Consider the following 51,386-nt stretch of genomic DNA (forward strand, 5'->3'; position numbering starts at 1 on the left):
CCTTAAACTTGAATCAGTTTAAGGTAAAATTATGCTGTAAATATAGAGTGTTAGAGCGACCTTTGTGCGCCCAAGAGGGCGCACGGCGCTCTAGTCTGTACGGTGATTTTAAGAAGTTCGAAGGCGCGGAACGCAGGTTTCGCGCCTTTTTTATGGCAATTTGCCATAATCCATGTCGTCGAGCCGTGTTTCTGCCGCATTTAGCCATCACTGGCTAAAAACAGAATTGCTGCCGGAAAAAACCGGTTTGCATTTGGCCGAAAGAAATTGTTAACCATACTTCTTGAGCCTGCCTTAACCTAAATATGATTATTGGTCGGTTACGCAGGAACATCAAATCTTAAGGAGCTCCGGCCCATGCGCCGTTTCCAGTCGATTGCACGTAGCCCTATCGCTATTGCCCTTTTCATGACGCTTGCCGTTGCCGGTTGTGCGTCCAAGAAGAACCTTCCGAACAATGCCGGTGATCTTGGCTTGGCTGGTGGCGCTGCAACGCCCGGCTCGTCGCAGGACTTCACCGTGAATGTCGGCGACCGTATTCTGTTCGATCTCGATTCCTCGCTGATCCGCGCCGATGCACAGCAGACGCTGTCGAAGCAGGCTCAGTGGCTGCAGCGCTATCCGCAGTACTCGATCACCGTCGAAGGCCATGCAGACGAACGCGGTACACGTGAGTACAACCTTGCGCTCGGCCAGCGTCGTGCAGCTGCAACCCGCGACTTCCTCTCAGCTCGTGGTGTTCCAACCAGCCGCATGCGCACCGTTTCCTACGGTAACGAGCGTCCAATCGCTGTTTGTGATAATAATTCGTGCTGGTCTCAGAACCGCCGTGCCGTTACCGTTCTCAACGGTGCTGGCAGCTAAGTTTCAGCAAGTAGCATGAACCTAATCCGGAAAAAGCGGCCTTTGGGCCGCTTTTTTTGCTTTAGAGCCCGACTATTGGTGCTTTCGACAAATTTTGGCCGAAGTCACCAGTGTCATAGGGAAAGCATCTTTGCTTTTTATGGATTTTCTCTAAAAGCTGAGAAGAGCCGTGAGAAATTGGGTGTTCAGATAATATTCAGGCACGATGCCTGATCATCCTGTACATGGCCATGATTATTGCGGTTCAAGATTTTAGGGCACATGAGCGATAGGGGCAAAAGGGAATGAGGAAACCAATGAGAAAAGTGACACTGGCAATTGCCATGCTGCCGCTTTTGGCAAGTGCTCCGGTTCTGGCAGCATCTGTTTCTTCGCAGCAAGGGGTTATCCAGCTGGCGCAGGCGGGTGATGCCGGCGGCGGTCAGTTTTCGCAGCAGGTCTGTAATCTCGCGCATCAGAATGCGCAGTCCTATGCCCGTATCCTGCAGCTTCGCGATAAGATGCTGAAAATCCAGCGCGACAACGAAACCCGTTTTCAGGCATTGGAAAAGGGTCGGGGTGGCGCGCAGAACCATGTCAGTATCGGTTCCACTGCGATACTTGACGATGCCATGCGCGACAGCGGCGCCGCGGGCGGGCAGGGCGGATATCAGAGTCCGGGTTTGCAACAGGAGTTGATCCGCAATCTCACCGGTAAGGTGGAGGATGTCGACGCACAGATAGCGTTCACGAACGAGCAGTTGCAGAAGACGCAGGACGACAATGAATTCCGCTTCGAAGAGCTGGAAAAGAAAAAGGGTGGCGGAGCCGCAGCACAAGCAAGTGCGGGCCAGAATGCGCCTGTAACACCTCCACCCGGTAGCGATCTTTGCACGCAGGGCATGGCGAACCCAGCAGCAATTGCAGACACACTTGGTGCTCGTGCTGAAGCCATGAATTTCCAGGTCCTTGAACTGCAGGATCAGATGCAGAAAATGCAGGAAGAAAACGAACGCCGCTTCCAGGTATTGGAAAATGGTGATCGTGCGGATGCTGGTGGCACGCCAAATGACGGCAATGATACATCGCTGGCAAATGCTGCTCCTACTGGAACCCCCGATAACGGGGGGTCTGGAAGCATTGCGCAAGACGGTAATTATGGTTCTTCTTCTCAAACGGCGGCCAACAATTCAGCGGGCGCCGATTCCATGGCTATTGGTTCAGGTGCTGCCCCACAGGGTGGGCCCCAGCGTGGGGAGCCGCCGAGAGAGCTCGGCTCCATTCGCTTTGACAACAATGGCAATGTAATCGGCGAAACCATGAATGTGGAGCCACGCCCGGCAGAACAGGGTGCAGCACTTCCTGCTGGTGAAGCTGTCGCTTCTCTTCCAACCGACGACAATCCGAATTCGCTTTATCAGGCTGCTTATCAGTATCTGATGTCAGGCGATTACAAAGCCGCGGAGACTGGATTCCGTGAGCATATCAAACGTTATCCCGCCGATCCGACGACTGCAGAGGCGCGCTATTGGCTTGGTGAATCGCTTTATGGTCAGTCACGTTTTCCAGAAGCTGCAACGGTTTTCATCGACACGCAGCGCGATTACCCTGATTCAAAGCGCGCAGCAGAAAACATGTTCAAGCTCGGTATGACGCTTGAAAAAATGGACAATCATGACGTTGCTTGTGCGACTTTCAAACAAGTTCCTGACCGTTATCCGAATGCGGCGCCCGCAATTTTAAAGCGGGTAACGGATGAGCGCACGCGTATTAAATGCTGATTGCGGAGATCATTTGTGGGGCTTTCCCCGATCGAAATTTTTAAACCTTTCGGACTTGAGAATGCCAAAGGAATTGTGGCTGCCGTTTCAGGCGGAAGCGATTCACTGGCGCTTTTGTTCCTTTTGAAAGAGTATCTTACGACGCTGGATAATCCTCCGTCGCTGACTGCAGTTACCATTGATCATCGTTTGCGCGACGAATCGGCCAAAGAGGCCGAAGATGTGGGACGTCTTTGCAAGGCGCATGGCGTTATTCATCAAGTGCTGGCTTGGGAAGACGTGAAGCCGAAAAGCGGTGTTGCTGCTGCTGCCCGTTCTGCACGCTACCGACTTCTGGTGCAGGCCGCTCAAGAGGCAGGTGCAGATTATATTGCTACCGGACACACACGCGACGACCAGATCGAAACATTCCTGATGCGGAAAGAACGCAGTGCTCATTCGGAAGCGCGTGGGCTTGCAGCGATGGCTTCGCGGTCCTGGCTGGAAAGTTCTGTCGAGTTGATCAGGCCACTGCTCGGCAAGTCGCGTAGCGAGTTGCGTCAGGAACTGACCAAAAGAAATGTCGTCTGGATCGATGACCCAAGCAATGTGAACACCAATTACGAACGCCCGCGTGTGCGACTGACCTCCGCAGCTGAGGCTGATCCAGATATGATTCTCGCGCAGATTGCGCTCGCGAGTGCTGCGCGCAAACGTGATAACGCGATTCTGATTGCGGCTCTGGCTAATCCTGATTGCGTAAATATGAGCCCGCTTGGCGCGATTACGGTCAACGCCAATATCTATGCGGCGTTACCGGAAAATGTGCGGCGCCTGTTTTCCGGCCTGTTGGCCTCGATTGCAGGCGGTCGGCGCTTTCTGCCCGGTGATGCCGAGCGGTCTCGCATCGAGAGAGTTTTATCGGGGCAAGAAAAAAGCGGGCGCATGACGGTTTTCGGGGCGCTCATCGAAATAGGCAAGAAGGGACAGCCACATCGCTTCCGACGTGAACGGCGCAATCTTCCCGTTATGCGACTTGAACCCGGCCAGCGGATCATTTGGGACGGGCGTTATCGGTTCACCAATGAGGGTGTTCTTTCATTTGATATCTGCGCTCCTGAACGGCAGGAGCTGATTGATTTTATAAAAAACACCGGGTTGGAGGTTGATTCGACGCAACGGGAAGCACTGATGATGCTCCCCGCCGTATATGAAGACGGCAAACTTTCGCAGCTTCCGGCCATGGTTGGACAAAAATTGCCTACAGGAATCAGTATCGAAAGACACTTCGCAATCTTCGATCATGTGCTGCCGGGCTATGATTTTGAGCTGGCAAATGCCGTTGAAAAGCGGTTTGGCCGTGAATGTCCTAATTTTTATAAACCAGATTGACAAGAATCGAAGACGAGGCGGCTCTCGCGCCTTGGCAAGGCCTTCCTTCGATCCTATGTTAAGTCGAAACATCGTCCCGTTCTCGCGGGATGGCCGTGGTATCGATTGGACCCGTTATGAATCCGAACTATCGCAACTTCGCCCTTTGGGCGATCATTGCTCTGCTCTTGATCGCGCTGTTCAACCTGTTCCAGAGTCCTGGCCAGCGCACCAATTCCCGTGAAGTTTCCTATTCCCAGTTTATCGACGACGTTTCCAACGGGCGCGTGAAGTCGGTAACGATCACTGGTGAGCGGATTAGCGGTACGTTTGCCGATAACGGCTCGACCTTCCAAACCTATTCGCCGGGTGATACCGGACTGGTTTCCCGTCTTGAAGAAAAGGGTGTGGCTATCACAGCCCGTCCTGAAAGCGACGGTTCCAGCTCGCTTTTGGGTATTCTCCTTTCCTGGCTTCCAATGATCCTTATTCTGGGTGTGTGGATTTTCTTCATGCGCCAGATGCAGGGTGGCTCGCGCGGCGCGATGGGCTTTGGCAAGTCTAAGGCCAAACTTCTGACCGAAGCGCACGGACGCGTGACTTTTCAGGATGTTGCAGGCGTTGAAGAAGCCAAGCAGGATCTGGAGGAAATCGTTGAATTCCTGCGTGATCCGCAGAAATTCCAGCGTCTGGGGGGTAAAATTCCACGCGGCGTTCTGCTCGTAGGCCCTCCCGGAACCGGTAAGACGCTTCTTGCGCGCTCCGTTGCTGGCGAAGCCAATGTGCCGTTCTTCACGATTTCCGGTTCTGACTTTGTTGAAATGTTCGTTGGTGTTGGTGCAAGCCGCGTCCGTGACATGTTCGAACAGGCCAAGAAGAATGCACCTTGCATCATCTTCATCGACGAAATCGATGCCGTCGGTCGTCATCGTGGTGCCGGTCTTGGTGGCGGCAACGACGAACGCGAACAGACGCTGAACCAGCTTCTGGTCGAAATGGATGGTTTTGAAGCAAACGAATCAATCATTCTGATTGCTGCAACAAACCGTCCCGACGTTCTTGATCCAGCGCTTCTTCGTCCAGGTCGTTTCGACCGTCAGGTCGTGGTTCCGAACCCGGATATCGTTGGTCGCGAACAGATCCTGAAAGTGCATGTGCGCAATGTTCCGCTTGCACCGAATGTCGATCTCAAGATCATTGCACGCGGCACACCGGGCTTCTCTGGTGCAGACCTTGCCAACCTCGTGAACGAATCTGCTTTGATGGCAGCGCGTCGTAACAAGCGCCTTGTGACCATGCAGGAGTTTGAGGACGCTAAGGACAAGATCATGATGGGTGCGGAACGCCGCTCTGCCATGACGCCGGAAGAAAAGGCCAACACGGCTTATCACGAAGCCGGACATGCCATCGTAGCGATGAATGTGCCGAGTTCTGACCCGGTCCATAAGGCAACCATCATTCCGCGTGGTCGTGCGCTGGGTATGGTGATGCAGTTGCCAGAGGGTGATCGTTATTCGGCGACCTATACGTGGATGATTTCGCGTCTGGCGATCATGATGGGTGGCCGCGTGGCTGAAGAGCTGAAGTTCGGCAAGGAAAACATCACTTCTGGTGCTTCCTCTGATATTCAGCAGGCCACCAAGCTCGCTCGTTCGATGGTGACTCAGTGGGGTTATTCCGACAAGCTCGGTCGCGTGGCTTATGGCGATAATCAGGAAGAAGTCTTCCTTGGCCATTCGGTTTCGCGCACGCAGAATGTTTCGGAAGAAACCGCGCAGATCATTGATGCCGAAGTGCGTCGCCTGATCGACGAAGCCTATGCCGATGCAACCCGCATTCTGACTGAAAAGCGTGAGGATTGGATTGCTCTGGCTGAAGGTCTGCTTGAATATGAAACGCTGAGCGGCGATGAAATCAAGCAACTGATCGCTGGCAATAAGCCATCGCGCGATCAGGGTAGCGATACGCCGTCGCGTGGTTCGGGTGTGCCGAAAGCTGGCAGTGCGCGCAAGCGCAAGGGTGAAGAACCAGGCAGCGAGCCTGGCATCGAACCAAATCCGCAGCCGCAGTAACCGTTGTTAAACCTAGGAAAAGCCGGGCAGTCAGCCCGGCTTTTCTGCTTTGGCAGCTGATTTATCAGAAAGGCTCGGTTAAGGATTTCGGCGCATCATAAGCACAATGGTGAGGCATGCGGCTTTGATGCGATTTATTTCCCCGAAAGGTGAAATTGCAATGACTGGTGGTTTTGCGCTAATAACGCAGACAATCTATTGTCGGCTATTGCCGGGCTAATAAAATCCGGATGCCATTGCCGTCTCACTGGTTTAACAGCGACTGATATTTTATTGCTTCGAGATAGCTCTATGGCGCAACGCAAGGCTAAAAATATGACACGTAAGTATTTTGGAACCGACGGCATTCGCGGCAAGGCCAACAGCTTTCCGATGACGCCTGATATTGCCATGAAAGTTGGTATGGCAGTTGGGCACATCTTCCGTCGTAGGGGCCAAGCCTCGCGCGTTGTGATCGGCAAGGATACACGTCGTTCCGGCTATATGCTGGAAAATGCTCTTGTGGCCGGTTTCACCGCAGCTGGCATGGATGTGTTTCTGCTTGGACCAATTCCGACACCGGCTGTTGCCATGTTGTGCCGTTCATTGCGTGCCGATATCGGCGTGATGATTTCTGCCTCGCACAATCCGTTCTTTGACAATGGCATCAAGCTTTTTGGCCCCGACGGCTTCAAGCTTTCTGACGAGATCGAATTGCAGATTGAAAGCCTGATCGATAGTGATCTCTCGGCTCATCTTGCGACCCATGGCGAAGTGGGTAAGGCAAAGCGCGTCGATGGCGATATTTATCGCTATATCGAGTTTGCAAAGCGCACGTTGCCTCGCAATATATCGCTCAACGGTCTGCGCGTCGTTGTCGATTGCGCCAATGGTGCCGGCTATAAGGTAGCGCCTGCTGCCCTTTGGGAGCTTGGTGCAGAAGTCATCACGATCAATGATGAGCCGAACGGCATCAACATCAATGAGGATTGTGGTTCAACCCATCCGATTGGTTTGATGAAGAAGGTGCATGAAGTGCGTGCCGATGTCGGCATAGCACTTGATGGCGATGCGGATCGCGTTCTGCTCGTCGATGAGAATGGAACCGTGATTGATGGCGACCAGCTTCTAGCGGTGATTGCCGAATCGTGGGCTCGGTCTGACCGTCTGCAAGGCGGCGGTATTGTCGCGACCATCATGTCCAACCTAGGTCTCGAACGCTTCCTCCATGACCACAATATGACGCTTGCCCGCACCAAAGTCGGTGACCGTTACGTCGTTGAACATATGCGTGAGCATGGGTTCAATGTGGGCGGCGAGCAGTCAGGGCATATCGTCCTGTCGGATTTCGCGACAACCGGCGATGGCCTGGTCTCGGCTCTGCAGATTCTTGCGGTCGCGCAGGAAGAAAACAAGCCGCTGAGCGAGTTATGCCGCAAGTTCGAACCGGTGCCACAGCTTCTCAAAAACGTCCGCACCACTGGCGGCAAGCCGCTTGAGAACAAGAAGGTCAAGAGCGCGATTGACGAAGCCACTGAGCGTCTTGGCGCTCAGGGTCGTCTTGTCATTCGTCCATCGGGAACCGAACCGCTTATCCGCGTGATGGCCGAAGGAGATGATCGCGTTCTCGTCGAAAAGGTTGTTAATGATATTATCAGCGTCATTTCTTCGGAAAGTGCCGCTGCCTGATTAGCACGATTGCATGAGAACAAAAAAGCGCGGCAATTCCGCGCTTTTTTGTTGCGGATACGCCCTGCTGCATACTTTAGGGAAGCTTAATAAACGTAGTTAAAAAACAAGGTTAAGTTGTATTTAACTTTTCCTGAATAGTCTGCCCCTGAATACTCGGTTCCGACGCGGTTGCGGCGTGACAAATCGATGGGGCAGATAAATGAACAATCTTATTAGAAATTTGTGTGCTGGTTTGGCCGCATCGGCAGCTTTGTTGGCTTCAGGTTCTCTCGGTGTAGCAGCCGACTACATTGAACCCGTACCAGAAGTGGTTGTCGCTCCCCCAGCTGTTGGTGGTTGGTATCTGCGTGGCGATGTGGGCTACTCGGCTGCAAAGTTCCGTGGTGCGAGTTATACGCTGCCGGGTGGAGGCGGGTGCAATACCTGCGGTGAAGGCGATCCACAGATCCATGGCGGCAAGCTGAAAGGCTCATTCCTGCTTGGCGGTGGCGTTGGCTATCAGGTGACCGACTACTTCCGTACGGATTTGACGCTCGACTACATGACGCGTGCGAAGTTCACCAGCGACCGCGACGAAAGCCAAATGTCTGCTTTGTCACTCCTGGCCAACGCATATGTTGATCTCGGCAATTTCGGTGGCGTGACGCCTTATGTCGGTGCTGGTATTGGTGGCACCCGCGTGAAGTGGAACGACCTTGTTGATACCACGAATGACGGCGTATTGCCCGGCGATGCAAACTGGCGTTTCACCTATGCTCTCATGGCCGGTGCATCGGTTGATCTGACCCAGAACCTCAAGCTCGATGCTGGTTATCGTTATCGCCATATCAATGGTGGCAAGATGTTTAACGGTGCGTATGGTGTGGGCGATGGATACGACAAAGGCATGAATGTCCACGATGTACGTGTCGGCCTTCGCTATATGTTCGGCGGCTAATCGTAACGCGTTGATTGAAATAAAGGCTCGGGCAACCGGGCCTTTTTCTTTTTGTTTCCGAAAATCCTGTCCAAACGGCACATAAGTTAGTTTTGTTACGATTTTCCGTTTTTAAAATTTCGGTTTGCGCATACAAGGCCGCATGAAATTAAAGCATGTTGCAGTTAAATGGGTTCGTTTAACGTTCGCGAACATGCGGCAATTAAAAGAATCTAGAGCGAGCACCATGGGTGCGATCAAACGCGACACGCTCTAGTGTCGCCTCAAAAATAAAAGTTAGACTGCGCGCAGTCTGAAGGGAGAGAAATGAAAGCCCTCGTCGCGTTGTCCGATTTTGTCGGACGTTCCTTTGCTGTCTGGATTATCGTCTTTGCCGTACTTGGTTTCCTGCTACCATCGACGTTCAGCGTGTTTGCGCCGTGGATCGTCGTGTTGCTCGGCGTCATCATGTTTGGCATGGGCCTTACGATTTCGACCAAGGATTTCGCGGAAGTTGCCAAACGGCCGTTTGACGTGCTTATCGGTGTCCTTGCCCAGTTCCTGATTATGCCGCTCCTTGCCGTTTTGCTGACGCGCATTATCCCGATGTCACCGGAAGTTGCTGCAGGCGTAATTCTTGTTGGCTGTTGTCCGGGTGGCACTGCAAGCAATGTGATGACCTATCTCAGCAAAGGCGATGTTGCGCTCAGTGTTGCTTGCACCAGCGTCACAACCTTGCTTGCACCGATTGTCACGCCGTTTCTCGTCTGGTTTTTTGCCAGTCAGTACCTTCCCGTCGATGCGATGAGCATGTTTGTCAGCATCCTCAAGGTTATCCTCGTGCCGCTTGCGCTTGGCTTCATTCTGCAAAAGCTGATGCCAGGTCTTGTGAAGGCAGCAGTTCCAATGCTGCCGCTGGTGTCTGTCATCGGCATTGTTTTGATTGTCGCTGCTGTGGTTGCGGTCAACAAGGTCGCGATTGCCCAGTCCGGCGCATTGATCTTCGCGGTTGTCGTGCTGCATAACGGATTTGGATTGCTGTTGGGCTATTTCGCGGCACGAGCTGCTGGTCTTTCGCTTGCTAAACGCAAGGCGATCAGCATCGAGGTCGGCATGCAGAACAGTGGTTTGGGTGCGGCACTTGCGAACGCGCATTTTTCGCCTCTGGCGGCTGTTCCGAGTGCCGTTTTCAGTGTGTGGCACAATGTTTCTGGTGCGCTCATCGCAAGCTATTATGCGCGCATGCAAGATGAACCATCCAAGAAGTAATCCCAGAGCATGTCTCCCAAAATTGGGAACAGGTTTTCGGAATCTAAATGACTACTAGAGCGTGTCGCGCTTGATCGCACCCATGGCGCTCGCTCTAGATTCTTTCAATTGTCGCATGTTCGCGGGAGCTCAAATGAATCCATTTGAGCTCGACATGCTTTTTAGGCATCCAAACTCGCCGGGACCAATCTCGGCAGGTTCTGCAAAAATAACTTTCACGCCATATTGTGAAAATTTTGCTTTCCGGTATTTTCATCAGCGGGCCACGCCTCCCCAACGAGGCGCGTGCTATCTGTGAGGATAGGAAACAAAAATGACGACGATTGCGAAGCCGGCAGTTCGCCCGGCTAACCCTAATTTTTCATCTGGTCCCTGTGCAAAACGCCCTGGTTGGTCGCTTCAAGCGCTTGCCGATGCGCCGCTTGGCCGTTCGCACCGCGCGAAAATCGGCAAGAACAAGCTGAAAGAAGCCATCGACCTTACCCGTGAAATTCTCGGCGTTCCCGCTGATTACCGCATCGGCATTGTGCCTGCATCCGATACGGGTGCTGTTGAAATGGCGCTGTGGTCGCTGCTCGGTGAGCGCGGCGTGGATATGGTTGCATGGGAGAGCTTCGGTTCGGGCTGGGTCACCGATGTGATCAAGCAGCTCAAGCTCGAAGACACGCGCACCTTTGTTGCGCCTTATGGCGCGCTGGTCGATTTCGCTGAAGTCGATTTCGACCGCGATGTGGTTTTCACTTGGAATGGCACGACTTCTGGCGTTCGCGTACCAAATGCTGATTTCATTCCAGCAAATCGTAAGGGTCTGACCATTTGCGATGCAACATCGGCTGCTTTCGCGCAGCGTCTTGATTTTGCAAAGCTCGATGTCGTCACTTTCTCATGGCAGAAAGTGCTGGGCGGCGAGGGCGCACACGGCATTCTCATTCTTTCCCCACGCGCTGTTGCACGTCTGGAAAGCTACAAGCCAGCATGGCCGCTGCCAAAGATTTTCCGCCTCACTTCAGGCGGCAAGCTGATCGAGGGCATTTTTGTCGGCGAAACGATCAACACGCCTTCCATGCTTTGCGTTGAAGATTATCTCGACGCACTGAGCTGGGCGCGCTCTGTTGGCGGTCTTGACGGTCTGGTTGGGCGCGCCGATGCGAACTTCGCAGTTCTCGATGCTTTTGTTGAAAAGACGCCATGGATTGCGAATCTGGCGCAAGAGCCTGAAACGCGATCCAATACCTCTGTCTGCCTGACGATCGTTGACCCGGAAGTGACTGCACTTTCGGCGGATCAGCAGGCGGCTTTTGCTAAGGGCATTGTTTCGGCGTTGGAAAAAGAGGGCGTTGCCTTCGATATCGGTGCCTATCGCGATGCACCGTCGGGCTTGCGCATCTGGGCCGGTGCTACGGTTGAAACTTCCGATCTCAAAGCACTGACAGCATGGCTTGATTGGGCTTTCGGCTTACAGAAAGCCGCGCTGAAAGCTGCTGCTTAATCCGGGGAAGTGCATGAATTCGTGGTCGCGTTGGGGCGATCACGATCAGCATTCCATTCGTTTCGACGCATGGTCCAAACCCAAGCCGGTTCATAGCTTTTGCTGGACATGCTCGATTAAAGATTACTTGAAGGAGGCCTTCCATGGCACCTCGCGTTCTCGTATCCGATAAATTGTCGCCGACCGCCGTCCAGATTTTCAAAGATCGCGGCGTTGAAGTTGATTATCTGCCCGATCTTGGCAAGGACAAGGAAAAGCTCCTTGAAGTCATTGGCCAATATGATGGTCTGGCGATTCGTTCGGCCACCAAAGTCACCGAAAAGCTGATCGCAGCCGCCACCAACCTCAAGGTTGTCGGACGTGCTGGTATCGGCGTCGACAATGTTGATATTCCGGCCGCGTCGCGTCGCGGTATCATTGTGATGAACACGCCTTTCGGCAATTCGATCACCACTGCAGAACATGCAATTGCACTGATGTTTGCTGTTGCTCGTCAGCTTCCTGAAGCTGACGTTTCAACCCGCGCCGGCAAGTGGGAAAAGAACCGCTTCATGGGCGTCGAAATCACTGGCAAAACGCTTGGTGTTATCGGCTGCGGCAATATCGGCGCGGTTGTTGCCACACGCGGCATCGGTCTCAAGATGCATGTCGTGGCGTTTGATCCATTTCTCTCCGAATCGCGCGCACAGGAACTCGGCGTGGAAAAGGTGGAGCTGGATGAACTTCTGGCACGCGCCGATTTCATCACGCTGCATACACCACTGACCGACAAGACACGTGGCATCATCAATGCAGACGCCCTTGCAAAGACCAAGCCGGGTGTCCGTATCGTCAACTGCGCTCGCGGTGGTCTGATCGTTGAAAAAGATCTGGTCGAAGCGCTTAAATCGGGGCATGTGGCAGGCGCTGGGATCGACGTGTTCGAGACTGAACCGGCAACTGAAAACGAGCTGTTCAATCTGCCAAACGTCGTTTGCACCCCGCATCTTGGCGCTTCGACTTCAGAAGCACAGGAAAATGTGGCTTTGCAGGTCGCCGAGCAGATGTCGGATTACCTCGTCAAGGGGGCGGTATCAAATGCCATCAACATGCCCTCGATCACGGCAGAAGAAGCACCGCGTCTCAAGCCCTTCGTCAAGCTTGCAGAAGTTCTGGGCGCCTTCGTTGGTCAGGTAACAGACGAGCCTATTCAGGAAGTCGAAGTGCTTTTTGACGGCTCGACCGCTGGCATGAACACCCGCGCTCTGGTGAGTGCGGCTCTCGCAGGTCTGATCCGACCGCAGGTGGCTGATGTGAATATGGTTTCGGCACCGATCATGGTGAAGGAACGTGGAATCATCGTTTCCGAGATCAAACGCGACAAGTCAGGTATCTTCGACGGCTATATCAAGCTGACCGTGAAGACGACCGAACGTGAACGCTCGATTGCCGGAACCTGCTTCTCTGATGGCAAGGCGCGCTTCATTCAGATCAAGGGAATCAACCTTGATGCCGAAGTCGGTCCACACATGCTTTATGTGACGAATGTCGACATTCCGGGCATGATCGGTCTGCTTGGTACGATCTGCGGCAAGCACAATATCAACATCGCAAACTTCGCTCTCGGACGTAATCATCCGGGCGGCGATGCGATCGCGATGCTCTATGTCGATGACAGGATTCCACAGGCAGCACTTGACGAACTCATTGCACAAGAGGCAATCAAGGCGGCAAGACCTTTGGAATTCAACATCGAGGAAGCTTGAGCAACATGACGGACGGGATTGAACAGGCAGAATGGCGACGCATGCAAGCGCCAGATATGGCGCGTGTGACGGCTGTGGCCAATGTCGTTCATCCCGACTTCTTCGAGGATGAGGCGGTCTTCCGGGACCGCTTCAGCATTTATCCGGCTGGTTGCTTTGTACTGGCACGCGGCACTGAAATTCTCGGTTATGGTATCAGCCATCCGTGGAAACTTGATTCGGTCCCCGCCCTTAATTCGGTGCTGGGCGAACTGCCCAATGACATCAGCACGTATTATATTCACGATATTGCACTTCTGCCTGAAGTCCGTTCTGGCGGGCAGGCATCGCGTGTTGTCGAGCTTATGGCAGCGCAGGCCGAACGTGATGGTTTCGTTACCATGGCACTTGTTGCCGTTAATGGGTCTCAGGGCTTCTGGGAGAAAAAGGGCTTTGTCATTCGTGATGTGCCTGCACTCGAGGAAAAGCTGCAAGGCTATTCGGATGAGGCGCTCTACATGGTTCGCGCTGGCTAGAAGAGCGTTTTACCACAGAATAGCCATATTCTCGACACCGGTTCGCCATGTTTTTCCCCGTTTTGAAAGCTGTTTTTCCAAGTTGTCGTGAAAATATTCGCATTTCCTGCATGAAAGAGTCGCGTAAGCAGGATTCAGTCGGTATAGAGACGAGGGATCAGCACCTCGCGTTTCATTGACGGGGCTTGCTTGCGATCCTTGGGCTATACATTACGGCTGAAATGCCGGACCGAGGAGTTTTCTCAATGGCGAATGTAGTTGTCGTCGGGTCGCAATGGGGCGATGAGGGCAAGGGAAAGATCGTGGACTGGTTGTCCGAGCGCGCCGATGTGATTGTGCGCTATCAGGGCGGTCATAACGCGGGTCATACGCTTGTCATCGATGGCGTCAGCTACAAGCTTTCGCTTCTGCCATCCGGCCTTGTGCGCGGCAAGCTGAGCGTGATCGGCAACGGTGTTGTGGTTGATCCGCATCATTTTGTCATGGAAGTTGAGAAACTGCGCGGTCAGGGCATCGAAATCACGCCGGACGTGCTGCGCATTGCGGAAAACGCTCCGCTGATTCTCTCCATTCATCGCGAACTTGACGCTATGCGCGAAGGCGCTGCTGAAGGCCTCAAGATCGGCACGACCAAGCGAGGTATTGGTCCTGCTTACGAAGACAAGGTTGGCCGTCGTGCAATCCGCGTTATCGACCTGACTGAGCCGGAAACACTGGAGCCAAAGGTTGAGCGTCTGCTCACCCATCACAACCTGCTGCGTCGCGGCATGGGTCTTGAAGAAATCTCGGTTAAGACCATTCTTGAAGAGCTGACTTCGGTTGCCGACAAGATCCTGCCTTACATTGATCAGGTCTGGCGCGTTCTCGATGAACGCCGTAAGGCTGGCGCTCGCATTCTTTTCGAAGGTGCACAGGGTGCATTGCTCGATAACGACCACGGCACCTATCCGTTCGTCACCTCGTCCAATACGGTTGCCGGTCAGGCAGCTGCCGGTTCGGGTCTTGGTCCGACAGCAATCGGTTATGTTCTCGGCATTACCAAGGCGTACACCACTCGTGTTGGCGAAGGTCCGTTCCCGACCGAACTCAACGATGAAATCGGCGAATTCCTTGGCACCAAGGGCCATGAATTTGGTGTGGTGACGGGTCGTAAGCGTCGTTGCGGCTGGTTCGATGCGGTTATCGTTCGCCAGACGGTTCGCACGTCCGGCATTACCGGTATTGCACTGACCAAGCTCGACGTTCTCGACGGTCTTGAAGAAATCAAGATTTGCGTGGCCTATGAGCTTGATGGCAAGCGCATCGACTATCTCCCATCCTCAATGGGTGCGCAGGCTCGCGTGAAGCCGATCTATGAAACGCTGCCGGGCTGGTCGGAAACGACAGCTGGTGCGCGTTCGTGGAATGATCTTCCGGCACAGGCTGTCAAATATGTTCGCCACATCGAAGAGCTGATCGGTGCTCCGGTTGCAATGCTTTCGACGAGCCCTGAACGTGAAGACACGATCCTCGTAACCGATCCATTCCAGGATTGATTGATCTGAACTTCGGTTCTGCAAAAATAATACACCCGGTTTGTCATCATGGCGGACCGGGTATTTTTTTAAGGTTTTTTCGCGATCATTTTGAAAGCGTTCACTTAATCGTTGCCGCAACCTTTGCTTTCCATCGATTATTGTGATTATTGAGACATTTACTGCATTTCGAACTCGCGGAAACTGGGTAAAACGGCATGGCGGATTTTGTAGCGGTTCTGAAAAAGACAATCGATGCGCAGGCAGACAAATCGCCTGAACTGCGCCAGCGTGTCTATGCAAAGGCGCGTGCGACGATTGAACAGAAGCTTGTGACTGCGAATGCCTCGCAAGTTGTGGCTGTCCGCCAGCGCAAGATTCTCGAAGACGCTATTGAAGAAGTTGAAGCTTTTTACGCCCCGCCGGCATCGACGCCTGTGGTTGAAGAACCGCAGACGGATCCGCTGGAAGACTTTCTGCACGAATCAACCCGTTCGACACGAATGTCGTCCTATGATGATGAAGCTCCGGTTTCGACCGAGCGTCGTTATTCCGACGGCGATGTCGATAGTGATGCTGCTGCCGCGCCGGTTCATTCTCGTAGCAATGATGACTGGGCCGTTGAGCGCGATAGGGACGGTTCTGATGACAAGGCGTATGCCCGCCGCGGGGAATATGCAGATCAGGACGTTCGGAAAGAAAAGCGCTCGTTCAAGGGTTTGATCATCGGCCTTATTGCCGTCCTCGCTCTTGGTGGCGTGGGTTATGGCGTTTGGGCAAACAAGGACAAGCTGCAGGAACTGGCATCAAGCCTTGGCCGCAGCGATGCGCCTGCCAGCGGTGATACGGGTACAACGCAACCACCTGCAGAAGAGACGCCGCCAGCCGGACAGACCGCCGGTAATGAGCAGCCGCCGAGCGAACAGACGCCAGCAACACCTGAAGAACAGAAGATGACGCAGCGTCTCATGCCAGATGGCAGTGAGACCGATGAAGGCCCGGCGGGTGGTCAGGCTGGCGTTGGCGAAGGCAAATCAACAGCCGCTTCGACACCAACGCCTGAGCAGACCAACACCCAGAATCAGCCGCAGTCTCAGCAGGCCGTAGCCGTTGGCCAGCAGGCGCTTCTCTATGAAGAGCGCGGCGGTACGGAAACCGGATCGGTTGAGCGTGGCAACGTCGTCTGGTCCGAGATTGAAGAAAGCCCAAGTGAGGGCGAACCGGCAGCGCCAGCTATTCGTGCAAGCGTGACGATGCCTGACAGCAAGGTTGAGCTGAAGATGACGATCCGCAAGAATACGGATCAGTCGATTCCTGCCAGCCATCTGATTGAAATGGTCTTCACCGTGCCTGATAATTTCGTTGGCGGTGTCGTCGATAATGTTCAGCGTATTACGTTCAAGGATACCGAGCAGGCAGCGGGCAACCCGTTGATTGCTGTACCGTCCAAGATCGCGGATAATTTCTTCATCATCTGGCTTAATGATGCAAAGACCGCGCAAGATACCAATCTTTCGCTGATGCGTCGTCTGCAGTGGATCGACATTCCGGTTTCCTACCGCAATGGTCGCCGTGCGCTGATCAGTCTTGAAAAAGGAGTTCCCGGCGAGAAGGTCTTTAATGACGTTCTCGGCGTGAACTAAAACGCAGAACAGAGAATCATAAAAGGCCGCTGTAAAGCGGCCTTTTTTATTGAAACCAATACGATTATTTCTTTTCTGCGAAAGCCTTGATTGCCTTGGCTACTTCGTTTGCTGCAGTTTCAGCACTGTCAAAACCACCCAGTTCTACAACTTTACGGCCTTCTGGGAGCTGCTTGTAAACGCGGAAGAATGCTTCAAGGCGCTGTTGCTCAATCTTTGGCAGATCCGAGAGCTCCTTGATGTTGTCGTAGGTTGGATCGATTTTGGAGGTTGGAACAGCCACGATCTTATCGTCGGTTTCGCCACCGTCGATCATCTTCAGAACGCCGATTGGGCGGACCTTGATAATTGCGCCTGGAACGATAGGTTCACGGGTGTAGACGAGGGCATCAAGCGGATCACCATCGCCAGCGAGCGTGCTGGTGATCGAACCGTAATTGGCCGGATAGATCACAGGCATCGACTGATAACGATCAACAACGATGTGACCGGTCTTGTCGTCAATTTCATATTTGGTGAAGCTGCCCTGAGGAATTTCGATGGCAGTGAAGAACTCTTTCCCGTCCTGTTCTTTCTGAGGATAGTCGAGATAAGAGACATATTCAGACGCAGATACGGCGGTCGCAGCGGTGAGAGCGAGAGCTGCAGCGAGCAGGAGCTTTTTCATGGGATGACCTTTAGGCTTCGGTGAAATACACCTGTTGCCTAAAGCCATTGCGTCACAGTTATTTGACGGATTTTTATCGGTTGCGTGACAGTGCGTCACCACTCGACGAGTAGCGAACAGCGCATTTCGATTTTACCCGAAAATCCGCTTGTCAATTTGGTCAAGCATTTCAAAAACAAACTGCCGCAAAATGGAGGGATCCATTTGCGGCAGACATTGGTTTCAAAGACAGAAGAATTTTAGGCGTGAGCTTCCTCGACATGATTCAACGCCTTCTGCTGTTTGAAAGCTGCGGCCTTGACGGCGGCCTGTACTTTTTCAAAGGCGCGCACTTCAATCTGACGCACGCGTTCGCGGCTGATGCCAAACTCACCGGAAAGGTCTTCCAGGGTCATTGGGTCTTCTGAAAGGCGACGAGCCTGAAAAATGCGACGTTCGCGGTCGTTAAGCGTGTCCATGGCCTGTTCGAGCAGCGAACGGCGGCTTTCCAGCTCGTCCTGTTCAATCAGAACCTGTTCCTGGCTGCTGCTGTCATCGACCAGCCAATCCTGCCATTCGCCCGATTCCCCTTCACTCGCGCGCAGAGGCGCATTGAGCGAAGCATCGCCGGACAGACGACGGTTCATGGAAACGACTTCTTCTTCGCTGACTTGCAGCTTGGTCGCAATCTGCTTGACCTGATCCGGGTTGAGATCGCCGTCATCAAGCGCCTGAATTTTGCTCTTCATCTTGCGCAGATTGAAGAACAGACGCTTTTGATTGGCAGTCGTGCCCATCTTCACAAGGCTCCACGAGCGCAGGATATATTCCTGGATCGACGCCTTGATCCACCACATTGCATAAGTAGCAAGACGGAAGCCGCGTTCTGGTTCAAAGCGCTTGACTGCCTGCATCAGGCCGACATTGCCTTCGGAGATAACTTCACCGATCGGCAGGCCATAGCCGCGATAGCCCATTGCAATCTTCGCAACCAGGCGAAGATGGCTGGTCACCAGCTTATGAGCTGCTTTCGCATCAGTATGTTCATGATAACGCTTAGCCAGCATGTATTCTTCCTGCGGCTGAAGCATTGGGAAACGACGAATTTCTTCAAGATAGCGGGTAAGACCACCGTCACCGGATGTAATGCTGGGGAGATTAACCTGGGCCATAGAGCACCCTCCTTTATAGTTTCAGGCTCCCATTTGGCGAACCTGTCGCGGGGGCTGCCTCCTGCACTTCCCACACGCGAGCCTCCATATATAGGCACGATTTTGGCGAAAACACGATCTTTAAACTCATGAAACAATCTGTCACTAGAATGTGAACAGCAAGGGAGCACATGCTCATCCATGATGCTGCGATAAGCACCCTTGCTATTTGTGTTCACGCACATCCCATCCGAAAACCGTTTCACACTTTTCGGGATGAGCTTAAACATAGTCATGAGTGGCCCAAAAACGAGCCCGATATTCTTTACAGGCTTATATAGAGTGGCTGCGGAAACTTTCCAGAAGGTGTTTCATATCTTCCGGCATCGCGGCTTCAAAGCGCATTAGCTCTTCTGTTGCGGGATGCGTGAAAGCGAGAAGCCATGCATGCAGTGCTTGGCGGTGGAAGCCGTGTACGGCGTTCTTGAGCGGTTCTGGCAACTTGTTGGCTTTGGTTTTATAGGCACTGCCATAGTCCATGTCGCCGACAAGCGGATGGCCGATATGGGCCATGTGAACACGGATCTGATGCGTGCGACCCGTTTCGAGACGGCACTCGACCAACGAAGCAAGCGAGGTTGCATCTTCCTGTGGTGCAAACTTCTCAATCGTCGAATAATGGGTGACCGCGTGGCGCGCATCTTCGCGCTCTTCTTTCACGACGGCCTGTTTGGTGCGATCGCGATGCGAGCGGCCAAGATGGGCATCAATCACACCTTGCGGGCGCTCAGTCATGCCCCAGACGAGTGCAAGATAAGCGCGTTCCAGATCGCCGGTGCGACCGTGATCGGCAAACTGTTCGCTCAAATGGCGATGGGAACGATCATTCTTGGCAACAACCATAACGCCGCTTGTATCCTTGTCCAGACGATGAACGATGCCGGGACGGCGGATTCCACCGATACCGGACAAGCTATCGCCACAATGATATATGAGGGCATTAACAAGCGTTCCCGTCCAGTTGCCGTTCCCCGGATGGACAACAAGGCCTGCGGGCTTGTTGATGACGATGAGATCATCGTCTTCATAGAGAATATCCAGCGGGATGTTCTCGCCTTGCGGATCGGCAGGTTCAGGCTCAGGCAGCACGATGGCAATCTTCATGCCTTCGCGCAGCTTTTGCTTTGCGCCGCTGGCGGGAATACCATCGAGGGTCACATGACCCTCAGCAATCAGGGACTGGACGCGACTGCGGGAGAGTTCCGGCCCCAATGCTGCGGCCAGCCACTGGTCTAATCTTTTGCCTGCAGCATCTAGGTCGGCAATTAGTTCTTTCAATTGTCTCTTCCCTTCGTTATCACGCGCCCACGCGGGTGCATGAACCGGAGTCATTTAATGCAGGATCCACACTATCCCAGATATCAGAATCAGCAGGATTCAGGATATCAGGACTATCAGCAGGGCTATTATCCGGAACAACAACAGCCGGAACCCCCGCTTGATCCAGCGATGGAGAAAGTCCGTCGCAAGATGATCCGTCTGCTTGCAGTTTCCATCGGTGTTATGTTGATAGGTCTTATGGCTGTGCTTGTCGCAGTTGTCTACAAGATCAATCGCGCGCCGGACGCAAGCGAAACAGAAGCTGCGCGCACAGACATTCCGGGACAGGCTGCAATTGCACCCTCGCTGCCTGAGCCAATCAAGCTGATTGAATCGCAGATTGAACTTGCGCCGGGTACGCGCCTGCTGTCGCAAAGCCTGTCTGGCCAGCAGCTTTCGCTGGAAACTTTGCTGCCAGACGGCGGTACTGAGATTATCGTTTACGATTATCGCGAGTCCCGTATCATTGGCCGCATCAAGCTCGGTAATGTCGAGTAATTCATGAGTTACAGGGCGGCAGTTTTGTCGCCCTTTTCAATATCAGCTGGCATTGCGCTTTGGGCTTGTCAGGTCTATATCAGCGGAAGCTACTTGGCTCTGCGCCCATCGTCTAGCGGTTAGGACGGCGCCCTCTCACGGCGCAAACAGGGGTTCGATTCCCCTTGGGCGTACCAAGATTTCAACACCTTCAATTAAAATGGCTCTTGCTCGCGAATTGACGTCTGTTCAATTTGGAGAGACGTTCGCGCGCTGACTGGTTGAAGCGGTAGCCTCTAGCATTGGACGCAAACGTTGCTTAAAGAGTTTGATGCACGGCATAAAGCCATTACAAGTCTACTCCTGATCACAGATATATCGACGACAGTTGAAGAGCTAAATACTGAGGGTGAAAATGCGTCATACGAAATACTCCGCTGTCTTCTGCGCCGCTTTAGGAATGTACGCATTTCCCCTTGTTCCAGCATTGGCCCAAGCAGGGTTTGACTGCGGAAAAGCTTCGACTGCAACGGAAAAGGCGATTTGTTCTAAGGAAGAGATTGCCGAGGCAGACCGTGCTATGTCGATTGCGTATTCTGCACTGATTGAAAGAGCCGATCCTGCATTGAAGGAAGCACTTCGTGTGGATCAGGGCGACTTCATTCGGTTGCGCACTCAGGCGTTTGAAAGCAATTTATCTAATCCAGAAAGCAAACTGCAAGGTTTGCTGGACCGGACAGAAATGCGCGCAGAGTTCCTCAACTGGATATCGGTCACCAGCAACTCATCCTTTGAAGGCAACTGGCGCAACGAATGGGGCCTCGTAGAGCTGGAAAAAAATACATCAGGCCAGCTTTCGGTGAAAATCAACGTTGCCGATCAGGCGAATGGGAGCTGGGTGTGCAACTTCGAGGGTGTGCTTGAGCAGAAAACACCGGGCGAGGCAGAGTTTAAGGGCGGGTCCGGGCCCCTTGTGCTTCAGTTGGAAGGAGCAACCTTGAAAATTCCTACACAATTTTGCGATGAGTCTACTTCCGGTGGCTTTGGCACTGCAGCCGGCACCTATTTTCGCGTTGGTGCACCATAATCGGTGCACACCGCGCTGGTAATGAGGCCGACATCCTTGGTTGTATCAGAACCTTCGGCCAAGGTGCCTATTCTGCTCAGGGACTAATCGGAGAATCGGCTCTGTATGAACCAAGCGAAATCTATCAGGAAGCAGAACTGGTGCTTCTCGGCGATTGTATCCCTGATCTTTGGCGCAATAACCGCATTCATTTTCTACTATCTTGTTTTCTTCGGCGTGGGTAACGACGGATATCTGGTGATATTCTGTGTCTACACGGCACCCGTGGGGATCATATCCGGTCTCTGGGGCCTATTTTACTGGCGCAGCTTTGTCGCCTTTATAGGCTTCATTCTGAGCCTCTCACCGCTTGCCTATTTGTGATCGCACGATGAAGAGCCCTCATTAGCAAGGGTGATCAGAAAATGGTCTGGGGAGATGTTTGCCATTCCAGTTGCAAAAATTTGCAACTGGAGCATTGCCGGTGCATAATCTCAGCATGAGTGAATCGTATAAGAAACCCGATTATGAGCAGGAGTTGAGGCAGGCTGGTGTCCGCATTACGCGGCCGCGCCGCATCATCCTGAACATATTGACTGAGACGGAAGATCACCCGGACGCGCTGGAGATTTTCCGGCGTGCGGTCGAGATCGACAATAGCATTTCGCTATCCACCGTTTACCGGACTATGAAACTGCTCGAAGAGCTAGGTGCGATCCACCGCCACGCCTTTGCTGGTGGACCGTCCCGGTTCGAACAGGCGAGTGGCGCACATCATGACCATATTATTGATATGGATAGTGGCGATGTGGTCGAATTCCGCTCTGACAAAATCGAAAAATTGCAGGAAGAGATTGCGCGTTCGCTCGGATATGAGATCGTTCATCACCGTCTCGAACTTTATTGCAAAAAAATAAAATCCTGAGGGAACCAAATCCCTCAACTGGCGTTTTTTGCTATGAGGACTGCAACCCGCCCCGCAAGCAGTCTTCATCGTTCACTTCAATCTCCCCGTATGAAGTGGACAGCGAGAATGCCGCGCAGACGCCCCCGTTTATGCAGCTGGCGTTCCGCATATTCAGAGTAAAGCCGTTGTGGTGAGGACCATAACGGCTTTTCTTTTGTCGTGTGACTTGGATTGATGGGCCAATTGAGCGTGTCGCGCTATAGCGGTTCCAGTTAAGACTGAAACGTTAGAACCGCTGTAACTGTTTGTTTTTACGCATTATCCAACGCAAAATCACTTCGCACTTTTTGCTGGAGATGCTTTAATCGCACCCGTGGCACGTGCTCTAGGTTCATTTAATTGTTGCATGTTCGCGGGAGCTCAAATGAATCCATTTGAGCGCGGCATTCTTCAGAGCCCATGCAGCCTTTCGGCGGCCCAAAGCAGGTTCTAACTTACTGGCTCTACGCATCGTGCTTTCCCAAAATCGATTCCGATTTTAGGGCCGATGCGCTGGTCTTTCTAAGAATCGAATTGTTCTGCCGGAACCGTAAGAGAATAGACAGCGCCTGCGCCATCCACGCGGTATTCAGCATGTCCACCCACAGCTGAGGGAACAATGCGTTGTAGAACGGCGCTGCCAAAGCGCGGATCGTGTTGATAGACTTCGGGCATAGACGGGTTGGTTTCTTCCCAATGAAAAACCAGCTCCTCGTCACCTTTTTCCGTACGGTGGATTTTTGCGGAGATGATAACGCGTCCATAAGGGATCGAAAGCCCGCCAAAAGATGTCGCGTTGATAATCAGCTCATGCAGAGCAAGGCCGACATGCAATGCAGCACCCGGGAAAAGATAAGGATTGTCGCTTTCGATGATCAGGCGCTCATCGTTAATGTCGATATATTTTTCAATCTGTGAGCGGACGAGATCGAGAAACAATGCGCCGTGCCAATTGGAATCGGTCACCAGATCCTGAGAATAGGAGAGGGACTGGATACGACCGCGAAATTTTAGAAGAAAGTCATCGACAGAATCAGTGAAGCGAGCCGTTTGGCTGGCAATGCTCTGAACAATGGCGAGCAAATTCTTTGAGCGGTGGCTGACCTCGCGCAACAATGTTTTCAACACTTGTTCGCGGCGTTTCAGCTCGCTGATTTCAAGAGCCGTGGTGACCAGCCCCAATACGGTTCCATCGGAATCGCGATCGCAATCAATGTGAAACTCTATCCAGCGAAGTTTATCGCCGTCGTTGATAGCCAACTCGACATTCTGTGCCGTGCCAGTTTCGAGCGCTGTCTGTTTTGCATGATCAAGCCGCGACATGGATGTGGAGAAGATAAAATCGCAATCCTTGCCGCCCGCTTTCCATTTTTCCTGCCAGTAAGTGGGGATGTTTTCGCCCCATGAGTAAAGGAGGTCGGGTGTTTGATAGAGAACGCAAACATTGCTGTTCCGCACGGCTCGCAATAATGCGCGCAAACGTGAAGCATCCGGCTCTGTTTCTTTGAGAGTTGGGTTTGATGCTGTCATGAATGCCTCAACTGCCGTCCGTTGTAGAATGAAAATAGCTTGGTGATCGATAAAATTGTGTTTTGAAATAGAGAATTTAAGAACGTCTGATTGTTTCGAAGACGAATGATCGCGCCGTTGGCTGGAGCCTTATCACGACGCGATCTATTTGTGGGCTGGGGGAGGGCTGAAATATGCCCTCTACCAGCAATATTCCTTCTATCGTTTAAGCCTTGCGGATAGCAGAAGCGATCAGCGATACGACGAGCAGCGCCAGGAATACGAAGAACAGAATCTGTGCGATACCGGCTGATGCGCCAGCGATACCACCAAAGCCCAAAGCACCTGCGACCAGAGCTACCACGAGAAAAACGAGAGCGTAATAAAGCATTTTGGTTCTCCTTTTCATTGATTGAAAGGGAAACGTCCTGTCTATGCTTTTGGTTCCTTGGAATAGACAATTTGCAGGTCCAGACCCAAAAAAATCACGCGTTTTCAAGCGGATGATTGTTTGCTGAAAGCTAATGCCCCTGAAAAGATTTTCTTTACAGGGGGCACTAACTTATGGGCTCTATCGTGTGTTTTTAGGCTGCGACTTGAGCGGCTTCCTCAAAAAACAGGGCTTGGCTGATAAGCGCCTTGACCATGTCGGGATTAAACGGCTTGGTCACAAGGAAGGTCGGCTCAGGCCGTTCGCCTGTGAGGAGGCGTTCTGGGAAAGCCGTGATGAAGATCACAGGAACAGTATCATCCTGCAGAATTTCATTGACCGCATCGATACCCGAGCTTCCATCCGCAAGCTGAATATCCGCAAGCACCATGCGTGGCTTTTCGCGCTTATACAGCGCAAGCGCTTCATCCTTAGTGCGCGCAATACCAACCACTTCATGACCCAGACTTTCGACCATCTGTTCGATGTCCATGGCAATCAGCGGTTCGTCTTCGATGATCATGATGCGGGTCGCGACCTGCTTCGAGATTTCGGTGGAAGCGGCTGCCAGAATCCGACCAAATTCACTTTCTTCCAGTTCGAGAATTTCGGCTGCTTCACGATCATTGAAGCCCTCGACTGCAACGAGCAAAAATGCCTGTCGCGGCAAGGGAGCGATATGAGACAGGTTCCTTGCTGCCTGCTTTTCCCATGCAAATTCAGACGCAGGTTCCGGTATCTGGACGGACGCCGTCTTGTAGAGACTGCAGAACAGTCGATAAAGAGCAATTCGATCAGCAGATGAAGGCGGGAAGATACTGATATCTGCGATCAAAGCTTCCAATGTTGCTGCAACATAGGCATCACCCGATGCCTGCGAGCCTGTCAGGGCGCGCGAAAAACGACGAAGATAAGGAAGGTGCGGCGCAATACGCGTCGATAACGTCATGGTTCATAGACTCCTCAGTGCCGCTATTCTTGTTTTTTAACACTCACGGTCAGGCCTGAAAGCCTTTGGAGAATGTTATAGAGCGCGGCATTATGATACGAAAACGTCACGGCTTGAAAATAGTTCCACGAGAAAGTGACAATTCCGGGAACTTTTTGAGAGTGGGTGCATTTAGCCTGTGAATGCTGGGGCTTGGTAATATCGAAACAGGGCTTAATGCCTAGAATGAACAAGAGATGACGAACAAGAAAAACTTTCATGCGAACGGGGTCGGGGTACGGCTAAACGGGCGCGTCCGGAAGGACATTTTGGGGCCAAACTGCGAAGTAGGCCTCAAACTAAAAGCGCTTTATACTTCGATACAGGATGAGACAATTCCGGATCGTTTTCTCGATCTTTTGGAAAAACTCGATCAGGCTGAACAGGAGAGTACGCGTGAGCAGAGCACTGGTTCCGTCGGCTGAGGAGATGGCGCAATTCAAGCGTGAACTCCTGGCATCGTTGCCGAGTCTGCGTGCGTTTGCCATATCGTTGATCGGTCAGCATGACCGCGCTGACGATCTCGTTCAGGACACAATAATGAAAGCCTGGGCCAAGCAGGAATCCTTTGAGTTGGGTACCAACATGAAGGCTTGGCTCTTTACGATCCTTCGTAATGAATTTTACACGCAAATGCGGAAGCGCGGTCGTGAAGTGCAGGACACTGATGGCGTGTTCAGCGAGCAGCTTGCAGTGCATCCTTCGCAGTATGGAATGCTGGATTTGCAGGACTTCAAAGCAGCTCTCGACCAATTGCCTGATGATCAGCGTGAAGCAATCATTCTGATCGGTGCATCAGGCTTTGCCTATGAGGAAGCTGCCGAAATCTGTGGGTGTGCTGTAGGCACGATAAAAAGTCGTGTCAGTCGGGCTCGTACGCGTCTGCAGGAGATATTGCAGATTGAAGGCGATGCAGACTACGGACCTGATGCGAACTCCTCCCGCGTGACTTTGAGAAGCTTTGCCTAGAACACGACCCGAAAAACGGGAACCGGTGTTCGGACTAAGATATGCGTAAAAACAAAAAGATAGAGTGTCGTGCGCCCTCTCGGGCGCTATACAACGATGCTCCAAACTTTCGTATCAACGCAGTGTGCCTTCCAAAAATCGATACCGATTTCTGGGCCGATGCCGTTGTGGTTTTTAAGCATTAGCTACTTGAAGATTTCGCTCTACTAATATTTGCTTGCGAAACCAGCGCCGGTGACCCGTAATGGTCATCGGCGCTGGTTGCGGCTTCAAAACGTTGCAGCGCCGTCTATTTCAGGCGCTTTCGCGCGTGAGGCTTAAGCTTAATAATTCTATCGTGGATTGACCTTTGGTATCAGCCTTTTCAACTCGTCTTTTAAAACCTTCCGTTCGGCCGATAGCATTCATCGTGTCGCTTAGCTTAGTTCTGTTGTCGGCGCTGATAACACTGTTCCTTTCCTATGGTGTTAACAGTCAGGTTGTTGATATCTCGAAGAATTTCGAACTGCGTGAGCAGGTCGGCCGGGTCACGCGCATTGCCTATAATATCGAGATGAGCCGTCGCGGCTATCTTCTGACTTTGGATGACGCCTATCTCGAGCTTTACCAGCGCTCAATCGTCAATATCGATCAGACGCTCTCCGATCTTGCTTTGTTGACGGAAGGCAATCCGCAACAGGATGCCCGGGTCAAAAAGATCAAGGCGCTGGTCGAGCGTGCACATGATGATGTGCGAACCACAGTCAATCTCGCCAAGGCGGGCAAGGTTCAGGAAGCCATTGAAAAAGTGCGCGGTGATGAGGGCAGGCTCCTGATGGATCAGCTCTCCGAAACTGTCTCTCAGTTTATTGCCACCGAAGAACAGGAACTTGCCGAGCGTAACGCCCATATTCATCAGATGCGTTACTGGCTGACAGCGACTTCGATTGTTGCGCTTGCCTCCGCTTTCGTGCTGGGCTTTTTGCTCTTCTCGCGTGTTCAACGCGCGGCACGCGTTCTTTTCGAAGGTCAGTCGGCCTTGCTGTCGGAAAAAGAGCTTCTTGAAAAGCGTGTGGGTGAACGGACAGCTGAATTGGAGAAAGAACGCGCCATCGCTGAACGGGAGCGTCAGCGCGTCGAGATTCTTTTGCAGGATTCCAACCATCGTATCGGTAATTCTCTTGCGACTGTTTCGTCGTTGCTTGGGCTGCAGCTGCGACAGACGCGCAGTGAAGAAGCGCGCGCCGCCCTTTCTGCCGCCCGCGATCGTGTGCAGACCGTTTCCACTGCCCACCGCAGGCTTCGCCTGGGTGAAGATATGGAATCGACGCGTATCGACGAGTTTCTGGAAACCGTTATCGAGGATATTCGCAACGCTATCGGCGAAGACCGCAAGATCAGCTTTCAGACCGATTTTGCGCCGCTTGATCTCAAAGCACGCGATGTCACCACCGTCGGGATCATTTTGGGCGAACTCATCACCAACGCCGTCAAGCACGCCTTTAAGGGGCGGCAAGAGGGGCAGATCGCAGTGAGTTTCAAATTTGATGATGAAACCGGAATACCTGCTCTGATCGTTGAAGATAACGGTGTTGGTTGGCAGAGGGACGAGACTGAGAACGCCAAGGAACAGACCGGGCTTGGAACGCTGGTCGTCGAGCAGCTTTGTATGCAGTTCGGTGAAAAGCCCGTCTACGAAACGGCTGAGAGCGGTTCCGGCACACGTGTCATTGTGCGTCTTTCATCCCTTGCGAGCACAAAAGAAGATCCGGAAACTGAAGCCGCCGGATAAAAGGCACTGATAACAAAAGACATCTCCCCGTGATCAGAGCCAGTTCCAACTTTTTCTGGAAATGCGAGGATCACGGGGAGCTGCTTTTTTGACTACAGCATAATTCCTTAAAGTTGAATCAGTTTAAGGAATTATGCTGTAAATATAAAGTGTTAGAGCGACCTTTGTGCGCCCAAGAGGGCGCACGGCGCTCTAGCGCTTCTTCTTGTCTGAAAGCATGCTGACAAGTGCAATGCCGACCAGCGGCAACGCGACGGCCAGTATCGGACGTTTCAGTATAGATGGCACCGTGGCAATTGCAGCCGTGGCCATCAGGGCCGATTTGTCCGCCTCAATGCGCTGCTTGCGTTTTTTCTCTTCTGCAGCCGCCTGAATTTTCAGAACAGCGAGAATCAGCAGAGCGAGGATCAGCGACAGACCCGCAAGAATCAGCGCTGCAATCGGTCCGCCGTAGTTTTCCGCTAGAGCCAAAAAGGCCGCGACGCAAAGAAACACAACAGCGATAAGGCCGAAGACAGCAATTGCCGCCCCAAAAATGGCGGCACGCTTGGCTCGTCCAGTGAGGAGCTTCAGCTCTTCACCGGCAAGGGATGCCACGACTGGCGCCAAAAGTTTCAGCATGGCGCGGATCAGCGACGCGAGAGGAGGGCGAGCAGATAACCGACGCCGACAGCTGTCGCGAGCGACGCAATCGGCCGGGCGCGGATCGTCTCGGTCAGCTGAGCTTCGACGTCTTGCGCCTTGTTCTTGAGGTCGCCAACCACGTCTTCGCTTTGCACATAGGCACTTTTATAGGTTTCTTTGGCAGTGCGCTTCGCATCGCGGACGGTCTGCGAACCGAGATTAGCCAAGGTAGCAGCAATGGCTGCAATATCTTCCTTGAGTTGTTCGACCTGTGACTGAAGGTCTTCGGTTGTCGAATCCGTCAGTGCTTCTTCGAGCTTTTCCTCGATTTTCCGCGTATTTGTTGTTCCGCGCGCCATGTCAGGCCTCCTGTTCGATCTCTGGTCTGCAACACATGTTGTTCAGCCAAGATAACGCTATTCAGGCCCAATGGTTGCATGCAAAGCCGCAGGTCAGCAACTCAATGCATGACCTACTGCAAGTCATGGTAAACATCGGCGGGAGCCGCAGATGAGCTGTTGTTCTTCTCGCCTCAGGCGAAAAGCAAATATGCGGCACCAAGCAGGGTTATGAAAGCCAGACCGTAATGGGATGGCTTCAACAGCGGCTGCTGCACAGGCAATGGGTCTTCATTGCCGGCCATGGCCGTGCGTGCCGCATTTTCGAGGGTCTGAATGTCCTTGAACATCATTGGCATGTCCTCCACAGGCCTCAACCAGGTCCGTGCACCTATGAGAAATGTCGGTCCTGACCGTCTTGTCTATATCACGTCTGATTTGAAGTTTTTATGCAATAGGTATTTCTTCCGCGGTTCAGTTCATTTTGCGACCTCTAACGTGGGAAAATATAACTAAATTCAAAACATGACTTGCATCATCAGGTTAATGGGAGTTAAGAAAAGGCCGACAAGCGGCGCGACGGTCTGCATGAACGATCAGTCATAAGCGCTCGGACCTGAACAATCAAAAGGCGATCAAGATGACTGGTTTCTGGCGAAAAGGCTTCACGGCTGCGGCGATGGGCGTGGGGCTGCTGGCATTTGCGGGTTCTGCACTTGCGCAAGGCGCGTCCGAGCCTGCCACCAATAATCCGGCCGCAACAAGTCCAGCGCCGACAACGCCAGCGCCAAGCACACCTGCTGCAAGCGAGCCGACAGCTCCGGCACCTGCAAGCCCAGCACCTGCAAGCCCAGCACCTGCAAGCCCAGCACCTGCAAACTCGGCGCCAACTGCTGAACAGCCAGCTGTTGCACCTTCTGAGCCTTCATCAAACGAGCCTGCAGCAGCTCAGCAGGCAACGCCTGAAGCAGCGCAGCCGGTGACGTCTGCGGAAGCAACACCCACATTCGTATTGCCACATGATCTTTCGCCTTGGGGCATGTTCATGGCCGCCGACTGGGTGGTCAAGTCGGTCATGATCGGCCTTGCCCTGGCATCGCTTGCAACCTGGACCGTTTGGGTTGCCAAATCCCTTGAACTTGCTGGTGCACGCAGCCGCGCCAAGCGTGCCATGAAGGTGATCGGCCATTCGGCGACGCTTTCTGAGGCTGTACGGTCTCTGGACGGTGCGAAAGGCCCTGCTGCAATTCTGGTACGTGCTGCCGAAGATGAAGTTCGCCTCTCTGGTCCGGCACTGGCCCGTGCAGGCGGTGAAGGTCTTAAAGAACGCGTTTCTTCGCGCCTGTCGCGTATCGAAGCGAAGGCTGGTCGTCGTCTTTCCAAAGGTACGGGCATTCTCGCAACCATTGGTTCAGTTGCACCTTTTGTGGGTCTGTTCGGTACTGTCTGGGGCATCATGAACTCGTTCATCGGCATCAGTCAGGCACAGACGACCAACCTCGCTGTCGTCGCCCCCGGTATTGCGGAAGCATTGCTTGCAACGGCTATCGGCCTTGTGGCGGCTATCCCGGCGGTTGTGATCTACAACGTCTTTGCTCGTGCGATCACAGGTTATCGTCAGCTTCTGGCAGATGCGTCTGCCGGTGTTGAGCGTCTGGTGAGCCGCGATCTCGACTTCAAGACTGCAGGTGTGCCTGAGGGCAAGCTGCACGCTGCGGAGTAACGTTTATGGCTGGCAAAATTCGCGAAAGCGACGGCGACGATCTGGAGCTGAACCACGAGATTAACGTGACGCCGTTCATCGACGTTATGCTTGTTCTTCTGATCATCTTCATGGTTGCGGCGCCGTTGGCAACGGTCGACATCAATGTCGACCTTCCCGCATCAAGCGCAACACCTGCGCCACGCCCGGACAAGCCGATTTATGTGACACTGAAGGAAGATCTGACCGTCAGCGTTGGCAATGACACGGTGGTTCGTGAAGGTCTCGGGCCCAAGCTCGACATCGTGTCGGAAAAGAACAAGGAAGCCCGTGTCTTCCTGCGTGCTGACAAGAATGTTGGCTATGGCGAGCTGATGCGTGTGATGAACCTGCTGCGTGAAGCAGGCTATCTCAAGATTGCACTCGTTGGACTTGAGACCATTGGTGCTGCTACGCCTGATGGCTCTGCAGCAGCAGCCCCAGATCAAGCTCCGACCCAAGCTCCAGCTATTCAGGGAGCTCAGTAAATGGACAGACTCCCGCCCGAACATCCCCCTATAAAGAATGTGGCGTCGACCGATAGCCATCATCATTCCTTCTGGCATGATGCAGGGCGCTGGATCGGTGCGGGTATTATCGTTCTTAGTGTTCATGCCGCCGGTGCTTATGCTGTGCATCTGACGAAAGAGGAAGATCAACCGGATGGCGCGCAGGTCGCAGCCATGGTGATCGAACTTGCGCCTGAACCTGAAGCTCCGATGGAAGAGGTGGCCTCTGAGGCTCCACAGCAGGAAACAGCTGCAGAGCCTGAAGAACAGGTTGAGCCTGAACCGGTGCCGGAAGAAATCAAGGAACCAGAGCCAGAGCCTGAACCGGAACCTGTAAAGGAACCGGAAGAAGTGATTCCGGATGTGGTTGAAGCTCCGAAGCCGGAAGTGGCTGTGCCGCTGCCGATTGAAAAGCCTGAGCCAAAGCCGGAAAAGAAGGTTGAAAAGCCGAAGCCTGAGAAGCCGAAACCGGTGCAGAAGGTCGAAAAGCCAAAGCCCAAGAAGGCGGAGCCTGCCAAGGAAACACGTCAGGCCAGTGCACCGCGCATGGATGTTGATGCAGGTGCAAAAGCTGTAGCCAATCGCCGGGGCGACAACAATGCTTCTGCCGGTGTCAGTTCCAACAAGTGGCAGGCCAAGCTCTATTCGCATTTGTTGCGCCGTACACGTTCTTTGCAACGTAAGGCCGGAAGCGGCGTGAAGGGTACAGCCCAGGTCGCTTTCGTTGTTGATCCATCCGGAAATATTCTTTCCGTAAGGTTGGTTGGATCATCAGGCAATCCAACTGTCGATCAGCTGGCAGTTGAAGCAACGCGTAATTCGTCGCCTGTGCCTGCTCCTCCAGCGGCAATTGCTAAGCCGAGAATGCCGATTACGGTGCCAATTCAGTTCAAATAAGCTTTTGGAATTTCTTCATTAGAGCGCGTTTCGATCTGATTGAATCGGATCGGCGCTCTAACTCATTTTACTTTAAGCATAGTCTTATCGATCCTCGTTTCAATCCGATAGGACTATGCTCTAAACAAAAAGCCCGGCTTTCATGCCGGGCTTTTTGCTTCTGTTCTGGCAGTTGCGTAACTTATTCCGATGAGAGCGCTACCGCTGGCAAAAGCCGCGAGGCTTTACGTGCGGGCAGAAAGCCAAACACAAGACCCGTTGCAAAAGCACAGGCGAAGGCGAGCAGCACAGGACCTGCGCTGAAACCAACAGGCACACCTGCCCAGGATAGGGCCGCTGCCGTGCCGACGCCGAGAATAACACCAACAGCACCGCCAATTGCCGAAACTGTCAGCGCTTCGGTGATGAACTGAAGCAGAATGTCGCGTCGTCGCGCGCCTGTTGCCATGCGGACACCGATCTCACGCGTTCGCTCGGTCACGCTGACCAACATAATGTTCATGACGCCGATGCCGCCGACCAGAAGCGAGATTGCGGCAACAGATCCCAGAAACAGCGTCAGGGTCGATCCCATCGCTGCCGCGTCATCGCGAATCGAGGACATGTTTGTGATCATGGTGTCACGCTGCTTGTGGCGGTGGTCCAGCAATTCCTGAATTTGATCCTGTGTCGTATCGATCAGATCCGAGTCTTTTACCTGAACCGTGATTGTGCGGACAAATTTCTGGCCAAACAGCCGGAGATTTCCGGTCGAAAGCGGTACGATCACCACGTCGTCCTGATCCGACCCACCAAAGCCAGCTCCTTTGGGTTCCAAAGTACCTATCACCTGAAAAGGTATTTTCTGGATTAGGATGTATTGACCAATGGGGTTTGAGCCATCCGGGAACAGTGTTTTGACCACCGTAGCGCCCAGCACCGCAACGGGTGCATAGGTTTCCATATCATGATCGGCGATGAAATCGCCTGTTGCGACCTTCCAGGATTTCGCTTCCGTGAATGCCGCAACAGTGCCGTTTGCCTGCGATTGGTAATCGACATTGCCGCGCCGGAGCGTAACGCTGCCAGTCACTTCTGGAACAGCCGTTTTTATGTTGGGCAGCTGCAGGATAGCGTCGGCATCTTCCGGCACCAGCGTTGCCACTGAGCCAGAGCCACGAAAACCCGGCATGGATGGTCGAATGAGCACCAGATCGGTGCCCATTGCGTTGATACGGTCAAGAATAGAATTCTGCGCGCCTGTGCCGATGGCAAGCATGGTGACGACCGAACTCACACCGATGACGATGCCGAGCAGGGTGAGGATTGTGCGGAAAATATTGGCGCGCAACGCACGCATTGCCATTTTCACCGCTTCCGAAATATCGGCAATATGTGCGGCACCACTTGCTGTCATTTGCTGCAAGGTTTGTGGTGCATCGCTAATCGGCATTTCACGATTGGTTGTGTCGGACAGGATCTGTCCATCGCGGATTTCGATCAGCCGGTCTGCCCGTTCCGCAACTTCACGGGCGTGGGTGATCACGATAATCGTATGACCCTGTTCATGCATGGAGCGAAGCAGCGCCATGACATCTTCGCCACTCTGACTGTCGAGCGCGCCTGTCGGTTCATCCGCAAGAATAATGCGTCCGCCATTCATAAGCGCACGTGCGATGGAAACGCGCTGCTGCTGACCACCGGAAAGCTGATTGGGGCGATGGTCCAAGCGGTCGCCGAGTTTCAGTGAGTTGAGAAGTTCGGCCGCGCGTTCATGGCGTTTGGTGGCCGGCATGCCTGCATAGATCGCCGGAACCTCGACGTTTTCTTGCGCGGTCGATGTTGCAATGAGGTTGTAGCTCTGGAACACAAAGCCGAAGGTGCGGCGGCGCAATGCGGCCAATTCGTCTGCATCAAGGGTTGATACATCTTCGCCATCGAGCAGATATTCACCGCCGCTGGGACTGTCGAGACAGCCCAGAATATTCATAAGCGTCGATTTACCCGAGCCTGATGCGCCCATGATAGCCACGAACTCACCGGCGCGTATATCAAGCTTAATGCCATGCAGAACCTCAACGGCGAGATCGCCATTGTGATAGGTCTTGCTGATATCCGTCAGTCTGATGAGGGGCGCGTCGTTCATGGATGCTCCCATCAGAAGAACATGCCGCCGGGCCTGCGACCGCGCTGGGTTGAGCCTGCCGTTGCCGAGGCGGAGGTGACAACCACCTTGTCGCCTTCTTCAAGCCCGCTCTTGATTTCCGCCTGTACGCGGTTACGAACGCCCACCTCTACGGTGCGCTCCGTGGTGGAGCCGCTTTTATCGACGACCTGAACCGTTGCTTGTGGTTTGCCTTGGCCTTCGCGCTTGGAATTGAGCGCTGCGGTCGGAACGATCAGCACATTGTCGGCGTGATCGAGAACGAAATAGACCTGTGCGCTCATATTGATCATGAGTTCGCCAGTTGGGTTGGGAACGTCGAACAACGCATAATAGAGAACGACATTGTTGTCGGTCTGTGGCGTTGGCTTGATCTGACGCAATGTGCCGGTAAACCGTTTGTCAGGCTGGCCGAGCAAGGTGAAATAAACCGGCATATTGGGCTTAAGTTTGCTGATATCGGCTTCAGAGACCTGTGCCTCGACCGTCATCACCTTGAGATCCGCAACCGTGACGACCGTCGGCGCACTTTGCACGGCGTTCAGTGTTTCGCCTTCCTTGGCGGCTTGGTCGACGACGGTGCCAGCCATCGGGCTGTAAATCTTGGTGTAGCCGAGATCGACCTTATCGCTGGCAAGCTGCGCTTCCTGCTGGCGGATTTGCGCGCTTAAAGCTTTCACGTCAGCGTCAGCCATGGCGAGATCAGCATCGGCCTGATCGATAGTCGACTGTGAAGCATTGCGGCTTGCGAGCAAGGAGCGCTGACGGGCAGCATTCGACTTTTTCAGCGTTAGTTGCGCTTGCTTGCTTAAAAGCTGGGCTTTGAGATTGTCGAGCTGCGCACTGGCGATTTCAACTTTTTTCTCAAACGGCGAGGGGTCAATCTCGGCAATCAGGTCCCCCTGTTTGACCTCGTCGCCAACTTCGACCTTGACGCTTTTAAGCTGTCCGGAAACCTGAGCGCCGACATTGATACTGCGCAGGGCGCTGAGCGTGCCGACGGCGGTGATCGAATTTTCGATATTTCCGCGTTCCACTGTTTCGGCCAGATAGGTGCTTTTCTGGCTACCGCTTTCGCGTGCGCTCAGGAAATACCAACCCGCGCCCAAAGCGATAGCGGCGATTGGCAACCAGACCCATAAACGGCGTCGATTACGCGGTGCACGCTTGGCTGATGCGGTCTTCTTCTGACCTGCCTGAAGTGAATCGGTGGATCTAAGCACCCTGTACCCTCTGAGAATTCAATATAAAGTAGCTGTATTAATCAGATATCTATGCTCACCCACTCAAGAATTCATCTTAATTATTTGTCATGCGCGGAATGGTCCTAGAGCTTAGATTCGCGAAAAATCTGCTGAGAAAAGTGATCTAGAGAGTGCAAATAAAAAAGCCGGAACGAGGTTCCGGCTTTTCATAATGCTTGCTTGGTAATTTATTCAGGCCGTTCCGGTCGAACCAAAACCGCCCGCACCACGGGCGGTTTCGCTGATTTCAGAACGTTCTTCGATCTTTGGCTGAACGACAGGTGAGAAGACTGCTTGTGCAATGCGCATACCGCGTTCGATGCGGAAGTCGTCGTCGCTCAGATTGATCAGAAGGACCTTCACTTCGCCCCGATAGTCCGAATCGATTGTGCCCGGTGTGTTGAGGCAGGTGATGCCGTTCTTGAATGCGAGGCCCGAGCGAGGGCGGATCTGAACTTCGTAGCCTTCCGGGATTTCGAAGATGAGGCCAGTTGGCACCAAGGTCCGGCGGCCCGGCAGAAGTACGATCTGGCGGTCTTCGGCAACAGCCGCACGGAGATCCATGCCAGCAGAGCCGGAAGTTTCGTAAGCGGGGAGTTCAAGGCCGTCCGCATGTTCGAGGCGGATGATGCCGAGCGTTGGTGCTTGAGCGGATGCTGCGGTCATGAGGGAGCCTTTCCTGCGAAAATTCAAATTGGCGACGCTCATACGTGAAATTGCACCAAAGGTGTACAGTCTATTTGACGTTTTGCAATGATACTGCGGCACAGGATCATGCTTTTACACCATGAGCTGCGATGTCTGAGCCAATTCAATCCCGTTCCAGCGGTACGGACGTGGTTTCCTTGATCTCTTCCATCACGAAAGAGGCTGACACATCTGACAGGGGGGCGCTGGCAATCAGGCGCTGATAGAGCCGGTCGTAGGCTTTGACGTCGGAAACACGCGCTTTCAGCACATAGTCGAGATCACCCGTCATGCGATAGACGCCAACGATTTCAGGAAAGCGCGCCATGGCCGAGCGAAACTTGCCCAGCCAATCAGGATCGTGGCTCGATGTGCGAACCAGAATGAAGACCGAAAGGCCGCAACCAGCCATCTCGGCATCGACAAGAGCGACACGCGCCTTGATGAAGCCTTCATCTTCCATGCGCTTGACGCGCCGCCAGCAGGCATTGCGCGAAAGATGCACACGCTCTGAGAGAGAATCAACGGACAAGGTTCCGTCAATTTGCAGTTCACCCAATATTTTGCGATCAATTTCATCCAATGAAGGTTTCATATTGGGATATTTGTCTCAAAGAATCGTATTTATCAAGGACAAATTGAGATTTCATCTCGTTTGCTTTTGCTAAAATGATTTTCTAGACAAGGTGCAATCTGCGCCGCGTAACGGGAACAAATTACTCATTGACGGGAGTATTTCCAATGACAACACGTATTACCCGCCTCTTCACCGAGCATCCGGAATCTGTTGACGAAACCTATTTTCAGCATATGGCCTTTGCCGGTCGTTTTTCATTCAAGCTTTTTTGCGCAGCGTTCGCAGCGCTTATCCATGCAATTTTGCCATTTTTATTCGAGAAGACGGCAAGCACGATCATCCGCCAGCTTTATGAGCGGACACAAAACCGGGGCCGGTAATTTCCGGATCAAACATGTGCCGTTGGGCCGCCTATCTCGGACCTGAGACTTATCTGGAAGACATTATTTCGTCTCCCTGCCATTCGCTCGTGGCCCAAAGCCACGATGCGCATGAAGCCAAAACACGTACAAATGGCGACGGTTTCGGGGTTGCCTGGTATGGAAATCGCGATGAACCGGGGCTTTATCGGGATATTCTGCCCGCCTGGTCTGATCAAAACTTGCGGAGCCTGGCGCGGCAAATTCAGTCGCGCCTTTTTCTTGCGCATGTCCGAGCATCAACGGGCGGACTAACCAGCCGCTCCAATTGCCATCCATTTGTGTCGGGCCGCTGGAGCTTCATGCATAACGGCCAGATTGGCGACTTCGACCGGTTGCGGCGCAGGCTTGAAGGCCACTTGAGCGACGACGTCTATCGTCAGAAACACGGTGCAACTGATTCAGAGCTGATCTTTCTGCTGATGCTGGAGTTTGGGCTTGATGGCGATCCTGCACTGGCCATGAAACGTATGGTCGCAACGATTGTTGAAGAGGCTGTGCGCGCAGGTGTTCCACCTTTTTTGCGGCTGACTGCGGCTTTTTCCGATGGGAACCAGCTTTACGCGATCCGCTATGCCACCGATGATTTTGCGCCAACACTTTATACGGCGACACTGGGCAGTGCGTCTGGCATTTGCGTGGTTTCTGAGCCGCTTGATGGCGATAAGGCAAACTGGATGGCGGTGCCGGCAAACAGCTTTGTCACTGTTTCCCGGCAGGGGCGTATTGCGATTGATGTCTTTGAAGGACCGATCTCTCAGCCCCGCGACGCAGTTAAGGCTTAAGCGCTGCCGATCAAAATGCCTGCGGCCAGAACCAAAGCGCCGCCGAACACCACTTGCAACGCCGCGCGGAAGAACGGCGTTTCCATATAGCGGTTCTGGATAAAGGCGATTGCCCAGAGCTCGAAGAACACCAGAATCGCTGCAATCGTTGTTGCGGTCCAGAAATCGCTGATCAGGTACGGCAGAGTATGGCCAAGGCCACCCAGTGTCGTCATGATACCGCAGGAGAGCCCGCGTTTGATGGGTGAGCCTCGACCAGACAACTTGCCATCATCATGTACGGCTTCGGTGAAGCCCATGGAAATGCCCGCACCGACCGATGCCGAAAGGCCAATCAGAAATGTCTGCCATGTATCCTGCGTAGCAAAGGCTGCAGCGAAAATCGGCGCAAGGGTCGAGACTGATCCATCCATGAGACCCGCCAGACCCGGCTGCACATAGGTCAGGATGAACCGTTTGCGCTCGAGCGCGCGCTCCTCATCTTGCACCGTATGTGGTGTCAGTTCGTGCTCCAGCGCCTCGGCTGTCACCTCATGTTTTTTTTCCTGCTGGGCCAGATCACCAAGAAGCTTACGCGTGCCTGCATCAGTTACACGCTTCGCGGCCTCGATATAAAAGCGGTAAGCTTGTTCTTCCATCTGAGTTGCGGCGTCGCGCACCTTGTCGATGCCAAGTGGGCGCACCAGCCAGTCGGGCTTGCGCTCAAAATAGCCGCTGACATGTTCGCGGCGGATCAGTGGGATGCGTTCACCGAAGCGCGCGCGATGCCGTTCAATCAGCGCATCACGGTGCTCATGTTCTTCTGCCGCCATTTGTTCGAATATTTTTGCCGACTGCGGAAACTCGTCACGCAAACCATCGGCATAAGAGAGGTAAATACGTGCATCATCCTCTTCAGAGGATATGGCCAGCGCCAATATTTCCTGTTCGGAGAGCGAATCAAAAGGTCGGCGACCATTGCGAAAGAATCGGCTGAGCATTTCAAAATTCCACAGTTTAGAATAATTCTAAAATATGTTTTATCGTGTAGAAGTCAAGCTTTGCAGCGCCCGCAACTGGAGCATTAGAGCGCTGATCTGATAAAATCATATCAGCGCATCTCAAAGTTTGCTTTCACGCACATCTTGTCCGAAAACCGTTTCACACTTTTCGGGATGCGCGTTAAAACCCACTCCAAAATACAACGACCAGAAAAGAATTGGATCGATGGCACCGACAAACTCTCATGCAAGCAACAATCCCCGACCATTAAACCGGCAGGATTTTCGCACTCTTGGCCTATCGGCATTGGGTGGCGCGCTGGAGTTTTATGATTTTATCATCTTCGTGTTTTTTGCGAGCGTTATCGGTCATCTGTTTTTTCCGCCCGACATGCCGGACTGGCTGGTGCTGATCCAGACGTTTGGCATTTTCGCGGCAGGTTACCTGGTGCGCCCGATTGGTGGCATCGTGCTGGCGCATTTTGGCGACAAGTTCGGCCGTAAGCGCGTATTTGCTTTCTCGGTTTTCCTGATGTCGATTTCTACATTGGCCATGGCCTGTTTGCCAACCTATGCAACGCTGGGTGTTGGTGCGCCAATCCTGTTGATTATCTTCCGCATGTTGCAGGGTGCTGCCATTGGCGGTGAAGTGCCTGGCGCATGGACCTTCGTGGCCGAGCATGTACCGGCCAATCGTGTTGGCATGGCGTGTGGTTTCCTTTGCTCGGGTCTGACGCTTGGCATTATGATCGGCTCGCTGATTGCAACCGCCATCAATTGGATTTTCACCCCGGAAGAGCTTGCTGCCTATGCTTGGCGCATTCCGTTCTTCATCGGTGGTATTTTCGGTCTGTTTGCCGTTTATCTGCGCCGCTGGCTGGCTGAAACGCCGATCTTCACCGAGATGAAGAACAGCCATTTGCTCAAGGACAAGCTGCCGCTTGGCACGGTTCTGCGCAACCACATGCATGGTGTTGTCATTTCCGTGTTGCTGACATGGATTCTGTCGGCAGGCATTGTCGTCACGACGCTGATGACCGCCACATTCCTGCAGAAGCTTTACGGCTATACGCCGCTGGAATCGCTGGCTGCGACGAGCTTTGGTACGCTGTTTCTGATGTTTGGGACCGTGACTGCTGGCGCGATTGTCGATCGTATCGGCAGCGGAAGATTCTTCGCGGTCGCGGGTGTCTTTTTCGGTGTTGCAACCTTCGCGTTCTACACCTATGCGGCGGTTTCCCTGCCTGTTCTGTTCGCGCTGTATGCGGTGATGGGACTTTCTGTCGGTATGGTTGGCGCTGTTCCTTATGTGATGGTGCGCGCTTTCCCAGCGCCTGTCCGCTTCTCTGGCCTGTCGTTTTCCTACAATATTTCCTATGCGATTTTTGGTGGTCTGACGCCAGTTGTTGTAACATCGTTGCTCGCGGTCAATCCGATGGCACATGCGTGGTATCTGGTGTTCATCGCCGTTCTGACTTCCGTGCTCGGCCTCTACCTGATGGCGCGCAGCGATCAGGTTGAAGGCGAGATTGGTCTTGACGAGCTGCCAGTTGGGGACGTTGTTACACAGACGAACTAAACAAAAAGGCCGCGAAAGCGGCCTTTTTGTTGCTGATCAGAGAATCTTTTGCATGAAAGTCAGATCGAGCCAGCGTCCGAATTTCTGGCCGACTTGTTTCAGCGTTCCGCAATCTTCAAAGCCTTGCGATTTATGGAGCGCAATGGAGGCCGCATTGCCTGATTCAATGCCCGCCACGAGGACATGGACTTTTCGGTTACGGGCTTTTTCGACAAGCTCGGCGAGAAGGGTGCGCCCAATACCGCCGCCCCGTGCGTCACTCGCCACATAGACGGAGAGTTCGGATGAGTGGCGGAAACCCTCAAACGGGCGGAAAGGGCCATAACTCGCATAGCCGACAACTTGCCCCTCACGTTCGGCAACAAGCACCGGAAAGCCGTCGCGATTGCGGGCTTTGAGCCATTCACGGCGGTTTTCCAGATCGACAAGTGTGTCGTTCCAGATGGCGAGCGTGTTCTTGACCGCGTCATTGTAGATTGCGAGCAGGGCAGGGAGGTCAGCTTCGTTGGCAAAGCGGATAGTCAGGGTCATTTCAGAGGCCTTTATAGAAAAGTGTGGTCGCACAGGGGCTTCCGTCAGGATAAAGCGCATAGTTCGGGATCACGCCGACCCGTTCCCAGCCAAGATGGGTATAGATTGCTTCCGCATGACTGCCGGTCGCGGTGTCAAGGCAGATGAGTGTCTTGCGATGGTTGCGAGCACTTTCTTCGGCTGCTTCCATCAGTTTGCGCGCAATGCCAAGGCCGCGCGCTTTTGTATGGATGAGCAGCTTTTTGAGGTCGGCGCGATGCGGCTGATTTGGCATTTGCGACAGGCCAAGCTGTACCGTGCCGACGATCTCGCCCTGATGTTCGGCAATCAGAAGCGCAGTCTCGCCAGCATCGACTTCATTGGCGACACGGTTCCAGTAGGGGATGAAATCATGCGTTTCGCATGGTGCCATGAAGCCGACCGATGCGCCGCCATTCACGCAATCCGTAATGATTTCGGCAAGTGCCGGGATGGCGGCTCTGGCTTCTTCGAAATTGAGAACGCGAATCATGCTTATTGCTTTCAAAGACTGCTGCGGCGTTCGAGTACGATTGTATAGCGTGCGGTCGACATGCCGGGATTATGAAAGGTGATGCCCTCGACGAGTGGCATGTAAAGACAGTCGCCGGCTTGGAGCCGATATGCGGTTTCACCAACCGTGATTTCCATTTCTCCCTTCAGGAGCCACAAATGCTGTGTGATGCCTGCATTGGCTGTTTGTGGAGCGAAGGCGACCTTTGCCCCTGCGGGAAACTCGACCTCGATCATGTCGATGCTCGATCCCGTTCCTGGTGGCGAAACAGACCGCCGGATATAGCCTGTATCCGGATCACGCCAGACTGGCTGGCGATCATGCGTGAGCAAGGGAGAAGCAGGGGCTTCCGCATCAGCAAAGAAGGCTGAGAGCGATGTGCCGAGAGCTGCACAAATGCGCGCCAGAAGCTGTGCGGTCGGGCTGGTTTCGCCACGCTCGATCCGCGAGATCATGGCGCGGCTGACACCTGACGCATCCCCAAGCGCATCCAGCGTCATGCCTTGCGCAAGGCGCAGGCGGCGCAGATTGTCGCCGATGGCGTTATCGAGCCGATCTATTATGTTTTCCATTATGGTAGAATTAATATCTATTATAATGGAGTCAAGCGTTATTCAGGATAGCAGACAAAAGAATGCGGCGGGATTTCTCCCGCCGCAGCCAAACTATTTCTACAATATTGGTATCAGCCCTGCGCCTTCAGTTCCAAACGGCGGCGATGCAGAACAGGCTCAGTATAGCCATTCGGCTGTTCGCGGCCCTTGAAAACCAGATCGCAGGCAGCCTGGAAGGCAATTGACTTGTCGAAGTTTGCGGCCATCGGGCGATAAAGCGCGTCGCCTTCATTCTGCTTGTCAACGACCGCGGCCATCCGCTTCATGGTTTCCATGACCTGCGCTTCCGAAACCACACCGTGATAGAGCCAGTTTGCGATGTGCTGAGCGGAAATGCGCAGCGTTGCGCGGTCTTCCATCAGGCCGACATTGTTGATGTCCGGCACTTTCGAGCAGCCGACGCCCTGATCAACCCAGCGCACGACATAGCCGAGAATGCCCTGCGCGTTGTTGTCGATTTCCTTCTGAATATCTTCCGGCGTCCAGTTTGGACGGCTGGCAACAGGCACTGACAGGATATCATCGAGCTTGGCGCGTGGGCGGCTCTTGAGTTTGTCCTGAACGGCAGCCACATCAACCTGATGATAGTGTGTTGCGTGCAATGTTGCAGCGGTTGGCGATGGCACCCAGGCGGTGTTCGCACCAGCCTTCGGATGAGCGATTTTCTGTTCCAGCATCGCAGCCATCAGGTCCGGCATGGCCCACATGCCCTTGCCGATCTGTGCATGGCCGGACAGGCCACACTCAAGACCGATATCGACATTCCACTGCTCATAAGCGCCAATCCATGCGGCCTGCTTCATGTCGCCCTTGCGGATCATCGGGCCAGCTTCCATCGACGTATGGATTTCGTCGCCAGTGCGGTCGAGGAAGCCAGTATTGATGAAGACCACACGTTCTTTTGCTGCGCGGATTGCTTCCTTGAGATTGACCGTGGTGCGGCGCTCCTCATCCATGATGCCGATCTTCAGCGTATTCGGCTTCATGCCGAGCAACTCTTCGGTGCGGGTGAAGATTTCATTGGCGAATGCCACTTCTTCCGGGCCGTGCATCTTCGGCTTGACGATATAGACCGAGCCTTCCCGTGAATTCAGGTGGCGACCATTCGGGCCGATGTCGTGCAGTGCAATCAGGCTGGTGAAGGCCGCATCCATAATGCCTTCCGGCACTTCATGGCCTTCTGCATCGATGATCGCCGGGTTGGTCATCAGGTGACCAACGTTACGAACCAGCATCAGCGAACGACCCTTGAGGGTAAGTTCGGAACCATCGGCAGCCTTATAGCTACGGTCGCCATTGAGGCGACGCGTCATCTGCTTGCCGTTCTTCTCGAAGGTGTCTTCGAGCTTGCCGCTCATGAGACCGAGCCAGTTACGATAAACGGCAACCTTGTCTTCGGCGTCAACAGCAGCGATCGAATCTTCGCAATCCTGAATCGTACTGATGGCCGATTCCAGAACCATGTCTGCGATATGTGCCGGGTCGGTCTTGCCGATCGGGCTGTCCGCATTGATTACGATATCAACATGCATGTTGTTTTTGGCCAGCAGCACATTGGTCGGTGCCGCTGCATCGCCATTATATCCCTTGAACTGGCTGCCGTCCTTCAAGGCGGTGCTCGAACCGTCGGCAAGCGTTACAGCGAGTTTGCCGTCCGTGACGGAAAGGCCTGAGACGTCGGCCCATTTGCCCGCATTGAGGGGTGCGCTTTCGTCGAGGAAATTCTTGGCCCATGCGATGACTTTTTCACCGCGCTTCGGGTTGTAGCCTTTGCCCTTTTCAGCGCCATCATCTTCAGAGATAGCATCGGTGCCGTAAAGCGCGTCATAGAGCGATCCCCAGCGTGCATTGGCAGCGTTGAGCGCATAGCGTGCATTCATGACCGGAACGACAAGCTGCGGACCGGCGATATGCATGATTTCCGGATCGACATTGGCGGTTGAAACCTTGAACTCTCCGCCTTCCGGCAGGAGATAGCCGATGTCCTTCAAGAACTGCTGATAATCAGCTTGCGAATAATCCTTGTCGCGATTTTCTTTGTACCAGGCATCGATCTTGGCTTGCAGATCGTCGCGTTTTTTGAGGAGTGCGCGGTTCTTCGGCGCGAGGTCGCGGATGATGGCTGCGAAGCCCTTCCAGAATGTTTCTGGTTCCACGCCCGTTCCCGGTGCGGCTTCCTTGGCCAGAAATTCCACCAGTTCGGGGGCAACACGCAAGCCTTCAATCTCAACGTAATTATTTGTTGTTACGTTACCCATGGCTCCGCCTCCTTCAATATAAAACAATACCGCCAGTGTCTTTCAACGCCAGCTTCATGCATCCTTGAACCGCTTTAGCGCGCTTACGTCAATCGGCCCGCGGGCACATCATCTGTGACGCTGCGGCGAAAATGGTCTTTAAAGTGATAGTCTTGCGCGTATATCGTCAGGCGTAAAGCCCTGTTCGCGCAAAGATGCAAGTGCGGTGTCCTTGCGGCTTTTGGAGAGTTTCAACCCATCATCGCCCAGCACCAGATCGTGATGATGATAATGCGGTTCCGGCAGACTGAGTAGGTTCTGCAACAGCCGGTGTACGGATGTTGCATGAAAAAGATCGCGTCCGCGGACAATATGAGTGATGCCTTGAAGGGCATCGTCCACCACGACTGACAGATGATAGCTGGTGGGTGTATCTTTGCGCGCAATCACCACGTCGCCCCATTGCGTGGGGTCCGCGGGTAGGCGACCAGTCTCGCCATCTGGGCCTTTGCCGCTTTCGTTCCAGAAGAGTGTTTTGCCTGTGGCTGCAAGCGCCTTTTCCATATTGAGCCGCCATGCATAGGGTGCACCAGAAACAATGCGCTCCATTTGTTCTTTTTCGCTCAGGTTTCGTTCGCCCTGAGGATAGAGCGGCGTACCGTCGGGATCGGACGGCCATTCTTTGCCTTTGGCGTGCGCTTCGCCGATTTGTTCGCGCACTTCTGTGCGGCTCAAAAAGGCGGGATAGACGAGACCTTTGTCGGCAAGCTTGGTCAATGCGTTGCGATATTCGCCAAAATGCTCCGACTGGCGACGCACCGGCTGTTCCCATTTTAACCCAAGCCAATGGAGATCATCATAGATGCCCTGTTCGAGTTGAGGCGTGCAACGGGCGGTGTCGATGTCTTCCATACGCAGAAGAAAGCGACCATCGCAGTCGTTCGCCATGCTTGCGTTGAGAAGGGCGGAATAGGCATGACCAAGGTGCAGTTGGCCATTGGGGCTAGGGGCAAAGCGGAAAACAGGTTTTGTCATGATCATGTCAGTTGATTGTCATTTGACGGTATTGGTACTTTGCAAGTTAATGAAATGAAAGGCCATCTTATGCTGCGGATCGATACATTGAGCGATATTGAGGCCGGGCTTGAGGCACTGGTGCTGGTCGATGCGCGACTGGTCGATATACGCAGCCGTTCTCAGCAAGTGCCGCTTCGCCGATCCGAGCCGGGGTTTGAAAGCCTTGCTTCAATTATTGTCGCACAACAGGTCTCAACCGCGAGTGCGGCTGCGATCTGGGCACGGTTCAAGCAGGTGGTCGATCCTATGACGCCGGAGGGATACATTGCGGGCGGCGAAGAAGCGTGGCGATTTGCCGGGCTTTCGCGTCCGAAGCAAAGAACGCTTTTTGCGCTGAGTGAAGCTTTGGCAGAAGGGGCGATTGACCTGCATGGACTTTGCGAACTGCCTGCGGAGGAAGCGATCAAGACATTGACAGCGATCAAGGGTATCGGCCCCTGGACCGCTGAGGTTTACCTGCTTTTTGCAGCCGGTCATCCAGATGTATTTCCGGCAGGCGACGTCGCCTTGCAAACTGCGGTCGGTCACGCTTTTGCGCATGAAACACGGCCGGATGCCGCAGCTCTTCGTCTGCTTGCGGAAGATTGGGCGCCATGGCGTGGCGTGGCAGCGCGTTTGTTTTGGGCATATTACGCTGCAATCAAAGGCCGCGAGGCGGCGCCGCTTCTGTAAATCTTGCGTGTTTCCGGGGACATAAATGCGTTTCCGCTTCACAATCCTGTCACGTCGGGATTACATTATTCGCATCAGGTGATGACGGCATTTCGATTCGCAGAAGCTTGATATCCTGCCTATCGCACTTGCCGCTTTCACAAGATCGGAGCGTCGTAGGTTGCGCCCAGAATGGACGCGCGGCGCTTCGATGAAGAACGCAATTCCGCATGGAAAGCCATTCGCACTTTTCCTTTCGGAGTTGCTCTGAAGGAGGTGCGCCCTTGAATGTAGCCGTCTCTCCCCGGACCGTGTCGAGCAGTGGATTACCCGCGCTGGTCCTCAATGCGGATTATCGTCCGCTCAGCTATTACCCTTTGTCGCTCTGGTCCTGGCAAGACGCGATCAAAGCGGTGTTTCTCGAGCGCGTGCATATTGTGGCGGAATACGACCAGATCGTATCATCCCCCTCATTCTCTATGCGCGTTCCCAGCGTGATTTGCTTGAAGGATTATGTGAAGCCACCGCGCTATCCGGCGTTTACGCGCTTCAATTTGTTTCTACGTGATCGTTTCGAATGCCAGTATTGCGGCTCTCTGCACGATCTGACTTTCGACCACGTCACCCCGCGTTGCCATGGCGGCGAGACGACGTGGGAAAATGTGGTCGCCGCATGTTCTCCGTGCAATTTGCGCAAAGGCGGCTTGATGCCGGCTCAGGCGCATATGTGGCCGCGCCAGAAGCCGGTCACGCCCACTGTGCAGGATCTGCACAATAATGGGCGCCTTTTCCCACCCAACCATCTCCACGACAGCTGGCTCGACTTTCTGTATTGGGATGTCGAACTAGAGCCTTAGTGTCTGTTCCAAAAGTCGCCAAGCCGGTCTGCAAATTGCGATTTGTCTGCGTTCCGATGCTCATGTACCCAAAAGTACACTCCGCTTCGGTACTCGAAAATCACCATTTTCGCCACGGCCTGCCGCTTTTTGATTCAGACACTATTCTGCGACATGCTGTAGAAAGAACAATTCCCTCAGAAATCGCTCTTACTTCCCAGCTTTTGCAAAAGCGCCGTAGTAGCCGATCGCTGCAAAGAGCAGGCTTGCGACGACGTTCCATCCGGCAAAAGACAGGCCAAGGAAAAAGCCTGGTGCACTGTCACATGCTGGTGGGCGGGTCGCGTTGAGATCGCCGAGCAGATTGCCTGCATCTAGCGTCACTTTCATGGTCGCTGCACTGCAATCAGCCGGACCCGGCCAATATTTTAGCTCGACGCCTGTGTGATAGATGGCAAGCGCCAGACCAAAGGTCATCAGCAGCGCGCCGATCAGGATCAGGCCGCGCGTCAGGATTGGAGGCCATTTCAAGCGATAGGAAACCAAGGCCGCAACAAGAACGGGAACGCCGATATAATATGGCGTACGCTCTTCAAGGCAGAGCTTGCAGGGCATGAACCCAGCCAGATGCTCGAAGCCGAGAGCGGTTCCAACGGTTGCGGCCAATCCGACTGTCATGATGCCAGCGGACCAAGCCTGAATTTTGCCGACCGGTTTGTTGAGTGCAAATGCCATAAGAAATTCCCTGAAGCGGCTCTCAGTATTTATTTAATCGCATTATCCTCACGCAGAAAGCTCACGCACTTTTGCTGGAAATGCTCTTTGGTGCAGATAAGCCAAATTGCTGCTTTGTCTCCAATCAGTTTATTTTGACCGACTTGAGGCAGAATCAGGCGTGGAGATATTTAACCGCCAGGAACATCGCGATCAGCACCACGGCAACCAGCCCAGCCAGAAGGCCGAGGCGCTTTTCGATAAAACCACGGATCGGTTCACCGTAGCGCTTCAACAGCCATGCAAGGAAGAAGAAGCGTGCGCCGCGAGCCACGATTGCCGATGCAATAAACAGCCAGATGTTGATGCCAGCGGCACCCGATAGGATCGTCACCACCTTGATAGGCGGCAAATGGGCCAGTCCTGATGTGATGAGCATCAGAAGTATCATGTCAGCGCTGGTCGTGCCGCGCATTTGCTCAAATGTGTCGAGCTTGCCATACATTTCTAATACGGGTTTAGCGACCTGCTCATAGGCATGGTAGCCGAGATACCAGCCTGCGATGCCGCCAAGAACGGAAAATATGGTTGCAACCAAAGCATAGCGATAGGCCCGCTCGGGGCGGGCGAGCGCCATCGGCAGATACAGCACATCAGCTGGGACGAGAAAAACTGAGCTTTCTACAAAAGCAATGAAAGCGAGCCAATATTCGGCAGACTTTCGGGCAGCAAGCGAGATCGTCCAGTCATAAAGTCGGCGCAGCATGAAGTTTTCCGGATTTTTGCGGGCAAACACCCAAGGATTGTTTGCGTCGTCTATAAATAAAAAAAGTGGCGCGAACAATGCGCGCCACTTTTTTGAATCTGCTTTCTACGGAAGCGAGAGCAGTTCTGGTTTAAAAATAAATGTCAGAACGGCTCTCGTTTTTGTCTTTACGCACTATCCCGCGCAAAACCGCTTCGCACTTTTGCTGGAAGTGCTCCATCGAAAGAGAGCGATTTTTAACGCTTGTAAGCGCTGCAGATGTATTTGGTTTCGAGATATTCCTCGATGCCGTATTTCGAACCTTCGCGCCCAAGACCCGACTGTTTCACGCCGCCGAAAGGTGCGACTTCATTCGAGATCAGTCCAGTGTTGTGGCCCACCATGCCATATTCCAGACCTTCGCTGACCCGGATCGCGCGGCTGAAGTTCTCTGTATAGAAGTAGGCAGCCAGACCGAAGATCGTATCATTGGCCATGGCAATGACTTCTTCTTCCGTGTCGAAGGTGAAGAGCGGTGCAAGCGGGCCGAAGGTTTCTTCCTTGGCGACAATCATGTCGGAAGTCACGCCGGTCAGAATGCCCGGTTCAAAAAACAGACCGCCCAGTTCCTTGCCGCCTGTGATGAGCTTCGCACCCTTGGAAACAGCGTCTTCGATGTGCGCTTTGACCTTGGTGATGGCTTTTTCTTCAATCATCGGTCCGATGACGACACCCGGTTCGGTGCCATTGCCGACCTTCAGCTCTTTCACTTTGGCTGCCAGCTTTTCAGCAAACTTGTCGTAGATGCCGCGTTGAACATAGATGCGGTTGGCGCAAACGCAGGTCTGGCCAGCGTTGCGGTATTTCGAAATCATTGCGCCATCAACTGCAGCATCGATATCCGCATCATCGAACACGATGAAGGGTGCGTTGCCGCCAAGCTCCAGTGAAATACGCTTGATGGTCGGTGCGCACTGCGCCATCAAAAGACGGCCGACTTCGGTCGAGCCCGTGAAGGACAGTTTGCGCACAATCTCGTTGCTGGTGAGTTCAGCACCGATTTCGCGTGCTTTGCCAGTCACGATCTGCAGAACGCCTGCTGGAATTCCAGCCTTTTCCGCCAATACACCAAGGGCGAGAGCCGTCAGCGGAGTGAGATCGGCGGGACGGACAATCATTGTGCAGCCAGCGGCTAGGGCAGGTGCTGCCTTACGAGTAATCATTGCCGCTGGAAAATTCCATGGGGTGATTGCAGCGGTCACGCCGACTGGCTGGCGGATAACAGTGAGACGTTGCCCATTTTGCGGGGCAGGGATCGTGTCACCATAGACGCGTTTGGCTTCCTCGGCGAACCACTCGGTGAAGGAAGCGGCATAAATAACTTCACCGCGCGCTTCGGCGAGTGGCTTGCCCTGTTCCGATGTCATTATAAGAGCAATATCATCGGCGTTGGCGACGATCAGATCGAACCATTTGCGCAAGATACCTGCGCGTTCCTTAGCGGTCTTGCCGGCCCATGAAGGAAGCGCCTTGTTCGAAGCGTTGATTGCTTCTTTAATAGTATCGACCGACAGGGAGGGAACAGTGCCAACAAGGGAGCCGTCCGCAGGGTTGGTCACATCAATGGTTTTGCCATCGGCGGCGTCAATCCAGCGGCCGTCCACAAGGCATTGCGATTTGAGCAGCGATTTATCTTTCAAGGCAATCATATCTGATGTTCCATCCCGGTGTTGCGTCAAAGGGCGGTTCAATATATTGAACGCTATACGATATACTGAATAAATCAGCCGACAGAGCTAAAGTCAATTCATCTGTCGGTTGGCTGAAGAGGGCATATGGACAAAACTGTACTCGATGATGAAAGTTCCTTGAAGCTGGTTCCAGCAGTGGTGAGGGCGACGCAGATTCTCGATTGTGTTGCCGGGAGCCGTGATGGGCTCAAACTTTCGGATATCGTTCGTCAAACCAAATTACCCAAAAGCAGCGTTCATGGGCTTTGCCAGACACTGACCCATCTGAAGCTGTTGAAGCTCAACAGTGATGGAAGCTATACAATGGGGCCGCAATCGGTGCGTTGGGCCAATGTCTTTCTGGCCGACAGCGATATTGTCGATGCTTTTCATGATGTGGTGGCAGAAGCCGAAGGGCTTGGCGCTTATACATTGACGCTCTCGCATCTGGAGGGTCCGGAAGTCATCTATCTGTCCTGCCGCAACTCGACGGCGCCTCTCGGCATCACATTCCGCATCGGGATGCGTGTACCGGCCGTTTTTACGGCCACCGGCAAGGCAATGCTCGCGGCAATGTCCCCGCAGGAGCTTGCGCGCCATCTTCCATCTGAGTGGCCGCAGCCGATTACGCCTTCAAGTGTGCAATCGTTGAAGGATCTGGAAGCTGAAATGGCCGAGGTTAAAGCGAAGGGTTATTCGCTTGATGACGGACAGTTGCGTGAAGGCATGTTCTGCATTGGTGCTGCGATCTGCGATCGTCCGTTCCACCCAGCCGCAGGCATTGCCCTTTCTATGATGGCTGCAGAGGCGCGACCTGACATGGTGGAAGCTATGGGCAAACGAATGCGCGCGCTCGCAGATAGCCTTGGTGAACGCATGGGCTGGGTTTCTTCTGCGAGGCCGTGATTAGAATCGGGATGGTTTGTTTGCTTAATGTTTGGTAAAATTGTTTGGTTTTCGCTGTGGAAAGAAAGTTTGGCTATTTTGTTATTTTAGCGTTGACAGTTTTGTTTAGTGGGACGTATATAGCGACACAACGAGGGCGGCGGCGTCGC

At 53.5% G+C, this 51,386-nt stretch carries 50 protein-coding genes and 1 tRNA gene; 29 read left to right on the forward strand and 22 right to left on the reverse strand.

Annotated elements, in window-relative coordinates; genetic code table 11:
• Positions 1-357: 357 nt before the first annotated feature.
• The 12 genes from pal (at position 358) to QBD00_RS22490 (ending at position 16,808) form a co-directional block, all read left to right on the forward strand.
• A complete protein-coding gene (pal, locus tag QBD00_RS22435) occupies positions 358-864 on the forward strand; it encodes a peptidoglycan-associated lipoprotein Pal (RefSeq protein WP_094578174.1) in 507 nt (168 codons plus the stop codon).
• A gap of 284 nt (positions 865-1,148) precedes the next feature.
• Positions 1,149-2,624 carry a tol-pal system protein YbgF gene (gene ybgF, locus QBD00_RS22440; RefSeq protein ID WP_318580573.1) on the forward strand — a complete coding sequence of 492 codons (1,476 nt, stop codon included), beginning with the start codon at positions 1,149-1,151 and terminating at the stop codon, positions 2,622-2,624.
• A gap of 15 nt (positions 2,625-2,639) precedes the next feature.
• Complete coding sequence (tilS, locus tag QBD00_RS22445; RefSeq protein ID WP_318580574.1) at positions 2,640-3,995, forward strand: tRNA lysidine(34) synthetase TilS; 1,356 nt, start codon at positions 2,640-2,642, stop codon at positions 3,993-3,995.
• 116 nt (positions 3,996-4,111) lie between these two features.
• Entirely contained in the window at positions 4,112-6,046 is a 1,935-nt protein-coding gene (gene ftsH, locus QBD00_RS22450; RefSeq protein WP_095447320.1) for an ATP-dependent zinc metalloprotease FtsH, read from the forward strand.
• Positions 6,047-6,361: 315 nt separating this feature from the next.
• Entirely contained in the window at positions 6,362-7,714 is a 1,353-nt protein-coding gene (gene glmM, locus QBD00_RS22455) for a phosphoglucosamine mutase (protein ID WP_191793448.1), read from the forward strand.
• 202 nt (positions 7,715-7,916) lie between these two features.
• Positions 7,917-8,654, forward strand: coding sequence for an outer membrane protein (locus QBD00_RS22460; RefSeq protein WP_095447318.1), 738 nt, complete (start codon positions 7,917-7,919; stop codon positions 8,652-8,654).
• Between the two features lie 306 nt (positions 8,655-8,960).
• The gene (locus tag QBD00_RS22465) at positions 8,961-9,902 is read left to right on the forward strand and encodes a bile acid:sodium symporter family protein (protein ID WP_318580575.1); all 942 of its coding nucleotides are present in this window, start codon (positions 8,961-8,963) and stop codon (positions 9,900-9,902) included.
• Between the two features lie 313 nt (positions 9,903-10,215).
• Positions 10,216-11,391 carry a phosphoserine transaminase gene (locus QBD00_RS22470; RefSeq protein WP_318580576.1) on the forward strand — a complete coding sequence of 392 codons (1,176 nt, stop codon included), beginning with the start codon at positions 10,216-10,218 and terminating at the stop codon, positions 11,389-11,391.
• Between the two features lie 143 nt (positions 11,392-11,534).
• Complete coding sequence (gene serA, locus QBD00_RS22475; RefSeq protein ID WP_191793449.1) at positions 11,535-13,136, forward strand: phosphoglycerate dehydrogenase; 1,602 nt, start codon at positions 11,535-11,537, stop codon at positions 13,134-13,136.
• A gap of 5 nt (positions 13,137-13,141) precedes the next feature.
• Positions 13,142-13,651 (forward strand): GNAT family N-acetyltransferase, encoded by a 510-nt coding sequence (locus tag QBD00_RS22480; protein WP_095447314.1) that lies wholly within the window; start codon positions 13,142-13,144, stop codon positions 13,649-13,651.
• A 245-nt stretch (positions 13,652-13,896) separates the two neighbouring features.
• Positions 13,897-15,186 (forward strand): adenylosuccinate synthase, encoded by a 1,290-nt coding sequence (locus QBD00_RS22485; RefSeq protein ID WP_318580577.1) that lies wholly within the window; start codon positions 13,897-13,899, stop codon positions 15,184-15,186.
• 197 nt (positions 15,187-15,383) lie between these two features.
• Entirely contained in the window at positions 15,384-16,808 is a 1,425-nt protein-coding gene (locus QBD00_RS22490; RefSeq protein WP_095447312.1) for a transcriptional regulator, read from the forward strand.
• Between the two features lie 64 nt (positions 16,809-16,872).
• Here the strand turns inward: QBD00_RS22490 and QBD00_RS22495 are convergent, their stop codons facing one another.
• The 3 genes from QBD00_RS22495 to QBD00_RS22505 form a co-directional block, all read right to left on the reverse strand.
• A complete protein-coding gene (locus tag QBD00_RS22495; protein WP_095447311.1) occupies positions 16,873-17,475 on the reverse strand; it encodes an inorganic diphosphatase in 603 nt (200 codons plus the stop codon).
• A gap of 239 nt (positions 17,476-17,714) precedes the next feature.
• Positions 17,715-18,626 carry an RNA polymerase sigma factor RpoH gene (gene rpoH, locus QBD00_RS22500; protein WP_095447310.1) on the reverse strand — a complete coding sequence of 304 codons (912 nt, stop codon included), beginning with the start codon at positions 18,624-18,626 and terminating at the stop codon, positions 17,715-17,717.
• 312 nt (positions 18,627-18,938) lie between these two features.
• Complete coding sequence (locus QBD00_RS22505) at positions 18,939-19,997, reverse strand: RluA family pseudouridine synthase (RefSeq protein WP_191793450.1); 1,059 nt, start codon at positions 19,995-19,997, stop codon at positions 18,939-18,941.
• A 3-nt stretch (positions 19,998-20,000) separates the two neighbouring features.
• Here QBD00_RS22505 and QBD00_RS22510 point away from each other — a divergent pair, with 3 nt between their 5' ends.
• The 5 genes from QBD00_RS22510 (at position 20,001) to QBD00_RS22530 (ending at position 22,453) form a co-directional block, all read left to right on the forward strand.
• The gene (locus QBD00_RS22510) at positions 20,001-20,483 is read left to right on the forward strand and encodes a hypothetical protein (protein WP_095447308.1); all 483 of its coding nucleotides are present in this window, start codon (positions 20,001-20,003) and stop codon (positions 20,481-20,483) included.
• 101 nt (positions 20,484-20,584) lie between these two features.
• Positions 20,585-20,659 (forward strand) — tRNA-Glu (locus tag QBD00_RS22515).
• Positions 20,660-20,877: 218 nt separating this feature from the next.
• A complete protein-coding gene (locus QBD00_RS22520) occupies positions 20,878-21,549 on the forward strand; it encodes a lysozyme inhibitor LprI family protein (RefSeq protein WP_318580578.1) in 672 nt (223 codons plus the stop codon).
• Positions 21,550-21,654: 105 nt separating this feature from the next.
• Entirely contained in the window at positions 21,655-21,912 is a 258-nt protein-coding gene (locus QBD00_RS22525; protein WP_318580579.1) for a hypothetical protein, read from the forward strand.
• Between the two features lie 115 nt (positions 21,913-22,027).
• Entirely contained in the window at positions 22,028-22,453 is a 426-nt protein-coding gene (locus QBD00_RS22530; protein ID WP_024895691.1) for a Fur family transcriptional regulator, read from the forward strand.
• 543 nt (positions 22,454-22,996) lie between these two features.
• On the opposite strand, the gene QBD00_RS22535 is transcribed toward QBD00_RS22530, so the two are convergent.
• The 3 genes from QBD00_RS22535 to QBD00_RS22545 all read right to left on the reverse strand — a co-directional run bounded on the left by QBD00_RS22535 (position 22,997) and on the right by QBD00_RS22545 (position 25,362).
• The gene (locus tag QBD00_RS22535) at positions 22,997-24,004 is read right to left on the reverse strand and encodes a PAS domain-containing sensor histidine kinase (RefSeq protein ID WP_095447306.1); all 1,008 of its coding nucleotides are present in this window, start codon (positions 24,002-24,004) and stop codon (positions 22,997-22,999) included.
• 205 nt (positions 24,005-24,209) lie between these two features.
• On the reverse strand, positions 24,210-24,374 hold the full coding sequence (locus QBD00_RS22540; protein ID WP_007876538.1) for a DUF1328 domain-containing protein: 165 nt from the start codon (positions 24,372-24,374) through the stop codon (positions 24,210-24,212).
• A 193-nt stretch (positions 24,375-24,567) separates the two neighbouring features.
• Complete coding sequence (locus QBD00_RS22545; protein WP_095447305.1) at positions 24,568-25,362, reverse strand: response regulator; 795 nt, start codon at positions 25,360-25,362, stop codon at positions 24,568-24,570.
• A gap of 236 nt (positions 25,363-25,598) precedes the next feature.
• Here QBD00_RS22545 and QBD00_RS22550 point away from each other — a divergent pair, with 236 nt between their 5' ends.
• From QBD00_RS22550 to QBD00_RS22560, 3 genes are all read left to right on the forward strand, one after another.
• Positions 25,599-25,826 carry a NepR family anti-sigma factor gene (locus QBD00_RS22550; RefSeq protein WP_095447304.1) on the forward strand — a complete coding sequence of 76 codons (228 nt, stop codon included), beginning with the start codon at positions 25,599-25,601 and terminating at the stop codon, positions 25,824-25,826.
• A gap of 4 nt (positions 25,827-25,830) precedes the next feature.
• Positions 25,831-26,370: an RNA polymerase sigma factor gene (locus QBD00_RS22555; protein ID WP_095447303.1), complete on the forward strand. Its 540-nt coding sequence runs from the start codon at positions 25,831-25,833 to the stop codon at positions 26,368-26,370.
• Between the two features lie 349 nt (positions 26,371-26,719).
• Positions 26,720-28,141, forward strand: a complete 1,422-nt coding sequence (locus QBD00_RS22560; RefSeq protein ID WP_095447302.1) for a sensor histidine kinase — start codon at positions 26,720-26,722, stop codon at positions 28,139-28,141.
• Between the two features lie 192 nt (positions 28,142-28,333).
• On the opposite strand, the gene QBD00_RS22565 is transcribed toward QBD00_RS22560, so the two are convergent.
• The 3 genes from QBD00_RS22565 to QBD00_RS22575 form a co-directional block, all read right to left on the reverse strand.
• Entirely contained in the window at positions 28,334-28,762 is a 429-nt protein-coding gene (locus QBD00_RS22565) for a phage holin family protein (RefSeq protein ID WP_095447301.1), read from the reverse strand.
• Positions 28,763-28,770: 8 nt separating this feature from the next.
• A complete protein-coding gene (locus QBD00_RS22570) occupies positions 28,771-29,124 on the reverse strand; it encodes a DUF883 family protein (protein WP_151096046.1) in 354 nt (117 codons plus the stop codon).
• A 173-nt stretch (positions 29,125-29,297) separates the two neighbouring features.
• Positions 29,298-29,456, reverse strand: coding sequence for a hypothetical protein (locus QBD00_RS22575; protein WP_167388302.1), 159 nt, complete (start codon positions 29,454-29,456; stop codon positions 29,298-29,300).
• 287 nt (positions 29,457-29,743) lie between these two features.
• On the opposite strand from QBD00_RS22575, the gene exbB reads away from it, so the two are divergent.
• Genes exbB through QBD00_RS22590 form a run of 3 tightly spaced genes read left to right on the forward strand, consistent with a single transcriptional unit; the run spans position 29,744 to position 32,250 of the window.
• Positions 29,744-30,826 (forward strand): tonB-system energizer ExbB, encoded by a 1,083-nt coding sequence (gene exbB / locus QBD00_RS22580; protein ID WP_318580580.1) that lies wholly within the window; start codon positions 29,744-29,746, stop codon positions 30,824-30,826.
• A 5-nt stretch (positions 30,827-30,831) separates the two neighbouring features.
• The gene (exbD, locus tag QBD00_RS22585) at positions 30,832-31,332 is read left to right on the forward strand and encodes a TonB system transport protein ExbD (RefSeq protein WP_095447298.1); all 501 of its coding nucleotides are present in this window, start codon (positions 30,832-30,834) and stop codon (positions 31,330-31,332) included.
• The gene (locus QBD00_RS22590; RefSeq protein ID WP_095447297.1) at positions 31,333-32,250 is read left to right on the forward strand and encodes an energy transducer TonB; all 918 of its coding nucleotides are present in this window, start codon (positions 31,333-31,335) and stop codon (positions 32,248-32,250) included.
• 181 nt (positions 32,251-32,431) lie between these two features.
• Here QBD00_RS22590 and QBD00_RS22595 read toward each other — a convergent pair whose 3' ends face one another.
• The 4 genes from QBD00_RS22595 to QBD00_RS22610 all read right to left on the reverse strand — a co-directional run bounded on the left by QBD00_RS22595 (position 32,432) and on the right by QBD00_RS22610 (position 36,919).
• Positions 32,432-34,387, reverse strand: coding sequence for a MacB family efflux pump subunit (locus QBD00_RS22595; RefSeq protein WP_412535059.1), 1,956 nt, complete (start codon positions 34,385-34,387; stop codon positions 32,432-32,434).
• Positions 34,387-35,616: an efflux RND transporter periplasmic adaptor subunit gene (locus QBD00_RS22600; protein WP_318580582.1), complete on the reverse strand. Its 1,230-nt coding sequence runs from the start codon at positions 35,614-35,616 to the stop codon at positions 34,387-34,389. Before QBD00_RS22600 ends, QBD00_RS22595 begins: the two co-directional genes overlap by 1 nt.
• 213 nt (positions 35,617-35,829) lie before the next feature.
• Complete coding sequence (gene dut, locus QBD00_RS22605; protein WP_318580583.1) at positions 35,830-36,303, reverse strand: dUTP diphosphatase; 474 nt, start codon at positions 36,301-36,303, stop codon at positions 35,830-35,832.
• Positions 36,304-36,448: 145 nt separating this feature from the next.
• Positions 36,449-36,919 (reverse strand): Lrp/AsnC family transcriptional regulator, encoded by a 471-nt coding sequence (locus tag QBD00_RS22610; protein ID WP_318580584.1) that lies wholly within the window; start codon positions 36,917-36,919, stop codon positions 36,449-36,451.
• 146 nt (positions 36,920-37,065) lie between these two features.
• Between QBD00_RS22610 and QBD00_RS22615 the strand changes: the two genes are divergently transcribed.
• On the forward strand, positions 37,066-37,281 hold the full coding sequence (locus QBD00_RS22615; RefSeq protein ID WP_318580585.1) for a DUF6356 family protein: 216 nt from the start codon (positions 37,066-37,068) through the stop codon (positions 37,279-37,281).
• 14 nt (positions 37,282-37,295) lie between these two features.
• Positions 37,296-38,105, forward strand: a complete 810-nt coding sequence (locus tag QBD00_RS22620) for a class II glutamine amidotransferase (RefSeq protein ID WP_318580586.1) — start codon at positions 37,296-37,298, stop codon at positions 38,103-38,105.
• On the opposite strand, the gene mbfA is transcribed toward QBD00_RS22620, so the two are convergent.
• Entirely contained in the window at positions 38,102-39,085 is a 984-nt protein-coding gene (gene mbfA, locus QBD00_RS22625) for an iron exporter MbfA (protein WP_095447291.1), read from the reverse strand. The genes QBD00_RS22620 and mbfA overlap by 4 nt on opposite strands.
• 226 nt (positions 39,086-39,311) lie before the next feature.
• On the opposite strand from mbfA, the gene QBD00_RS22630 reads away from it, so the two are divergent.
• Positions 39,312-40,664, forward strand: coding sequence for an MFS transporter (locus tag QBD00_RS22630; RefSeq protein ID WP_191794036.1), 1,353 nt, complete (start codon positions 39,312-39,314; stop codon positions 40,662-40,664).
• A 36-nt stretch (positions 40,665-40,700) separates the two neighbouring features.
• Here QBD00_RS22630 and QBD00_RS22635 read toward each other — a convergent pair whose 3' ends face one another.
• From QBD00_RS22635 to gluQRS, 5 genes are all read right to left on the reverse strand, one after another.
• Entirely contained in the window at positions 40,701-41,195 is a 495-nt protein-coding gene (locus QBD00_RS22635) for a GNAT family N-acetyltransferase (protein WP_318580587.1), read from the reverse strand.
• 1 nt (position 41,196) lies between these two features.
• Positions 41,197-41,712, reverse strand: a complete 516-nt coding sequence (locus QBD00_RS22640; protein WP_095447970.1) for a GNAT family N-acetyltransferase — start codon at positions 41,710-41,712, stop codon at positions 41,197-41,199.
• 5 nt (positions 41,713-41,717) lie between these two features.
• Positions 41,718-42,299, reverse strand: coding sequence for a helix-turn-helix domain-containing protein (locus QBD00_RS22645; RefSeq protein ID WP_412535060.1), 582 nt, complete (start codon positions 42,297-42,299; stop codon positions 41,718-41,720).
• A 113-nt stretch (positions 42,300-42,412) separates the two neighbouring features.
• Complete coding sequence (locus QBD00_RS22650; protein ID WP_318580588.1) at positions 42,413-44,599, reverse strand: malate synthase G; 2,187 nt, start codon at positions 44,597-44,599, stop codon at positions 42,413-42,415.
• 138 nt (positions 44,600-44,737) lie between these two features.
• Positions 44,738-45,613, reverse strand: a complete 876-nt coding sequence (gene gluQRS, locus QBD00_RS22655; RefSeq protein WP_318580589.1) for a tRNA glutamyl-Q(34) synthetase GluQRS — start codon at positions 45,611-45,613, stop codon at positions 44,738-44,740.
• Between the two features lie 69 nt (positions 45,614-45,682).
• Between gluQRS and QBD00_RS22660 the strand changes: the two genes are divergently transcribed.
• On the forward strand, positions 45,683-46,327 hold the full coding sequence (locus QBD00_RS22660; RefSeq protein ID WP_318580592.1) for a DNA-3-methyladenine glycosylase: 645 nt from the start codon (positions 45,683-45,685) through the stop codon (positions 46,325-46,327).
• A gap of 263 nt (positions 46,328-46,590) precedes the next feature.
• The gene (locus tag QBD00_RS22665) at positions 46,591-47,163 is read left to right on the forward strand and encodes an HNH endonuclease (RefSeq protein WP_095447286.1); all 573 of its coding nucleotides are present in this window, start codon (positions 46,591-46,593) and stop codon (positions 47,161-47,163) included.
• Positions 47,164-47,352: 189 nt separating this feature from the next.
• Here the strand turns inward: QBD00_RS22665 and QBD00_RS22670 are convergent, their stop codons facing one another.
• From QBD00_RS22670 to QBD00_RS22680, 3 genes are all read right to left on the reverse strand, one after another.
• On the reverse strand, positions 47,353-47,877 hold the full coding sequence (locus tag QBD00_RS22670; RefSeq protein ID WP_095447285.1) for a disulfide bond formation protein B: 525 nt from the start codon (positions 47,875-47,877) through the stop codon (positions 47,353-47,355).
• Positions 47,878-48,031: 154 nt separating this feature from the next.
• Complete coding sequence (locus QBD00_RS22675) at positions 48,032-48,622, reverse strand: YqaA family protein (RefSeq protein ID WP_095447284.1); 591 nt, start codon at positions 48,620-48,622, stop codon at positions 48,032-48,034.
• A 236-nt stretch (positions 48,623-48,858) separates the two neighbouring features.
• Positions 48,859-50,310 carry an NAD-dependent succinate-semialdehyde dehydrogenase gene (locus QBD00_RS22680; protein ID WP_318580590.1) on the reverse strand — a complete coding sequence of 484 codons (1,452 nt, stop codon included), beginning with the start codon at positions 50,308-50,310 and terminating at the stop codon, positions 48,859-48,861.
• Positions 50,311-50,436: 126 nt separating this feature from the next.
• On the opposite strand from QBD00_RS22680, the gene QBD00_RS22685 reads away from it, so the two are divergent.
• Positions 50,437-51,237, forward strand: a complete 801-nt coding sequence (locus QBD00_RS22685) for an IclR family transcriptional regulator (protein WP_095447282.1) — start codon at positions 50,437-50,439, stop codon at positions 51,235-51,237.
• The last annotated feature ends 149 nt before the right edge of the window (positions 51,238-51,386 follow it).

It is taken from the genome of Ochrobactrum sp. AN78 (assembly GCF_029909885.1).
GTDB lineage: Bacteria > Pseudomonadota > Alphaproteobacteria > Rhizobiales > Rhizobiaceae > Brucella > Brucella quorumnocens.

Excerpts from the sequence above, each read along its gene's own strand:
- pal (WP_094578174.1), top strand. The coding sequence starts at position 358 with ATGCGCCGTTTCCAGTCGATTGCACGTAGCCCTATCGCTATTGCCCTT.
- ybgF (WP_318580573.1), top strand. The coding sequence starts at position 1,149 with ATGAGGAAACCAATGAGAAAAGTGACACTGGCAATTGCCATGCTGCCG.
- ftsH (WP_095447320.1), top strand. The coding sequence starts at position 4,112 with ATGAATCCGAACTATCGCAACTTCGCCCTTTGGGCGATCATTGCTCTG.
- glmM (WP_191793448.1), top strand. The coding sequence starts at position 6,362 with ATGACACGTAAGTATTTTGGAACCGACGGCATTCGCGGCAAGGCCAAC.
- QBD00_RS22460 (WP_095447318.1), top strand. The coding sequence starts at position 7,917 with ATGAACAATCTTATTAGAAATTTGTGTGCTGGTTTGGCCGCATCGGCA.
- QBD00_RS22465 (WP_318580575.1), top strand. The coding sequence starts at position 8,961 with ATGAAAGCCCTCGTCGCGTTGTCCGATTTTGTCGGACGTTCCTTTGCT.
- QBD00_RS22470 (WP_318580576.1), top strand. The coding sequence starts at position 10,216 with ATGACGACGATTGCGAAGCCGGCAGTTCGCCCGGCTAACCCTAATTTT.
- serA (WP_191793449.1), top strand. The coding sequence starts at position 11,535 with ATGGCACCTCGCGTTCTCGTATCCGATAAATTGTCGCCGACCGCCGTC.
- QBD00_RS22480 (WP_095447314.1), top strand. The coding sequence starts at position 13,142 with ATGACGGACGGGATTGAACAGGCAGAATGGCGACGCATGCAAGCGCCA.
- QBD00_RS22485 (WP_318580577.1), top strand. The coding sequence starts at position 13,897 with ATGGCGAATGTAGTTGTCGTCGGGTCGCAATGGGGCGATGAGGGCAAG.
- QBD00_RS22490 (WP_095447312.1), top strand. The coding sequence starts at position 15,384 with ATGGCGGATTTTGTAGCGGTTCTGAAAAAGACAATCGATGCGCAGGCA.
- QBD00_RS22495 (WP_095447311.1), bottom strand. The coding sequence starts at position 17,475 with ATGAAAAAGCTCCTGCTCGCTGCAGCTCTCGCTCTCACCGCTGCGACC.
- rpoH (WP_095447310.1), bottom strand. The coding sequence starts at position 18,626 with ATGGCCCAGGTTAATCTCCCCAGCATTACATCCGGTGACGGTGGTCTT.
- QBD00_RS22505 (WP_191793450.1), bottom strand. The coding sequence starts at position 19,997 with ATGACTCCGGTTCATGCACCCGCGTGGGCGCGTGATAACGAAGGGAAG.
- QBD00_RS22510 (WP_095447308.1), top strand. The coding sequence starts at position 20,001 with ATGCAGGATCCACACTATCCCAGATATCAGAATCAGCAGGATTCAGGA.
- QBD00_RS22520 (WP_318580578.1), top strand. The coding sequence starts at position 20,878 with ATGCGTCATACGAAATACTCCGCTGTCTTCTGCGCCGCTTTAGGAATG.
- QBD00_RS22525 (WP_318580579.1), top strand. The coding sequence starts at position 21,655 with ATGAACCAAGCGAAATCTATCAGGAAGCAGAACTGGTGCTTCTCGGCG.
- QBD00_RS22530 (WP_024895691.1), top strand. The coding sequence starts at position 22,028 with ATGAGTGAATCGTATAAGAAACCCGATTATGAGCAGGAGTTGAGGCAG.
- QBD00_RS22535 (WP_095447306.1), bottom strand. The coding sequence starts at position 24,004 with ATGACAGCATCAAACCCAACTCTCAAAGAAACAGAGCCGGATGCTTCA.
- QBD00_RS22540 (WP_007876538.1), bottom strand. The coding sequence starts at position 24,374 with ATGCTTTATTACGCTCTCGTTTTTCTCGTGGTAGCTCTGGTCGCAGGT.
- QBD00_RS22545 (WP_095447305.1), bottom strand. The coding sequence starts at position 25,362 with ATGACGTTATCGACGCGTATTGCGCCGCACCTTCCTTATCTTCGTCGT.
- QBD00_RS22550 (WP_095447304.1), top strand. The coding sequence starts at position 25,599 with ATGACGAACAAGAAAAACTTTCATGCGAACGGGGTCGGGGTACGGCTA.
- QBD00_RS22555 (WP_095447303.1), top strand. The coding sequence starts at position 25,831 with ATGGCGCAATTCAAGCGTGAACTCCTGGCATCGTTGCCGAGTCTGCGT.
- QBD00_RS22565 (WP_095447301.1), bottom strand. The coding sequence starts at position 28,762 with ATGCTGAAACTTTTGGCGCCAGTCGTGGCATCCCTTGCCGGTGAAGAG.
- QBD00_RS22570 (WP_151096046.1), bottom strand. The coding sequence starts at position 29,124 with ATGGCGCGCGGAACAACAAATACGCGGAAAATCGAGGAAAAGCTCGAA.
- QBD00_RS22575 (WP_167388302.1), bottom strand. The coding sequence starts at position 29,456 with ATGATGTTCAAGGACATTCAGACCCTCGAAAATGCGGCACGCACGGCC.
- exbB (WP_318580580.1), top strand. The coding sequence starts at position 29,744 with ATGACTGGTTTCTGGCGAAAAGGCTTCACGGCTGCGGCGATGGGCGTG.
- exbD (WP_095447298.1), top strand. The coding sequence starts at position 30,832 with ATGGCTGGCAAAATTCGCGAAAGCGACGGCGACGATCTGGAGCTGAAC.
- QBD00_RS22590 (WP_095447297.1), top strand. The coding sequence starts at position 31,333 with ATGGACAGACTCCCGCCCGAACATCCCCCTATAAAGAATGTGGCGTCG.
- QBD00_RS22595 (WP_412535059.1), bottom strand. The coding sequence starts at position 34,387 with ATGGGAGCATCCATGAACGACGCGCCCCTCATCAGACTGACGGATATC.
- dut (WP_318580583.1), bottom strand. The coding sequence starts at position 36,303 with ATGACCGCAGCATCCGCTCAAGCACCAACGCTCGGCATCATCCGCCTC.
- QBD00_RS22610 (WP_318580584.1), bottom strand. The coding sequence starts at position 36,919 with ATGAAACCTTCATTGGATGAAATTGATCGCAAAATATTGGGTGAACTG.
- QBD00_RS22615 (WP_318580585.1), top strand. The coding sequence starts at position 37,066 with ATGACAACACGTATTACCCGCCTCTTCACCGAGCATCCGGAATCTGTT.
- QBD00_RS22620 (WP_318580586.1), top strand. The coding sequence starts at position 37,296 with ATGTGCCGTTGGGCCGCCTATCTCGGACCTGAGACTTATCTGGAAGAC.
- mbfA (WP_095447291.1), bottom strand. The coding sequence starts at position 39,085 with ATGCTCAGCCGATTCTTTCGCAATGGTCGCCGACCTTTTGATTCGCTC.
- QBD00_RS22630 (WP_191794036.1), top strand. The coding sequence starts at position 39,312 with ATGGCACCGACAAACTCTCATGCAAGCAACAATCCCCGACCATTAAAC.
- QBD00_RS22635 (WP_318580587.1), bottom strand. The coding sequence starts at position 41,195 with ATGACCCTGACTATCCGCTTTGCCAACGAAGCTGACCTCCCTGCCCTG.
- QBD00_RS22645 (WP_412535060.1), bottom strand. The coding sequence starts at position 42,299 with ATGGAAAACATAATAGATCGGCTCGATAACGCCATCGGCGACAATCTG.
- QBD00_RS22650 (WP_318580588.1), bottom strand. The coding sequence starts at position 44,599 with ATGGGTAACGTAACAACAAATAATTACGTTGAGATTGAAGGCTTGCGT.
- gluQRS (WP_318580589.1), bottom strand. The coding sequence starts at position 45,613 with ATGACAAAACCTGTTTTCCGCTTTGCCCCTAGCCCCAATGGCCAACTG.
- QBD00_RS22660 (WP_318580592.1), top strand. The coding sequence starts at position 45,683 with ATGCTGCGGATCGATACATTGAGCGATATTGAGGCCGGGCTTGAGGCA.
- QBD00_RS22670 (WP_095447285.1), bottom strand. The coding sequence starts at position 47,877 with ATGGCATTTGCACTCAACAAACCGGTCGGCAAAATTCAGGCTTGGTCC.
- QBD00_RS22675 (WP_095447284.1), bottom strand. The coding sequence starts at position 48,622 with ATGCTGCGCCGACTTTATGACTGGACGATCTCGCTTGCTGCCCGAAAG.
- QBD00_RS22680 (WP_318580590.1), bottom strand. The coding sequence starts at position 50,310 with ATGATTGCCTTGAAAGATAAATCGCTGCTCAAATCGCAATGCCTTGTG.
- QBD00_RS22685 (WP_095447282.1), top strand. The coding sequence starts at position 50,437 with ATGGACAAAACTGTACTCGATGATGAAAGTTCCTTGAAGCTGGTTCCA.